General features: G+C 24.6%; 59 protein-coding genes, 1 tRNA gene and 1 pseudogene (2 of these 61 running past the window's edge). 23 read left to right on the forward strand and 38 right to left on the reverse strand.

Going from position 1 to position 57671, the window contains the following annotated elements; translation table 11 throughout:
* Positions 1–166: the final stretch of a phosphoribosylamine--glycine ligase gene (purD, locus tag H0H59_RS00800; protein ID WP_185862270.1), read on the forward strand. It extends 1085 nt beyond the left edge of the window; only the last 166 of its 1251 coding nucleotides appear in the window; its start codon lies beyond the left edge, outside the window; its stop codon occupies positions 164–166.
* Positions 163–1725, forward strand: coding sequence for a glutamine-hydrolyzing GMP synthase (gene guaA, locus H0H59_RS00805; RefSeq protein ID WP_185862271.1), 1563 nt, complete (start codon positions 163–165; stop codon positions 1723–1725). Before purD ends, guaA begins: the two co-directional genes overlap by 4 nt.
* Before the next feature lie 3 nt (positions 1726–1728).
* Here the strand turns inward: guaA and accD are convergent, their stop codons facing one another.
* Both accD and fbaA read right to left on the reverse strand, forming a co-directional pair.
* Complete coding sequence (gene accD, locus H0H59_RS00810; protein WP_185862272.1) at positions 1729–2568, reverse strand: acetyl-CoA carboxylase, carboxyltransferase subunit beta; 840 nt, start codon at positions 2566–2568, stop codon at positions 1729–1731.
* Positions 2569–2572: 4 nt separating this feature from the next.
* Positions 2573–3640 (reverse strand): class II fructose-bisphosphate aldolase, encoded by a 1068-nt coding sequence (fbaA, locus tag H0H59_RS00815; RefSeq protein WP_185862273.1) that lies wholly within the window; start codon positions 3638–3640, stop codon positions 2573–2575.
* A 157-nt stretch (positions 3641–3797) separates the two neighbouring features.
* Here fbaA and H0H59_RS00820 point away from each other — a divergent pair, with 157 nt between their 5' ends.
* Positions 3798–6380, forward strand: a complete 2583-nt coding sequence (locus tag H0H59_RS00820) for a UvrD-helicase domain-containing protein (RefSeq protein WP_185862274.1) — start codon at positions 3798–3800, stop codon at positions 6378–6380.
* Between the two features lies 1 nt (position 6381).
* Here the strand turns inward: H0H59_RS00820 and lipA are convergent, their stop codons facing one another.
* Entirely contained in the window at positions 6382–7236 is an 855-nt protein-coding gene (gene lipA / locus H0H59_RS00825; RefSeq protein ID WP_185862275.1) for a lipoyl synthase, read from the reverse strand.
* Positions 7237–7321: 85 nt separating this feature from the next.
* On the opposite strand from lipA, the gene H0H59_RS00830 reads away from it, so the two are divergent.
* The 3 genes from H0H59_RS00830 to H0H59_RS00840 are packed head-to-tail and all read left to right on the forward strand — an operon-like array spanning position 7322 to position 9801.
* A complete protein-coding gene (locus H0H59_RS00830) occupies positions 7322–8425 on the forward strand; it encodes a Nif3-like dinuclear metal center hexameric protein (RefSeq protein ID WP_185862276.1) in 1104 nt (367 codons plus the stop codon).
* 1 nt (position 8426) lies between these two features.
* Positions 8427–9224: a zinc ribbon domain-containing protein gene (locus H0H59_RS00835; protein WP_185862277.1), complete on the forward strand. Its 798-nt coding sequence runs from the start codon at positions 8427–8429 to the stop codon at positions 9222–9224.
* 7 nt (positions 9225–9231) lie between these two features.
* Entirely contained in the window at positions 9232–9801 is a 570-nt protein-coding gene (locus tag H0H59_RS00840) for a thioredoxin family protein (protein WP_185862278.1), read from the forward strand.
* Here the strand turns inward: H0H59_RS00840 and H0H59_RS00845 are convergent.
* From H0H59_RS00845 to H0H59_RS00860, 4 genes and pseudogenes are all read right to left on the reverse strand, one after another.
* Positions 9773–10774: a DHH family phosphoesterase gene (locus H0H59_RS00845; RefSeq protein ID WP_185862279.1), complete on the reverse strand. Its 1002-nt coding sequence runs from the start codon at positions 10772–10774 to the stop codon at positions 9773–9775. The genes H0H59_RS00840 and H0H59_RS00845 overlap by 29 nt on opposite strands.
* Positions 10775–10781: 7 nt before the next feature.
* Positions 10782–12199 (reverse strand): annotated as a pseudogene (locus H0H59_RS00850) (CCA tRNA nucleotidyltransferase).
* A gap of 4 nt (positions 12200–12203) precedes the next feature.
* The gene (locus H0H59_RS00855; RefSeq protein ID WP_185862280.1) at positions 12204–12782 is read right to left on the reverse strand and encodes an L-threonylcarbamoyladenylate synthase; all 579 of its coding nucleotides are present in this window, start codon (positions 12780–12782) and stop codon (positions 12204–12206) included.
* Entirely contained in the window at positions 12783–13598 is an 816-nt protein-coding gene (locus H0H59_RS00860; RefSeq protein WP_185862281.1) for a 2,3,4,5-tetrahydropyridine-2,6-dicarboxylate N-succinyltransferase, read from the reverse strand. It lies immediately after the preceding gene.
* Between the two features lie 70 nt (positions 13599–13668).
* Between H0H59_RS00860 and ruvX the strand changes: the two genes are divergently transcribed.
* Positions 13669–14097: a Holliday junction resolvase RuvX gene (gene ruvX / locus H0H59_RS00865; protein ID WP_185862282.1), complete on the forward strand. Its 429-nt coding sequence runs from the start codon at positions 13669–13671 to the stop codon at positions 14095–14097.
* Positions 14097–14624 (forward strand): peptide deformylase, encoded by a 528-nt coding sequence (gene def / locus H0H59_RS00870; RefSeq protein WP_185862283.1) that lies wholly within the window; start codon positions 14097–14099, stop codon positions 14622–14624. Before ruvX ends, def begins: the two co-directional genes overlap by 1 nt.
* Here the strand turns inward: def and rplT are convergent.
* From rplT to H0H59_RS00925, 11 genes are all read right to left on the reverse strand, one after another.
* On the reverse strand, positions 14619–14966 hold the full coding sequence (gene rplT, locus H0H59_RS00875) for a 50S ribosomal protein L20 (protein WP_185862284.1): 348 nt from the start codon (positions 14964–14966) through the stop codon (positions 14619–14621). The two genes, def and rplT, sit on opposite strands and share 6 nt — an antisense overlap.
* A 6-nt stretch (positions 14967–14972) precedes the next feature.
* Entirely contained in the window at positions 14973–15161 is a 189-nt protein-coding gene (gene rpmI, locus H0H59_RS00880; protein ID WP_185862285.1) for a 50S ribosomal protein L35, read from the reverse strand.
* A 7-nt stretch (positions 15162–15168) separates the two neighbouring features.
* Positions 15169–15702, reverse strand: a complete 534-nt coding sequence (gene infC / locus H0H59_RS00885) for a translation initiation factor IF-3 (RefSeq protein ID WP_238785036.1) — start codon at positions 15700–15702, stop codon at positions 15169–15171.
* 53 nt (positions 15703–15755) lie between these two features.
* Positions 15756–17027, reverse strand: coding sequence for a threonine--tRNA ligase (gene thrS, locus H0H59_RS00890; RefSeq protein WP_185862286.1), 1272 nt, complete (start codon positions 17025–17027; stop codon positions 15756–15758).
* Between the two features lie 10 nt (positions 17028–17037).
* Positions 17038–17793: an MIP/aquaporin family protein gene (locus tag H0H59_RS00895; RefSeq protein WP_185862287.1), complete on the reverse strand. Its 756-nt coding sequence runs from the start codon at positions 17791–17793 to the stop codon at positions 17038–17040.
* A gap of 60 nt (positions 17794–17853) precedes the next feature.
* Positions 17854–19350 carry a glycerol kinase GlpK gene (gene glpK / locus H0H59_RS00900; protein ID WP_185862288.1) on the reverse strand — a complete coding sequence of 499 codons (1497 nt, stop codon included), beginning with the start codon at positions 19348–19350 and terminating at the stop codon, positions 17854–17856.
* Positions 19351–19374: 24 nt separating this feature from the next.
* Entirely contained in the window at positions 19375–20970 is a 1596-nt protein-coding gene (locus H0H59_RS00905; protein WP_238785031.1) for a glycerol-3-phosphate dehydrogenase/oxidase, read from the reverse strand.
* Between the two features lie 104 nt (positions 20971–21074).
* Positions 21075–22412, reverse strand: coding sequence for a signal recognition particle protein (gene ffh / locus H0H59_RS00910; protein WP_185862290.1), 1338 nt, complete (start codon positions 22410–22412; stop codon positions 21075–21077).
* A gap of 18 nt (positions 22413–22430) precedes the next feature.
* Positions 22431–24170, reverse strand: coding sequence for an arginine--tRNA ligase (gene argS, locus H0H59_RS00915; RefSeq protein ID WP_185862291.1), 1740 nt, complete (start codon positions 24168–24170; stop codon positions 22431–22433).
* Between the two features lie 10 nt (positions 24171–24180).
* Entirely contained in the window at positions 24181–25245 is a 1065-nt protein-coding gene (locus H0H59_RS00920) for a branched-chain amino acid aminotransferase (protein WP_185862292.1), read from the reverse strand.
* Between the two features lie 58 nt (positions 25246–25303).
* On the reverse strand, positions 25304–27763 hold the full coding sequence (locus tag H0H59_RS00925) for an alpha-ketoacid dehydrogenase subunit alpha/beta (protein WP_185862293.1): 2460 nt from the start codon (positions 27761–27763) through the stop codon (positions 25304–25306).
* Positions 27764–27854: 91 nt separating this feature from the next.
* Between H0H59_RS00925 and ndk the strand changes: the two genes are divergently transcribed.
* The 3 genes from ndk to H0H59_RS00940 are packed head-to-tail and all read left to right on the forward strand — an operon-like array spanning position 27855 to position 29686.
* Positions 27855–28298 carry a nucleoside-diphosphate kinase gene (gene ndk / locus H0H59_RS00930; RefSeq protein WP_185862294.1) on the forward strand — a complete coding sequence of 148 codons (444 nt, stop codon included), beginning with the start codon at positions 27855–27857 and terminating at the stop codon, positions 28296–28298.
* Between the two features lie 26 nt (positions 28299–28324).
* A complete protein-coding gene (locus H0H59_RS00935) occupies positions 28325–28930 on the forward strand; it encodes a LemA family protein (protein ID WP_185862295.1) in 606 nt (201 codons plus the stop codon).
* 42 nt (positions 28931–28972) lie between these two features.
* Positions 28973–29686: a TPM domain-containing protein gene (locus H0H59_RS00940; RefSeq protein ID WP_185862296.1), complete on the forward strand. Its 714-nt coding sequence runs from the start codon at positions 28973–28975 to the stop codon at positions 29684–29686.
* A 3-nt stretch (positions 29687–29689) separates the two neighbouring features.
* On the opposite strand, the gene H0H59_RS00945 is transcribed toward H0H59_RS00940, so the two are convergent.
* A complete protein-coding gene (locus H0H59_RS00945) occupies positions 29690–32341 on the reverse strand; it encodes a valine--tRNA ligase (protein ID WP_185862297.1) in 2652 nt (883 codons plus the stop codon).
* A 30-nt stretch (positions 32342–32371) separates the two neighbouring features.
* Between H0H59_RS00945 and H0H59_RS03085 the strand changes: the two genes are divergently transcribed.
* Both H0H59_RS03085 and H0H59_RS03090 read left to right on the forward strand, forming a co-directional pair.
* Positions 32372–32632 (forward strand): dihydrofolate reductase, encoded by a 261-nt coding sequence (locus H0H59_RS03085; RefSeq protein WP_262887140.1) that lies wholly within the window; start codon positions 32372–32374, stop codon positions 32630–32632.
* Positions 32633–32658: 26 nt separating this feature from the next.
* Positions 32659–32868, forward strand: coding sequence for a dihydrofolate reductase (locus H0H59_RS03090; RefSeq protein WP_317167923.1), 210 nt, complete (start codon positions 32659–32661; stop codon positions 32866–32868).
* On the opposite strand, the gene H0H59_RS00955 is transcribed toward H0H59_RS03090, so the two are convergent.
* On the reverse strand, positions 32869–33501 hold the full coding sequence (locus H0H59_RS00955) for a bifunctional nuclease family protein (RefSeq protein ID WP_185862298.1): 633 nt from the start codon (positions 33499–33501) through the stop codon (positions 32869–32871).
* 172 nt (positions 33502–33673) lie between these two features.
* Here H0H59_RS00955 and H0H59_RS00960 point away from each other — a divergent pair, with 172 nt between their 5' ends.
* Together H0H59_RS00960 and H0H59_RS00965 are read left to right on the forward strand one after the other, a co-directional pair.
* Complete coding sequence (locus tag H0H59_RS00960) at positions 33674–34360, forward strand: hypothetical protein (protein WP_185862299.1); 687 nt, start codon at positions 33674–33676, stop codon at positions 34358–34360.
* A gap of 84 nt (positions 34361–34444) precedes the next feature.
* Complete coding sequence (locus H0H59_RS00965; RefSeq protein WP_185862300.1) at positions 34445–35425, forward strand: pyruvate dehydrogenase complex E1 component subunit beta; 981 nt, start codon at positions 34445–34447, stop codon at positions 35423–35425.
* On the opposite strand, the gene metF is transcribed toward H0H59_RS00965, so the two are convergent.
* Together metF and serS are read right to left on the reverse strand one after the other, a co-directional pair.
* The gene (metF, locus tag H0H59_RS00970) at positions 35422–36384 is read right to left on the reverse strand and encodes a methylenetetrahydrofolate reductase [NAD(P)H] (RefSeq protein ID WP_185862301.1); all 963 of its coding nucleotides are present in this window, start codon (positions 36382–36384) and stop codon (positions 35422–35424) included. The genes H0H59_RS00965 and metF overlap by 4 nt on opposite strands.
* A gap of 14 nt (positions 36385–36398) precedes the next feature.
* A complete protein-coding gene (serS, locus tag H0H59_RS00975) occupies positions 36399–37670 on the reverse strand; it encodes a serine--tRNA ligase (RefSeq protein ID WP_185862302.1) in 1272 nt (423 codons plus the stop codon).
* 82 nt (positions 37671–37752) lie between these two features.
* On the opposite strand from serS, the gene rsmA reads away from it, so the two are divergent.
* The 3 genes from rsmA to H0H59_RS00990 are packed head-to-tail and all read left to right on the forward strand — an operon-like array spanning position 37753 to position 40006.
* The gene (gene rsmA / locus H0H59_RS00980; protein WP_394798651.1) at positions 37753–38532 is read left to right on the forward strand and encodes a 16S rRNA (adenine(1518)-N(6)/adenine(1519)-N(6))-dimethyltransferase RsmA; all 780 of its coding nucleotides are present in this window, start codon (positions 37753–37755) and stop codon (positions 38530–38532) included.
* A complete protein-coding gene (locus H0H59_RS00985; protein WP_185862304.1) occupies positions 38529–39404 on the forward strand; it encodes a bifunctional 5,10-methylenetetrahydrofolate dehydrogenase/5,10-methenyltetrahydrofolate cyclohydrolase in 876 nt (291 codons plus the stop codon). The genes rsmA and H0H59_RS00985 overlap by 4 nt, the downstream gene beginning before the upstream one ends.
* Positions 39401–40006: a 7-carboxy-7-deazaguanine synthase QueE gene (locus tag H0H59_RS00990; protein ID WP_185862305.1), complete on the forward strand. Its 606-nt coding sequence runs from the start codon at positions 39401–39403 to the stop codon at positions 40004–40006. The genes H0H59_RS00985 and H0H59_RS00990 overlap by 4 nt, the downstream gene beginning before the upstream one ends.
* On the opposite strand, the gene hisIE is transcribed toward H0H59_RS00990, so the two are convergent.
* The 8 genes from hisIE to hisG are packed head-to-tail and all read right to left on the reverse strand — an operon-like array spanning position 39992 to position 47190.
* The gene (gene hisIE / locus H0H59_RS00995; RefSeq protein WP_185862306.1) at positions 39992–40591 is read right to left on the reverse strand and encodes a bifunctional phosphoribosyl-AMP cyclohydrolase/phosphoribosyl-ATP diphosphatase HisIE; all 600 of its coding nucleotides are present in this window, start codon (positions 40589–40591) and stop codon (positions 39992–39994) included. The two genes, H0H59_RS00990 and hisIE, sit on opposite strands and share 15 nt — an antisense overlap.
* Positions 40592–40626: 35 nt before the next feature.
* Complete coding sequence (hisF, locus tag H0H59_RS01000) at positions 40627–41382, reverse strand: imidazole glycerol phosphate synthase subunit HisF (protein WP_185862307.1); 756 nt, start codon at positions 41380–41382, stop codon at positions 40627–40629.
* Between the two features lie 2 nt (positions 41383–41384).
* On the reverse strand, positions 41385–42116 hold the full coding sequence (gene hisA, locus H0H59_RS01005; RefSeq protein WP_185862413.1) for a 1-(5-phosphoribosyl)-5-[(5-phosphoribosylamino)methylideneamino]imidazole-4-carboxamide isomerase: 732 nt from the start codon (positions 42114–42116) through the stop codon (positions 41385–41387).
* A 9-nt stretch (positions 42117–42125) separates the two neighbouring features.
* Positions 42126–42716, reverse strand: coding sequence for an imidazole glycerol phosphate synthase subunit HisH (gene hisH, locus H0H59_RS01010; protein WP_185862308.1), 591 nt, complete (start codon positions 42714–42716; stop codon positions 42126–42128).
* A gap of 15 nt (positions 42717–42731) precedes the next feature.
* Positions 42732–43889, reverse strand: coding sequence for a bifunctional histidinol-phosphatase/imidazoleglycerol-phosphate dehydratase HisB (gene hisB, locus H0H59_RS01015; protein WP_185862309.1), 1158 nt, complete (start codon positions 43887–43889; stop codon positions 42732–42734).
* Positions 43889–45007 carry a histidinol-phosphate transaminase gene (gene hisC, locus H0H59_RS01020; RefSeq protein ID WP_185862310.1) on the reverse strand — a complete coding sequence of 373 codons (1119 nt, stop codon included), beginning with the start codon at positions 45005–45007 and terminating at the stop codon, positions 43889–43891. The genes hisB and hisC overlap by 1 nt, the downstream gene beginning before the upstream one ends.
* A gap of 25 nt (positions 45008–45032) precedes the next feature.
* Positions 45033–46325, reverse strand: a complete 1293-nt coding sequence (gene hisD / locus H0H59_RS01025) for a histidinol dehydrogenase (RefSeq protein WP_185862311.1) — start codon at positions 46323–46325, stop codon at positions 45033–45035.
* 7 nt (positions 46326–46332) lie between these two features.
* Entirely contained in the window at positions 46333–47190 is an 858-nt protein-coding gene (gene hisG, locus H0H59_RS01030; RefSeq protein ID WP_185862312.1) for an ATP phosphoribosyltransferase, read from the reverse strand.
* Positions 47191–47300: 110 nt separating this feature from the next.
* Here hisG and H0H59_RS01035 point away from each other — a divergent pair, with 110 nt between their 5' ends.
* Entirely contained in the window at positions 47301–48065 is a 765-nt protein-coding gene (locus tag H0H59_RS01035) for an exodeoxyribonuclease III (protein ID WP_185862313.1), read from the forward strand.
* A gap of 23 nt (positions 48066–48088) precedes the next feature.
* On the opposite strand, the gene H0H59_RS01040 is transcribed toward H0H59_RS01035, so the two are convergent.
* A tRNA-Lys gene (locus tag H0H59_RS01040) sits at positions 48089–48161 on the reverse strand.
* A gap of 45 nt (positions 48162–48206) precedes the next feature.
* On the opposite strand from H0H59_RS01040, the gene H0H59_RS01045 reads away from it, so the two are divergent.
* The 4 genes from H0H59_RS01045 to H0H59_RS01060 all read left to right on the forward strand — a co-directional run bounded on the left by H0H59_RS01045 (position 48207) and on the right by H0H59_RS01060 (position 51847).
* Positions 48207–48728 (forward strand): shikimate kinase, encoded by a 522-nt coding sequence (locus H0H59_RS01045; protein WP_185862314.1) that lies wholly within the window; start codon positions 48207–48209, stop codon positions 48726–48728.
* Complete coding sequence (gene tilS / locus H0H59_RS01050) at positions 48709–50043, forward strand: tRNA lysidine(34) synthetase TilS (RefSeq protein ID WP_185862315.1); 1335 nt, start codon at positions 48709–48711, stop codon at positions 50041–50043. Before H0H59_RS01045 ends, tilS begins: the two co-directional genes overlap by 20 nt.
* Before the next feature lie 75 nt (positions 50044–50118).
* Positions 50119–51186 carry a 3-phosphoserine/phosphohydroxythreonine transaminase gene (gene serC, locus H0H59_RS01055; protein ID WP_185862316.1) on the forward strand — a complete coding sequence of 356 codons (1068 nt, stop codon included), beginning with the start codon at positions 50119–50121 and terminating at the stop codon, positions 51184–51186.
* A 4-nt stretch (positions 51187–51190) separates the two neighbouring features.
* On the forward strand, positions 51191–51847 hold the full coding sequence (locus tag H0H59_RS01060; RefSeq protein ID WP_185862317.1) for a YggS family pyridoxal phosphate-dependent enzyme: 657 nt from the start codon (positions 51191–51193) through the stop codon (positions 51845–51847).
* Here H0H59_RS01060 and trpA read toward each other — a convergent pair.
* The 7 genes in view from trpA to H0H59_RS01095 are tightly spaced (at most 6 nt apart) and all read right to left on the reverse strand, a layout consistent with a single transcriptional unit that may run on beyond the window.
* A complete protein-coding gene (gene trpA, locus H0H59_RS01065) occupies positions 51842–52609 on the reverse strand; it encodes a tryptophan synthase subunit alpha (RefSeq protein WP_185862318.1) in 768 nt (255 codons plus the stop codon). The two genes, H0H59_RS01060 and trpA, sit on opposite strands and share 6 nt — an antisense overlap.
* Complete coding sequence (gene trpB, locus H0H59_RS01070; protein ID WP_185862319.1) at positions 52593–53795, reverse strand: tryptophan synthase subunit beta; 1203 nt, start codon at positions 53793–53795, stop codon at positions 52593–52595. The genes trpA and trpB overlap by 17 nt, the downstream gene beginning before the upstream one ends.
* Positions 53792–54418, reverse strand: a complete 627-nt coding sequence (trpF, locus tag H0H59_RS01075; RefSeq protein ID WP_185862320.1) for a phosphoribosylanthranilate isomerase — start codon at positions 54416–54418, stop codon at positions 53792–53794. The genes trpB and trpF overlap by 4 nt, the downstream gene beginning before the upstream one ends.
* Positions 54415–55215, reverse strand: a complete 801-nt coding sequence (trpC, locus tag H0H59_RS01080; protein ID WP_185862321.1) for an indole-3-glycerol phosphate synthase TrpC — start codon at positions 55213–55215, stop codon at positions 54415–54417. Before trpC ends, trpF begins: the two co-directional genes overlap by 4 nt.
* A complete protein-coding gene (trpD, locus tag H0H59_RS01085; RefSeq protein ID WP_185862322.1) occupies positions 55212–56210 on the reverse strand; it encodes an anthranilate phosphoribosyltransferase in 999 nt (332 codons plus the stop codon). The genes trpC and trpD overlap by 4 nt, the downstream gene beginning before the upstream one ends.
* Positions 56211–56215: 5 nt before the next feature.
* On the reverse strand, positions 56216–56791 hold the full coding sequence (locus H0H59_RS01090) for an anthranilate synthase component II (protein WP_185862323.1): 576 nt from the start codon (positions 56789–56791) through the stop codon (positions 56216–56218).
* Between the two features lie 6 nt (positions 56792–56797).
* Positions 56798–57671, reverse strand: partial view of an anthranilate synthase component I family protein gene (locus H0H59_RS01095; protein WP_185862324.1) — the 3' portion only. It continues 536 nt past the right edge of the window; the window shows 874 of its 1410 coding nt (coding positions 537–1410); its start codon lies off the right edge, out of view; it ends in the stop codon at positions 56798–56800.

Here is a 57671-nt window from a genome sequence, read left to right on the forward strand (position 1 = left end):
AGAAAAAAAAAATTGGATTACATCAAGTGGACGTGTTCTAAATATAGTAGGAGTAGGAAAAACTATTAAAGAGGCTAGAAAAAAAGCTTATGATCAGGTTCAAAAAATTCATTTTGAAAATTTGTATTTTAGAAAAGATATTGGTTTATATAATAATATGAAATGAAAAAAGACTTAATACTTATATTAGATTTTGGTTCTCAATATAGTCATATAATAGCAAGAAGAATTCGAGATTTTGGAGTATATGCTTTATTATGTTGTTATGATATTTCTATATCTCATATTTTATCAAAAAAGCCCAAAGGAATTATTTTATCAGGAGGACCTTCTTCTGTTTATGATAATAATTCTCCATTAATATCTAAAAATATTTTTCAATTAAATATTCCCATACTTGGAATTTGTTATGGAATGCAGCTAATTTCTTTTCTTTTTGGAGGAAAGATAGAAAAATCAAAATATAAAGAATACGGAAAGTCCTTCTTGATTATAAATCATTTAAATAATATCAATAAAAATTTATTGTTTTATGGAATTCCAAAAAAATCCATTGTTTGGATGAGTCATTTTGATGAAATAAAAAATATTTCAAAAGAATTTCAGATTATAGGACATACTTCATCTTGTCCTATTGCCGCTTTTAAACATAAAAATAAAGATATTTATGCTGTACAATTTCATCCAGAAGTAAAAAATACAGAATTTGGAATATCTATTTTTAAAAATTTCGTTTTTCATATTTGTAAATGTAATACCAATTGGAAACTTGATAATTTTGTACAAAATGCAATAGATAATATAAAAAAACGTGTATCAAAAAAAAAAGTTATCCTAGGTTTTTCTGGAGGAGTAGATTCTTTTGTTACCGCTTATATTATTCATAAAGCTATTGGAAATTCTTTGAATTGTATTTTTGTAGATACAGGATTTCTTTTAGAAAAAGAAAAAGAAAAAGTATCTTTTTTATGTAAAAAAATGAATTTTTCTATTCGAATTATAGATGCTAAAAATCATTTTTTATCTAAATTAGATGGCATTATTGATCCTGAAATAAAAAGAAAAATTATAGGTAAAGAATTTATTTCAATCTTTCAAAAAGAATCAGAAAAAATTAAAGATGTTGAATTTTTAGCACAAGGAACTATTTATTCAGATGTTATTGAATCTTCCATTTTTTCAAAAAAAAATAGATTAAGGGAATCTATAAAATCTCATCATAATGTAGGAGGATTACCTAAAAAATTAATGAAATTGAAACTCATTGAACCATTAAAAGAATTATTTAAAGATGAAGTTAGAGAGATAGGAAAAAAATTAGGACTTCCAAAAGAAATTTTATATCGTCATCCATTTCCTGGACCCGGATTAAGTATTCGCATTATTGGAGAAGTAAATGAAAAAAAAATTTTTATTTTAAAAAAAGCAGAAAGTATTCTTTTGCAAGAATTAAAAAATGATAATGTATACAATAATGTAAGTCAAGCTTTTATTATTTTATTACCTGTTAAATCTGTGGGAATTATGGGAGATAAACGAACCTATGAACATGTAGCTGTATTGCGTGTTACTAATACAGAAGATTTTATGACTGCTACTTTTTCACATTTATCTTATGATTTTTTAGAAAAAATTTCAAATAGAATAATTAATGAAGTTGATGGAATTAATAGAATAGTATACGATATAACCTCTAAACCTCCATCTACTATTGAATGGGAATAATTTTTAACTCATCATAGAAACTAAATTGTATATATTTTTTTTTAATTCTGTTCTAGAAGAAATTAAATCTATAAATCCATGATCCATAAGAAACTCTGCAGTTTGAAATCCTTCTGGAAGATCTCTACCAATTGTTTCTTTTATCACTCTAGGTCCAGCAAATCCAATCAAAGCTCCTGGTTCAGCTATATTTATATCTCCAAGTAAAGCGTAAGATGCTGTTACACCACCTGTTGTAGGATCTGTAAGAACAGAGATATAAGGAATTTTAGCATCACGTAATTGAGTTAATCTAGCTATTGTTTTAGACATTTGCATTAATGAAAAAGAAGATTCCATTATTCTCGCTCCTCCAGATTTAGATATTAATATATATGGATATTTTTTCTCTATACAACATTTTATTGCTCTAGATATTTTTTCTCCTACGACGGATCCCATTGATCCTCCTATAAAGGAAAAATCCATACAAGATATTACAACATTGATTCCTTTTATTTTTCCTATTCCTGTTCTAATAGCATCATATAAATTTGTTTTTTTTCTGGCCTCTTTAATTCTATCTGTATATTTTTTATAATCTTCCCATTTTATAGGATCTTTACTCATTATTTTCACATTTTTTTCTAAAAATTTTCCATTATCAAAAAGAATTTCAAAATATTCTTTACTATGAATTCTTACATGATATCCATCTTCTGGACTTACATAAGCATTTTTTTTTAATTCTTCTGTATCTATAATTTTTCCACTGGGTGTTCTGTACCATAATCCTTTTGGTAAATCTTTTCTATCGTCTATAGACGTGAGAATATTCTTTTTTTTTCTCAAAAACCAAGCCATGGTTTTATAAAGTATTAATATTATTCATTAATTCAAAATATTTTTTTAGAATAATTTTAAAAGATTTTTCTCCTTCTCTCAACCAGATTCTAGGATCATAATATTTTTTATTTGGAATATGTTTCCCTTTTGGATTTCCTATTTGTTTTTTTAAATATTCCTTGTTTTTTTTCATATAATCGCGTACACCACAAGTAAAAGCATATTGCAAATCTGTATCTACATTCATTTTAACAACTCCATAACTAATAGCCTTTTGTATTTCTTTTTTAGAAGACCCTGATCCTCCGTGAAAAACTAATGAAATTGGTTTTATTTTTGTATGAAATTTATTTTGTATATATTTTTGTGTTTTTTTCAATATTTCAGGTTTAAGCTCTACATTCCCAGGTTTATATACTCCGTGTACATTTCCAAAAGAAGCTGCTATAATGAAATTATTACTGATTTTTATTAATTTTTCATAGGCATAGGCTACATCTTCTGGTTGAGTGTAAAGTTTATTATTTTCTATATTAGAATGATCTATTCCATCTTCTTCTCCACCAGTTATTCCAAGTTCTATCTCTATGGTCATTTTTCTTTTATTCATTTTTTCAAAATATTTCTCACAAATACTAATATTTTCTTTTAGAGATTCCTGAGAAAGATCTAACATATGTGAGCTGAACAACGTTTTTCCAAAATGCTTATAATATTCTTCATTTGCATCTATTAATCCATCTATCCATGGAAGAAAAGGTTTAGAACAATGATCAGTATGAAGAATTACCGTAGCTTTATAAAATGAGGCTAATTCATGAATATGCATAGCACAAGCTATAGAACCTTTTATTGCTGCTTTTTGTTCGTAATTAACTAATCCTTTTCCAGCATTGAAAATAGCACCTCCATTAGATAATTGAATAATAACAGGAGAATTAACTTCTACAGCTGTTTCCATTATAGCATTCATTGTATTAGATCCAATAACGTTTACAGCGGGTATCGCAAATGCGTTTTCCTTAGCGTATTCGAATATTTCTTCAACAATATTACCAGTAGCGACCCCAAAAGGAAATTTTTTATACATAAAATTTTATTTTAAAGGATGAACAAATGTAAAAAAAAGTATTTTTTATTTGTATTATTTGCTTTAGTTTATAAAAATTAGCATATTTTCAATTGCATAACATAAAATATATGCAAAAATTTTTCGTATTAAATTAGATTTATAAATAAAATTTTTTATGCTCGTTCCAGCTACATTAAAAATATACAACGCTTCAGCCGGTTCAGGAAAGACTTTTTTTTTGGTAAAAAACTACCTTTATATTCTATTAAACAGTCCTTATTCTGATGAATTTAAAAAAATTTTAGCTTTAACTTTTTCTAAAAAAGCTTCTGAAGAAATGAAAAAACGTATACTACAATGTATTAAAGAATTTTCAAATAAAAAAATTAATAAAGAATATTATTCTTTATTTAATTATCTAGCAAAAGATTTAAAATTAACCAAACATCAGCTACATGAACGTTCTAAAAAAATATTATATGCAATTTTACACGATTTTTCTTCTTTTTCTAGAAATACAAGTACTATAGATAAATTAACTTATAATATTATAAAATCTTTTTTTCCAAATAAAAAAATATCCTTAGAAATGGATACCGATAATTTTTTATTGGAAGTAGTAGAAAATATACTGGATAGATTAAAAAAATCAGAAGAATGGTCAAATATTTTGGTTCAATTTTCTTTGGAAAAATTAAAAAAAGGAAAAAATTGGGATATTAGAAAAGAACTTTTTAAGATAGCTCATTTAATGGTATATGAAAAAAATTTTTTTTATATCAAAAAAATTAAGAATTTTTCATTAAAAGATTTCATACGATTAAAAAATACTTTGATAAAAAGAACTGAAAAATTTGAAAAAAAATGTGAAAAACAAGGAGAAAAATTTTTTAAATTTTTAAAAAAAACTTCTATTAAAAAACATTCATTTATTCATTCAGATTTACCAATTTTTTTTCAAAAGCTACAAATAGGTAATATATTTTTGAATCCTTTTAAAAATCGTCTTGAAAAAAATATACAAAAAGGAATATTTTATTCTAAATTTTCAACTTCAGTAAATCAAAAAATATTAATAGAAAAAAATAAAAAAAAAATTCTTTTTTTATATCAAAAAACGAAATTTATATACCAAAAAAACATATCATATTATCTTTTAGATAAACTTTTTTTGAAAAATATTAGCATACTATCAATCATACATGAAATAGAAAAAGAATTTTTTTTTATTAAAAATGAAAAAAAAATTCTTTTAAATGCAGAATTAAACCAAATTCTTTATGATAAAATTATTCAAGAAACATTTCCTAAAATATATGAAAAAATAGGGATACAATATAAACATTATTTTATAGATGAATTTCAAGATATTTCATTTTTACAATGGCAAAATATTAGAGGGTTAGTTGAAAATGCTTTATCAGAAAATGGTTCTGCTATGATAGTAGGAGATCCTAAACAATCTATATACAGATGGAGAGGAGGTGATTCTCAACAACTTATTCATTTAATTTATTCTTATTCTAGTTTTTATAAAAAAAAATTAAAAACTATAGAAACAAATTTTAGAAGTTTTGAAGAAATTGTAAATTTTAATAATTTACTTTATCAATCTATCTCTAAAATTTTTAATTCTACTATTTATAAAGATATATATACAAATTCAAAACAAAAAATATTTAAAAAATATGGAGGATATGTAGAAATAAATTTTATTAACAGTTTAGAAAAAAAAAACTACAAAGAATATATTTATATCAAAATAAAAAATAAAATAAAAAAATTATTAAAACAAAAATATGTATTATCAGATATTGCTATTTTAGTTAGAAATAATGAAGAAGGACATTTTTTATCTGAAAAACTTATTCAAGATGGTATTATTGTAAATACTTCTGTTTCTCTACTCATCAAAAATCATTTAGAAATACAAATCATCATAAATTTTTTTTACATTATTGCTAATCCCCATTCTTACAAAAGAAGAATTATTTTAATTTTATTATTATTGAAAAATAAATTCATTAGTACTAAAAAAAAAGATCATGATTTTATTATGGAAATTGTTTTTTTACCATTAAATTTTTTTTTAAAAAAAATTTTATACAAAAATTCATTCACATTAAATAAATTATATAATAAATCCATATATGATATATCAGAAGATATAATTAATTCTTTTAAATTATTAAATAGAGAAAATACTGCATCTATCTATTCTTTTTTAGACTTTGTTCATAGGTCTATCAATCATGTAGGAAATTCTATTGCAGATTTTTTAGATTACTGGGAATATAAAAAAGAAAAAGAAAGTATGATTATTTCGGATCATACAAATGCTATTCGTATTATGACGATTCATAAATCTAAAGGATTGCAATTTCCTGTAGTGCTTCTTCCTTTCACTGATTGGAATATTATTTCAAAAAATAAAGAAGGAGTATGGATGAATGTCAATCCTAATTTATATAACGGATTAAATGCTATTTATTTAGAAATAGCACCATATTTTAAAAATATTATACATGATAATCACATACGTAGTTTTTATGAAGATTATTTATCAAATATAATATTTGATAATATTAATTTATTATACGTAGCTACCACTCGTTCTATTGAACAATTGATTTTATTTTCAAAACTTGGAAATGAAAAATCTATATCATTTTACATTAAAAATTTTCTATATGAAAAAAAAATGTGGAATGAAAAAAAAAGTAAGTATTTCTTTGGAAAAGAAAAGAAAAATTCTTAATTTATTTTACATGTTTTTCTGCATGATAAGAAGACCGTACCAATGGACCACTTTCTACATATTTAAATCCCATTTCTAATCCTATTTTTTTCAATTCTTTGAATTGTTTTGGAGAAATAAAAAAACGAACAGGATAGTGTTTAAAAGAAGGTTGTAAATATTGACCCATTGTAAAAATATCTACTTTAGCTTTTCTTATATCTTTCATTGTTTTTATAATTTCTTCTTTTGTTTCTCCTAATCCTAACATTATTCCTGTTTTTGTACGAATATTTTTATTTTTTTCTTTTATATATTGCAGAACTGCAAGACTACGATCATATTTAGCTTGAATACGAATTTTTTTTGTTAATCTAGAAACCGTTTCCAAATTATGAGAAATAACTTCTGGTTGTATATTGATTATTTTATCTATTATTTTTTTATTTCCTTTAAAATCAGGTATTAAAGATTCAATTGTAATATATGGATTTAAACATCGTATTTTTTGTATAGTTTGAACCCATATAGAAGATCCCATATCCTTTAAATCATCTCTATTGACAGAAGTTAATACAGCATGTTTTATTTTCAATATTTTTATAGATTCTGCCACTTTTTTTGGTTCTTCCCTATCAATTTCTTCAGGACGTCCTGTTTTTACTCCACAAAATCTACAAGATCTAGTACAAATATTTCCCAATATCATAAAAGTAGCTACTCCTTTTTCCCAACATTCTCCTATATTAGGACAACTGGCACTTTGGCAAATTGTATTCAATTGATGCGAAGAAACTAATTTTTGTAAATTATGATAATTTTTTCCCATTGGTAATTTTACTTTTATCCAACTTGGTTTTTTTTTAATAATATTCATAATTATTTTTTTATTTTATTTATACAATAATATTATAAATAATAAATTTTTTTTAATAAATTTGTTTTTTTACATTGTTTTTTTTATGGAAGTTTTCGTAAAAGATATAGCTGATAAATTAGAAAATTTAGCACCTATAGAATATGCAGATTCCTATGATAATGTTGGATTGATAGTGGGATTTTTACATCAAAAAGTAAAAAATATACTGATTACTTTAGATCTCACTGAAGAGGTTTTTTATGAATCTATAAATAAAAAATGCAATCTTATTGTATCCTTTCATCCTATTATTTATAAATCTATAAAAAATATAACTGGAAAAACATTTTCAGAAAGAATTATCATTTCTGCTTTGAAACATGATATCTCTATTTATGTTATTCACACAAATTTAGACTTAATATGGGAAGGAACTTCTTCTTATATATCTAAAATTTTGAATATAAAAAGAAAAAAAGTTCTTTTACCAAAAAAAGGAACAATAAAAAAAATGATAACTTATGTTCCAATTCATTATGCTAATAAAGTAAGAAATTCTTTATTTGAAGCAGGTGCAGGAAATATTTCTAATTATAGTCATTGTAGTTATAATTTTGATGGATTTGGAAGTTATATGGGAAATAAAAAAACTAAACCTTTTTCTGGAAAAAAAGAAGTTTTTAATATGGAAAAAGAAACTTGCATTAGTGTTCTTTTTCCTTCTTACAAATTAAATATCATAAAAGAAGCTCTTTTTAAGAGTCATCCTTATGAAGAAGTAGCTTACGAAATTTACAATATTGAAAATATAAATCATCGTATAGGAATAGGGTTTATAGGAAATTTATTGGAAAAAATGAATGAATATGATTTTCTTCTTTTATTAAAAGAAAGAATGAATTTTTCTTTCATTCGGCATTCTCCTTTTACAAAAAAAGAAATTAGAAGAGTAACTATGATTCCAGGGTCAGGACGTTTTGGAATAGAGGCTGCTATAAAAGAAAAAGCTGACGTTTTTATATCCTCTGATTTAAAATATCATGATTTTTTTAAATCTGAAAAAAAAATATTAATAGTAGATGTAGGACATTATGAATCTGAAAAATTATCTAAAAATTTACTGAAATCTTTTTTATATAAAAATTTTACCTCTATTTCTATTTATGAATCAAAAATTAATACGAATCCAGTTAAATATTTTTATTAAAATGGGACATAATAAAATACCAAAATATGCTATCACTGTCATAGATAAATTAAGAGTTTTATATAATATTCAATTAATAGATACTCGTATAGATGAAATACGAAAATTTCGTAAAAACATACCTATAGAAGTAAAAAATTTAGAAGAAGAACTATTTCAAATGAAAAAAAAGTTAGAAAATATTAATGAAGAAATTCTTTATTTAAAAGATAATATAGATAAACAAAATAAAAATATTAAATATTCAGATATTTTGATAAAAAAATACGAAAAACAAAAGAATAATGTAAAAAATAATAAAGAATTATATTCTATTGATAAAGAAATTGATTATCAAAAACTAGAGATTCAATTATTTAAAAAAAGAATCAAGGAATTTAATATTAAAATTAATAAAAAAGAAGATATTTTAGAAAAAAAAGAAGATATATTAAAAAATAAAGAAGAACATCTTTTTCACAAAAAAAAAGAATTAAATAAAATTTTATTTGAAAACGATAAAGAGGAAAAAATTCTTTTACAAGAATCCTTATCTTTTTCTAAAAAAGTTGATAATAAATTGTTGAAAACTTATAAAAAAATAAGAAATGGAGTGAAGAATGGAGTAGCAGTTGCTCCAGTACAAAGGGGGGCTCCATTGGGGTCTTATCTAGCAATTACACCTCAAAAATATTCTGAACTTATACAAAGAAATAAACTTTTAATAGATGAACATAGTGGAAGAATATTGATAGATTCTGAATTAGCTGAGGAAGAGAAAAAAAATTTTTTGTTTCTTGTTATAAAAAAAAAAAAATAAGTTGATTATGGTACGAACCTATTCTTCTAGTGAAATTAAAATTAAAATAAAAAATTTTGAATTATTAGAAGTTTCTTCAGGAAAAAAAAATTTTTTGAAAAATTTTTTTTCAGATACAGCAACTGTAATTATGTTCATATGCAATCACTGTCCGTATGTAAAACACATTAATGCAGAATTAGTTCGTTTAGCTAACGATTTTTTATCAAAAGGTATTTCTTTTTTAGCTATAAATTCTAATGACGCAAAAAAGTATCCAGAGGATTCTCCGAAAAATATGAAAAAAGTATATCATAAGTTCAATTTTCCTTTCCCTTATTTTTTTGATGAAACACAAGAAGTAGCAAAATATTATAGAGCAAAATGTACTCCTGAATTTTTTATTTTTTCCGGAAAAGGAAATTTATGTTATCATGGGCAACTAGATGATTCTAGGCCTGGAAATAAAATTCCAGTAACAGGAAATGATGTAAGAAATGTATTGAAAAATATTTTGAAAAAAATAAAAATACAACATACGATAGTAAAACCAAGCTACGGATGTAATATCAAATGGAAAGATTTTTATGATAACTAGGAATTATATTTAAAAAATATTCAATGGATTCATATAAACTTTTTTCTAATATCCCTCCTGCTGCATTTTTGTGTCCTCCTCCTCCAAAATGCTTTCTTGCAAACATATTTACATCAAAATCACCTTTTGAACGAAAAGAAATTTTAATTGGATATTTTTTTTTTTCTTCAAAAAAGAAAACGGATAAAACAATATTTTTTATTCCTAATCCATAGTTAATAATTCCTTCTGTATCTCCTTTTTTGTAGGAATATAATTTTGTATCTGAAGCATTTATGCTTGTATAAGCTGTACGGTATTTTTTTATTACTTTTAATTTTTTTAATGCTTGAGATAATAATTTTAATCTATATTCATTGTATGAATATTGTAAATGATCATAAATATTCTCTATATCAATTCCTTTTTCTATTAATTTACCGGCAATAAAATGAGTTTCCGAAGTAACGGAAGGAAAACGAAAAAAACCTGTATCAGTCATCAACCCAACATATAAACATGTAGCTATTTCTTTATCTATTTTAGATAAATTATTCATATCAGATATAAATCTAAAAACCAAAATACTAGTAGCTGCTACTGTTGAATCTGAAAACATAAAATCAAAAAAAAATGGAAAAGGATGATGATCTATTAATATTTTTTTAGCTTTTGAATATAAAAAAAATTCTTTTATATTTTTTATCCTTGATAAATTATTGAAATCTATAAAAAAAACATAATCAGAATTTACAATTTTTTTCTTTATTAAAGATTTAGTTTTTTCTGAAAAAACAAGAATATCCTTAATACCTGGAAGCCATTGAAAATATTCAGAATATTCTGTTGGAGATATTAAATAAACATCATGTTTTAGTTTTCTAAAATAAAATAAAAGAGCTAAAGAAGATCCTAAAGCATCTCCATCTGGATTATTATGTGGTAATAATACTATTTTTTTTTTCTTTATTCCACTAATACTAGAAAATAACATATATATTTTATTTTTTTTTCAATCCTAATTCTTCTCCTTTTTTTAACATAAGAAAATAAGCAGAATGAAATTCATTGGATATTTTTCCTTCTAAAATAGAATCCTTAATAAAATTTTTTATAATTCCTATTTTTTTACATGGTTCAATATGAAAAGTATTCATGATATCATTTCCTGATATAGGGGATTTCCATTTTATAATATTATCTCTTTCTTCTAATTTTTTTATTCTTTCCATAAGAATATAAATATTTCTTTTATACTGATTTTTTTTTTTACATTATTAGTAGTAATATCTGCTATACTTAATTTCATTAAGTCTTCTATATCTTCCCCCATATCAAATAATAATCTACGTATAGCAGAATCTCTAGTGCTATTTCCTATTAACGCAATAGGTCTATAACTGTGTTGAATCATTTTTTTTACATATTTCATAGTAATTCCTTTTGGAAGTTTTAAACGTTTAAATATATTCTCTACCATTTTATAACCTACAAATTCATGAGAATGAAAAGACCAACCAATTTTTGGTAAAAATTTTTTTGTATAGGCTTTTCCTATATCGTGAAGTAACGCGGCCCATCTTAACCAAAGAGAATTATTTTTTTCTTTACTGATATTATCTACTACTTGCAAAGTATGGTAAAAATTATCCTTGTGTTTATATCCATTTTTTTCTTCTATTCCTTTTAAACAAATTAATTCCGGTAATATAATTGATAATAATCCAGATTTACATAATAACAACAATCCTATAGAAGGTTTTTTAGATAATAGAATTTTATTGAACTCTTCTATAATTCTTTCTGTAGAAACAATATTTATTCTATTTTTATTTTTTTGAATAGATTTGAATGAATATTCTTCAATAATAAATTTTAGTTGAGTAGCAAATCGTATAGCTCGCATCATTCGTAGTGGATCATCTGAATAAGTAATATCTGAATTTAATGGAGTTCTTAATATTTTTTTTTTCAAATCTTCCAATCCTCCAAATGGATCTATCAATTTTCCATAATCATTACGGTTTAAACTAATAGCTAAAGTATTTATTGTAAAATCTCTTCTATTTTGATCATCTTGTAATGAACCAAATTCTATAAAAGGATTTCTACTAGAAAAATGATACGATTCTTTTCTGGAACCCACAAATTCTATTTTTTGATTATCATATTCTAACATAGCAGTTCCAAAACGTTTAAATATCTTTATTTTCGTATAAGTTTTTACGTATTTAGAAACTTCTTTAGCTAATTTTTCACCCTCTCCTATAGTCAAAATATCTAAGTCTTTTGGTTTTATATTTCCTAATAAAAAATCTCTAACATAACCTCCTACGACATAGCTATCCTGTTTTATTTTTTGAGCAGAAAGGCTAATTATATGAAATATTTTTTGATGAAGAGCAGATGATAAATTCATGTAATTATATACGTAATATTTTTATTTTATTTGAAACAATTTTTATAATAGAAGAACTACTATAATGAGCTTTTTCTTTTCTTCTAAAATCCACAACATAATCTATTTTTTTTAAAATAGAAGGACTTATTTCAGAAAAAGATTTAGGAGTGGACCCACCGGACAAATTAGCAGAAGTAGAAATAATAGGTCTATCCAAATTTTTAATCAAACAAGTACAAAATATATCATTCGTTAAACGAATGGCTAAAGTATTATCTTTGCTAAATAAATGAGATGCTATTTTATAAACATTATCGTATACTATAGTAATGGGTTTTTTTTTATTTACAATATTATCAAATATAATTTTTTTAGTAAAATCAGAAATTTTTCCTACTAATTGATGTAACCGATCTATACTTTCTACTAAAAGAATCATAGATTTAGAAATATTTCTATTCTTTATTCTATATATTTTTTTTATCGCCTGTATATTTAACGCGTCACAACCTATTCCCCACACAGTATCTGTAGGATATAATAAACTTTTTCCTTTTTTTAAAATATTTACACTTTTTTCTATTTCTTCGTTAAAAGACATTTAAATTCCTAAATTATGAGTTCTCAATGCTTCATTTAAAGAAGTTTTTTTATCTGTGCTTTCTTTTCTTTTTCCTATAATCATAGCACATGGAACATAGTATGTTCCTGAAGGAAATTTTTTTGGGTAAGATCCTGGGATTACTACAGAATATTTAGGAACAAATTTATTCATCTCAATCGGCTTATCTTTAGTTACATCAAAAATTTTAGTAGAAGATGTTAAAACAACATTTGCTCCTAATACAGCTCCTTTTTCTATAATAACTCCTTCAACTAAAATACATCTAGATCCAATAAAAACATCATCTTCAATAACTACAGGATTAGCTTGCAAAGGCTCTAAAACACCTCCTATTCCAACACCACCACTTATATGTACACGCTTACCAATTTGTGCACAACTACCCACTGTAGCCCATGTATCAACCATCGTTTTTTCTCCTATATATGCACCAATATTTACGTAAGAAGGCATAAGAATTACTCCAGGTGATATATATGAACCATAACGCGCTATTGCATGAGGAACTACACGAATTCCCTTTTCTTTGAATTTATTTTTTATAGGTATTTTATCATAGTATTCAAATGGGCCCAATTCTATTTTATTCATTTTTTTTACATAAAAAAACATTAAAATAGCTTTTTTTACCCATTCATTTACTACCCACTTTTTATTTAATAAATAAGAGACTCTTAGTAATCCTTTTTCTAAATGATCGATAACCTTAATAACTATATTTTTTATATTTTTATTATCCCATCCCTTTTTTTCATTCCAAGCTTTTTCTATTTCTAATTTTAGTTTGTTCATTTTTATAAAAAAAATTAATAAAAAACAAAAGTAAATAAAATAATATAACAAGTATATATTTGTTATAATAATGTCAAAAATATTGGGAATAGATTATGGAAAAGTGATTACAGGTTTATCTATAACAGATGCAAAGCAGATATTCGCATTTGGATTAGATGCTGTTCTTACTAAAAAATTAATGAATTTTTTAGAATTGTTTTTATCTCATGAACATATAAAAACAATAGTCATTGGATTACCAAAAAAATTAAATAATAAAAAAGAGGTTTTAATAGAAACAGAGATTCAGAAATTTATAAATATATTTCGCATAAAATATCCTAAAATTATTATAGAAAGATTAGACGAACGTTTTACATCTAAAATGGCTTTTCATACAATGATACAATTAGGGTTAAAAAAAAAAAAAAGAAGAAAAAAAATCATTTTAAACAAAATTAGTGCTACAATCATTTTACAGTCTTATCTTATAAAAAAAGAAAAAAAAATTAATTAATGATATTACCTATAGTTCTTTATGGAAATCCTATTTTAAGAAAAAAATGTTTAGATATAAATTTTTCTTATAGAAAAGAAAAAACAAATAAATTGATAAAAGATATGTTTGAAACAATACACAAAGTAAAAGGAATAGGATTGGCTGCTCCTCAAATTGGAAAAAATATACGACTTTTTATAGTTGAAACTCCTTATTTAAACGGAAAAGATATTATAAGTAATTATAAAGAAGTTTTTATTAATGCTAAAATGTTAAAAATTTATGGAAAAGAGTATTCCTTAAATGAAGGATGCCTTAGCATTCCTGGAGTGATGGGATATGTAAAAAGAAAATCTCATGTATTGATTGAATATTATGATCATCATTTTAAAAAACAAAAAAAAATATTGAATGGGATATGTGCAAGAGTTGTTCTACATGAATATGATCATATTGAAGGAAAACTTTTTATAGATTATTTTTCTTACATAAAAAAAAATGATATAAAAAAATTGATAAGTTTATCAGAAAGTAATTACTTATGAATAAACATCATCCACTATTTTTTTAAAAGCATTAGGCTCATTCATAGAAATATCTGAAAGAATTTTCCTATTTATTTGAATTTTTTTATCGTATAACTTTTTAATAAATTTAGAGTATGATTTTCCATACTTACGTATTCCAGCATTAATACGTTTAATCCAAAGAGATCTAAAATTTCTTTTCTTTTTTTTTCTTCCTGAGAATGCATAAAAAAAAGATTTATCTACAGCATTTTTGGCTACTGTATAAACTTTACTCCTTGATCCATAAAAACCTTTTGCTAATTTTAGTATTTTTTTTCGTCTTCGTCTAGAAGAAACTGCATTAGTAGATCTTGGCATAATTTTTTATATTTGCTTTTTAATATTTTTTTGATTTGATTTATGGAGTATAGTTAGTTTGGAAAGATTCCGTTTTCTTTTTTTTGATTTTTTAGTTAAAAGATGATTTTTAAACGCATGTTTTTTTTTTATATAGCCATTAGCTGTTTTTTTAAATCTTTTTTTTGATCCTGATTTTGTTTTTAATTTTGGCATGATATGGTTAAAACTTTTTTGGGGCTAATATCATATACATTCTTTTACCTTCCATTACTGGCATTTGTTCTACTTTTCCATATTCCTCTATTTCTTCTGCAAATTTTAACAATTTTATTTTACCTTGATCCTTGTACACAATAGAACGACCTTTAAAAAAAACAAATACTTTTACTTTGTCTCCACGCATTAAAAATTTTTCAGCACTTTTTATCTTAACTTTTCCATCATGATCCCCTATTTGTGGACCAAATCGTATTTCTTTAGTACTTACTTTAACTTGTTTTGCTTTAAATTGTTTTTTTCTTTTTTTTTGTTCGTATAAAAATTTTTTATAATCCAATATTTTACATACTGGAGGTTTAAGTTTAGGATTAATTTCAACTAAATCTAGTTCTCTTTCTCTAGAAAATTTTAAAGCTTCTTGTATAGAGTATACTCCATTTTCTATAGAAGAATCCCCAACTAAACGAACTGTATGTGAATCAATACTTTCATTAATACGATGTTCTTCTTTTTTTTGTGGGAATGGACGGAAAATTCTCTTTTTTTTATTTCCTCTTGAAAATTTTTTTTTTATAATAATTTTATAATTTAATTTTTTAAATTTGTTTCATGAAAAATAGTTTCTATTCCATTAGAAATAGAAAACATTCCTACATGCCCTAATCCATGACGTCGTAATGAAATCATTTCATTTTTTTCCTCTTTTTCTCCCAAAATAATCATATAAGGAATTTTACTATCTTCAGAATCTCTAATTTTTTTATTAATTTTCTCATTTCTTACATCAAGAAAGACACGAATATCATAATTAAGCATTAAATTTAAAATTTTTTTTGCATAAATTATATATTTTTCACTTATAGGAAGTATAACTGCTTGATTAGGAGACAACCATAATGGAATATTTCCTTTTGTATGTTCTATCATAATGGCTATAAGACGTTCCAATGAACCAAAAGGGGCTCTATGTATCATGACTGGACGACGTTTTTCATTGTTTTTTCCTTTATAATATAAATCGAATCTTTCTGGTAGATTATAATCTACTTGAATTGTTCCAAGTTGCCAATTTCTTCCTAAGGAATCTTTAATAAGAAAATCTAATTTTGGACCATAAAAAGAAGCTTCTCCATAATTAATAGACGCTTTTATTTTTTCTTCTTTTACTGCTTTTAGTATAGCTTTTTCTGCTTTTTCCCAATTTATTTTTGATCCTAGATAGTCATCTATTTTATTTGGATCTCTAAAAGAGATTCTAATTGTATATTTTAAGAAACCTAAACTACGAAAAACATAAAAAACTAAATTAATTACTTTTTTAAATTCTTCTAATAATTGATCATAAGTACAAAAAATATGTGCATCATCTTGAGTAAAACATCTAACCCTAGTCAACCCATGAAGTTCACCACTTTGTTCATAACGATATACTGTTCCAAATTCTGCAAAACGTTTAGGAAGATCACGATAAGACCATTCCTGAGAACGATAAACCTCACAATGATGAGGACAATTCATAGGTTTTAATAAAAATTCTTCTTCTTTACGAGTAGTATGAATAGGTTTAAAATTATCTTTTCCATATTTACTCCAATGACCACTTCTAACATATAATTTTTTATGACCAATGTGTGGCGTAACAACCATTTCATATCCTGATTTTTTTTGAACATCAGTCAAAAAATCTTCTAAATTTTTTCTTAATATTGTTCCTCTAGGTAACCATAAAGGTAATCCACTCCCTACTCTATCAGAAAAAATAAAAAATTTTAATTTTTTACCTATTAGTCTATGATCTGTATTCGTATTTTTGTTTACTGATTTATATTCATCTTTATTATCTTTATTTTTATTTTCCATGAAAGAAAAGTTACAAGTTTTTTGACAAAAATAAATATAATGTTGCAGCTATTACACTTCCTACAATAGGACCTAATACAGGAATGAAAGCATAATCCCAGTTACTTTTTCCTTTTCCATAAATTGGAATGATTGAATGTATAATTCTTGGACCTAGATCACGAGTAGGATTAATGGCAGGACCAGTGGTACCTCCTAAAGATAAAACAATTCCTAACACGACTAAAGCAGTAGGAAATGCTTCTAATGATCCCAAACCTATAGTATATTTTTTTCCTAAAAAAAGGGTTCCTTCTGTTGTTAAATAGAAAGAAATAAATATGAAAAAAAAGGTAGCCAATACTTCATTTAAAAAATTCAAAAATAAATTTTTTATAGAAGGAATAGTTACAAAAACAGATAGTTTATCTTCTTTTTTTTCCGTTTTCAAAAAATGATCTTTGTAATAAATCCATACTAATAAAGATCCTAACATCGCTCCAATCAATTGAGAAAAAATGTATAAGGGGACCATTTCCCAATTTAATTTTCCAATTATGGCAAAACTTATTGTTACACAAGGATTCAAGTGAGCTCCACTATAAGGAGCAGAAACGATTATTCCCATAAAAACAGCAAAAGCCCATCCCATAGCAATCGTAAGCCATTCTCCATTTTTACTGTTATTATTACCCTTTGTTTTGGACAAAATAACGTTTGCTACCACTCCATTTCCTAAAAATACAAAAATCATGGTTCCTATGATTTCTGCGAATATTTTTTCCATTTTATTTTTTTTATTGACTAGACCATTTATTTTTTTTATTGACTAGACCATTTATTTTTTTTATTGACTAGACCATGAACGAGTTGTTTTAATTGCTTTTTCCCAACCTTGAATTCTTTCTAAACGACTAGACATCCCTTTTGGCTCAAAGACTTGTTCTAATTGCCACTTATCTTGAAGATCTTCAATACTTGTCCAATAATTAACTGCTAATCCAGCTAAATAAGCCGCTCCAGCCGCTGTTAGTTCAGAAATTTTGGATTTAACTACTTTTACATTTAAAATATCAGATTGAAATTGCATTAACAATTTATTTACAGTAGCGCCTCCATCTACACGAAGTTCTTTTATGGAAATACCAGAATCCGCTTCCATAGCTTTTAGAACATCCATATTTTGAAAGGCAATGCTCTCTAACGCCGCTCTAACAAAATGAGCGGAAGATGTTCCTCTTGTAATTCCAACAATAGTTCCTCTAGCTTTTTGATCCCAATAAGGAGCTCCTAATCCGGAAAAAGCTGGTACCATATATAGACCTTCTGTATTTTCCACTGAAGAAGCTAGTGTTTCTGCTTCATTTGAAGATAAAAGAAGACCCAATCCATCTCTTAGCCATTGTACTACAGCCCCTGCAATAAAAACACTACCTTCCAATGCATATTGAACTTGATTTTTTATCTTCCAAGCAACAGTAGTTATTAAATTGTTTTGAGAAAAAACAGGATATTTTCCAACATTCATTAACATAAAACAACCTGTACCATAAGTATTTTTAACCATTCCAATTTTAGTGCACATTTGACCAAAAAGAGCTGCTTGTTGATCTCCAGCAATACCAGATATTGGTATTTTATGGAAAAGAATATGTCCTGTTGTATAACCAAAAATTTCACTAGATGATTTTACTTCTGGAAGCATTGTTATTGGAATATCAAATAAATCAATCAACTCTTTATCCCAACTAAGGGTATGAATATTAAAAAGCATAGTACGAGAAGCATTTGTAACATCTGTAACATGAATTTTTTTACCGGTTAAATTCCATATTAACCATGAATCTATAGTCCCAAATGCTAAAGATCCAGAATAAGCTTTTTTTCTAGCTCCTGGAATATTATCCAATATCCATTTAATTTTGGTAGCAGAAAAATAAGGATCAATAATTAACCCAGTTTTTTTTCTAATTATTTCAGTTAATCCTTCTTTTTTTATTTGATCACAATATTTAGATGTCCGTCTATCTTGCCAAACTATTGCATTAAAAATAGGTTCTCCCGTTTTTTTATCCCATACTACCGTAGTTTCTCTTTGATTGGTAATTCCTATTGAAACAATATTCTCTCCTTCTAGATTCGCTTTTAAAATTGCTTCTAAAGCAACTGAAGCTTGCGTAGACCATATTTCTTCTGCATTATGTTCCACCCATCCAGGATAAGGGTAAATTTGTGTGAATTCTCTTTGAGCCACTGAAATGATATTTCCAATTTTATCAAAAATAATAGCTCTAGAACTAGTAGTTCCTTGATCTAATGATAACACATATTTTTTCATATTCATAAGATATTACAACGTTTATCTATATCAACCTCCTGGATAATAATATCGCATAGCTAACTCTTTAAAAGCAGATATTTGTGATTTTTCCCATTTCTCATCTCTAGAAAGTTCTTTAGCCATTAATGCTGCTATTTTTGGTGCTATACATATTGCTTTTCTAGCATTTAAAAATAATAAACGTAATCTTCTTGCTAAAACGTCTTCAATTGTTCTAGCCATTTCATAACGAACCATCCATATTACTTCTTCTTCAGAATAATAAGAAGTTTCTTTAGCAATCAAAGGAATACCTAATAAGGGATTTTTATCAATTAATTTTTTTATATGATATTCATTTTTTACATATTTTTTACAATGAAAATTGTAATTTTTATCTGAAATATTATATCCATAAATTCTAAGATTTTTTGTTTTAGAAGGTATTTTATTTAATTTTCCTATTTCTATAGCTTTATTAACAGCATCTTCAGCCATTTTTCTATATGTAGTCCATTTTCCCCCTATAATACTTATTAATCCAGAAGAACTAATCATAAGTTTATGGTATCTAGAAATATCTTTAGTTTTAGTAGTAGTAGAATTATGAGATAAAAAAAGAGGACGCAATCCAGAAAAAGCACTTAATATATCTCTTTTCTTTGGATTGAAAATAAAATATTTATTAAAAGTTTGTAAAATAAAATCTATTTCTTCCTCTAAAGGGGTCGGTTCAAGAACACTTTTTTCTAAAAAAGTATCCGTAGTTCCTACTAAAACATGATTATACCATGGGATACAAAATAGAATTCTTCCATCCGAAGTTTTTGGAATTACTATGGCATTTTTACTGCTAAAAAAGGATTTATTTAATACAATATGTGAACCTTGGCTAGGTTTTATCAATATGGGAGATGCTTCTTCATCCATTTTAAAAATGGAATCAGAAAAAACTCCAGTCGCATTGATAACAATTTTTGAAAAAATAGAATATTTTTTTTTAGTTTCAATATCATAACCTACAACTCCAGATATTCTATTACCAACTTTTTTTATAAAACTTTTAACTTGAAAATAGTTTAATAAAACTCCACCTTGTTGAACACAAGTTTGAGCTAAATTTATAGCCAAACGAGCATCATCAAATTGACCGTCATAGTATAAAATACCTCCTTTTAATTTATTAGTATTAATTTCAGGAAATTGTTTAATTATTTCATTTTTAGATAAAAATTCTGTTTTTCCAAAACTAAATGAACCAGATAGCCATTCATATAATTTTAATCCAGTCCAATACAAAAACGCCATTTTCCAACTAAAAATAGGAATAATAAATTTTTGTTTTTTTACTAAATGAGGAGCATTTTTAAACAAAAAACCTCTTTCTTGTAAAGCTTCATAAACTAATTTAATATTTCCTTGAGCCAAATATCTTATTCCTCCGTGAACTAATTTTGTACTTCTGCTAGAAGTCCCTTTTGAAAAATCAGATTGTTCTAAAAGAAGAGTTTTATATCCTCTAGAAGCCGAATCTAAAGCAATTCCTAATCCTGTAGCTCCTCCTCCAATAATGATAATATCCCAAATACTTACATCCTCTAAACTTTTCAAAAAGCTATCTCTATTTAAATAATCTTTCATCATGTTACACTCATATAAAATTACAAACGTAATATTCCTTATATATTGAAAATATTTAAAAGCAAAATTAAAAATATTTTCAATAAAAGTTAAAATTATACACTATTTTACTTATTCATCATTTTAGATATAAAATCTTTTATAATTTTTTTCCCTGAATGAGTCGCATTCATTTTTTTCATAATTTTATTGATATCATCAAATTGTTTTAAAAAAATATCTATATGATTCAATGTAATTCCAGAACCTTTGGATATCCTTTTCTTTCTTTTTATATCAGAAAGTATTTTTGGATTATTTCTTTCTTCAGGAGTCATAGAATGAATAATAGACTCCATTTTTTTTAAAGAATCTTTTTGATTAACAGAATAAAAAGATTCTTTAATTCCAGGAATCATGGAAATAATATTTTTTATATTTCCTATTTTTTGAATTTGTTTAATTTGCTCTAAAAAATCATTAAAATTAAAACGATTTTTTGAAATTTTATGATATATTTTTTTGGTTTTTTTTTCGTCAAATTTTTCTTGTATTTTTTCTACCAAAGAAACTATATCTCCCATTCCTAATATTCGATTAGCTATTCTATCTGGATGAAAAACCTCCATGTCTTCTATTTTTTCTCCATTACTAATAAATTTAATAGGTTTTTCCACTACACTAGATATAGTTATAGCAGCTCCTCCTCTGCTATCTCCATCTAATTTTGTCATTACAATTCCATCAAAATTCAATATCTTTGAAAAAGATTTAGCAGTATTTATAGCATCTTGTCCTGTCATTGCATCTACAACAAATAAAGTTTCATCTGGATGTATATGGGTATAAATTTTTTTAATTTCTTCCATCATCATTTCATCAATAGCTAATCTTCCAGCTGTATCAACAATAATCACATTTTTATTTTTTTTATTAGCATAAAGAATAGATTTATCTAATATTTCTATAATATTTTTACTTTCTTTCAAATAAAAAACTGGAATATTTACTTTTTCTGCAATAAATTTTAGTTGATCTATAGCTGCAGGACGATGAATATCAGCAGCAACTAATAAAGGATCTTTATTTTTTTTTTTTAAAAAAAAAGCAAGTTTAGAAGAAAAAGAAGTTTTTCCACTTCCCTGCAATCCAAAAATAAGAATTATGGAAGGATTTTTAGAAATATTTATTTCTATATTTTTTTTACCCATGAGAGTAACTAATTCATCATATACTATTTTTATGATTAGTTGTTTTGGGTTTAAAGAACTAAGTACTTTTTTCCCAATAGATTTTTCTTTTACTCTATGAATAAATTTTCTAGCTATTTTATAATTAACATCTGCATCAATAAGAGCTCTGCTAATTTCTTTCAGAGAAGATGCAATATTAATTTCTGTAATTTTATTGTGCCCTTTTAAAATATGAAGAGCTTTATAGAATTTATTTTGTAAATGTTCAAACATAATAAGTGTACATTTTTTTTACATACGATCTAGCATTTTTATGCCTAATAAATTCATTCCAGATTTTAAAACATTTCCTGTAACATGAATAATATTCATGCGAATATTAGTATAAATAACATTTAAAGGATCTATTAATTTTTTATTTTGATAGAGATGATTAAAAGTTTTAGATACTTCATAAACATAATTTGCAACTAAAGAAGGATTTAAATTTAAAGCTGATTTTTTTAATATAAATGGATAAATTTGAAGAATTTTAATCATATTTTTTTCATATATATCAAATTGTATATTTGACCAACAAGAATTTAGCAATGAACACAAATTAAAAAAATTTCGTTCCAAAGAACGAATTCTGGAATAAGTATATTGAATATATGTTCCTGTTTTTCCCTTAAAATCTATAGATTTTTCTGGATAAAAAATGATTTTTTTCCTTGGATCTATTTTAAGAAAATGATATTTTAAAGCTCCTACTCCTATAATTTCAGAAGATTTATCTTGTTTTTTATTATATTTTTTTAAAAATTTTGTTTTAGCAACAGAAAACATTTCTAAAATAAGGCTATCTGCATCTATGACATTTCCTTCTCTAGATTTCATTATTCCACTTGGCAAATATACCATTTCATAAGATAAATGGGATAATTTATTTACCCATAAAAATCCTAAATGTTTTAATATACTAAAAAGAACTTGAAAATGATAATCTTGTTCTTTTCCTACAATATAGATTAACCGATCTATTTTATATTTTCTAAAACGTTCTACCGCAGTTCCAATATCCTGTGTTATGTATACGGAAGTTTGATCAGATCTTAATAAAAGTTTTTCTTCAAAACCTTCTTTAATTAAATCAATCCAAATTGATCCATCTTTTTTTTGAAAAAAAATTCCTTTTTTTAGACCTTCTTTTACAATTTTTTTTCCAATTCTATAAACATTACTTTCATACTCTACTTTATCAAAAGTGATTCCCAATTTTTTATAAGTTTCTTCAAATCCATTATAAACCCATTGATTCATTTCTTTCCAAATTTTTCTAGTTATGGGATCTCCACATTCCCATTTTTTTAATAATTCTCTAGCTTGATTCAAAATTGAATTTTTATTTTTTTTGGATAAGTTTTTAACTTCTTCATTATAAATTTTATCAAACAAACTATAATATTTTCCAACAAAATGATCTCCTTTCATTTTAACAAAATCAGGAGTTTCCCCTTTTCCAAATTTTTTCCAAGCTATCATAGATTTGCATATATGTATTCCTCTATCATTAATTATTTGAATTTTTATAATTTTATGTCCAACCATTTTTAATATTTCAGCAATAGAGGCCCCAATAAGACTATTCCTTACATGTCCCAAGTGAAGAGGTTTATTTGTATTAGGAGAAGAATATTCTATCATAATTCTTTTAGAAGAAAATTTAAAATTATAAAAATTTGTATTTAACATTCTTTTAAGAAGATGAATATAATAGCTTTCTTTAAAAAGAAAATTTAAAAAACCTTCAATAATAGAAAATTGAATTAATCCTTTTAATTGATTTTGTACATAATTTCCTATATTTTTTCCTATTTCTTCTACGTTTTTTTTTAATTTTTTAGATAAAGGAAATAAAATTAAAGTAATATCTCCTGTATATTCTTTTTTTGTATATTTAAAATCCAATTCAGGACAAGGTTCTAGATTATATAAAACAGATATTGATTTTTTTGTTATTTCCTCTATAGATTGAAAATGATCATTCATAGAAGATTTTTTAAAAGTATCTTTTTAATTGTACTCTCCATCCAAAAGGATCTTTTGATAAATTATGTTGTATATTTAATAAACTTTTCTTCAAATGAATAGATATCCTTTGTTCTTCCGGGATATTTGGTAAATAAAAATTATTTTTTTTATAACTAATTATTTCAAAATAATTTATAACGGCAGCTGTACCACAACCAAATGCTTCTTTCAATTCCCCTGTTTCTAACCCTTCTATTATTTCTGAAACACTTAAATTTCGTTCTTCTACAGAAAATCCTTCGTTTTTAGCTAAAGAAAAAATACTTTTACAAGTTATTCCACTTAATATATTATCATTAGCTTTTGGAGTTACAAGTTTATTTTTTAACCAAAAAAAAACATTCATTGTCCCTGATTCTTCTATTATTGTATGAGTGGATGAATCAGTCCATAATATTTGATCATATCCTTCTTCATTTGCTAATCTAGTAGGATAAAAAGAAGAAGCATAATTTCCAGCCGCTTTAGTAAATCCAACTCCTCCTGACGCAGAACGACTATATTTTTCTTCTATTTTAATTTTTAAAGGATGTTTATAATAGGCATCATCTGCAGGAGTTGATATAATTATAAACATATAATCTTTAGAAGGTTTTGCCGATAAAATACCATTAGTAGCAATTAAAAAAGGACGAATATATAAAGATTGTCCATAATTTTTTGGTACCCAGTTCCTATCTATATCTATTAATTTATTCAATCCATTCATAAAAATATTTTCTGGTATAGTGGGCATTTCTAAACGCTTAGCAGATCTATTTATTCTTTTTAAATTTTCTTTTGGACGAAATAAGAAAACTTCCTCGTTTTTATCTTTATAAGCTTTCATTCCTTCAAAAACAGCTTGTCCATAATGAAAAACAGGAGATATAGGAGAAAACATTATATTTCCAAAAGGTTTAATGATAGAATTTTTCCATGTTTTATTTATATATTCAGAACAAAACATATGATCTGCACATTGTTTTCCAAAGGAAATATTGTTAAAATCCATTTTTTTAATCCTAGATTGTAAGGTTTTTTCTATTCTCATAAAGTTAAAAAAATTAGTAAAAACAAAAATAAATAATTATTAATAAAACACTAATTTTCTAATTATCATGCATTATTTTTAATACTTTTTCCACAATATTTTCAATAGAAGGTTTTGAAAAATAATCTCCATCAGATCCATAAGGAGGACGATGTTCTTTAGACGTAATAGTAACAGGGGGACTATCTAAATAATAATATCCATTTTGTTCTTCTAATATTTTTTGTAAAATATAAGCAGATGCACCACCTGGTACATCTTCATCTATAATTAATAGTCTATTGGTTTTTTGTAAACTTTTAACTATGTCTTTTTGTAAATCAAAAGGTAATAAAGATTGAATATCAATTATTTCAGAATCTATATTAATTTTGTACAATTCTTCTGCTGCTTTATTTACAATTCTCCATGTAGAACCATAAGTAACCATGGTAATATCTTTTCCTTTTCTCGTTCTTTCCACTATTCCAATAGGTGTTCTGAAAAAACCTAAATTTTTTGGTAGTTTTTCTTTTATTCTATATCCATTAAGGCACTCAATAACCAAAGCAGGATCATCTCCAGATAACAAAGTATTATAAAATCCAGCAGCTTTTACCATATTTCTTGGAACAAGCACTAAAACTCCTCTTAAATAATTAATAATTCCACCCATAGGAGAACCAGAATGCCATATTCCTTCTAAACGATGGCCTCTAGTTCTAATAATAACAGGAGCTTTTTGTCCTCCTTTTGTTCTATATTGTAAACAAGCAAGATCATCACTCATGATTTGTAAAGCATATAGAATATAATCTATATATTGAATTTCAACTATAGGACGAAGTCCACGCATAGCAAGACCTATTCCTTGTCCTAAAATAGTAGATTCACGTATACCAGTATCAAAAATTCTTATTTTTCCATATTTTTTTTGTAATCCTTCTAAACCTTGATTAACATCTCCTATTTTCCCAACATCTTCTCCAAATATTAAAAGATCAGGATATAATTCTAACAATTTATCAAAATTATCTCTTAATACAATTCGTCCATCTACTTTAAAATTATTATTGTATATAGGAAAAACTTCTGTTATTTTTATAGATGCTTTTTCAGAAATACTATATAAATGTGAAGAATAATTTTCTTGTTCTTTATTATATTTTTTTTTTATCCATTCTATAAGACAATACTTTGAATCTGATTCTATTTCATATAGTAGGTATAAAACTTTTCGTACAATACAAAATATTGATTTTTTTGCAGTTAAATTTTGATTAATATTATGCAATTTTTTAATATATTTTTTTACATATTTATTAATCCATTTTTTATTTGAATGATAAAAAGTTTTTTGCATTTTTTTTAAAATACTAATAGCTTCATTTTTTATTTTAAAAATAGGTTTTTGAAATGCTTCCCAAGCTTTTATTTGTTCATTTTTAACATATTCTTTAGCTTCTAAATCTATTTTATCTAAATAATAAACATTTGCTATTTTCTGAATTTTTTTTTTATTTGTATTGAATTTAAAATTCAAAATCCAATCTCTAAATTTATTTATTCCATCATTATTCATTTCCCATTTTAAACGTTTTTTTGATTTATATCTTTCATGTGAAGAGGAAGTAGAATGTCCTTGTGGTTGAGTTAAATTAGTAACATGTATTATAACTGGTACATGTTCATAACGAGCTATTTTATCTGCTTTTACATATGTCTTGTTGAGATCCATGTAATTGGATCCATTAACTCTAATAATTTCTATTCCTTTTTCTTTTTTATTTCTGTGAAATCCATATAAAATATCACTAATATTTTTTTTAGAAAATTGGTATTTATTAGGAACAGATATCCCATATTCGTCATCCCAAATAGAAAGTATAATTGGTATTTGTAATACGGAAGCGGCATTCAAAGTTTCCCAAAATAATCCTTCAGAAATACTCGCATTTCCAATAGTCCCAAATGCAACTTCATTTCCATTATGAGAAAACTTTTTATGTGTTTCTTTTAAATTTTTCAATTCCTTATAAATTTTTGAAGCTTGAGCTAATCCTAGTAATCTAGGCATTTGTGACGCTGTAGAAGAAATATCCGCACTAGAATTTTTTTTTTGAATAAGATTTTTCCAACTTCCATCATAATTAAGAAAACGTGTTCCAAAATGAGCCGTCATCATTCTACCAGCCGAAACAGGTTCATATTCTAAATCAGAATGTGCATATAATTGCGAAAAAAAATTTTTTACAGTTAAAGCTCCAATAGCCATCATAAAAGTTTGATCTCGATAATATCCAGATCTAAAATCTCCATTTTTAAAAACTTTTGCCATAGCTAATTGAGGAATTTCCTTCCCATCACCAAATATCCCAAACTTAGCTTTTCCATTTAAAACTTCTTTACGACCTAAAAGACTGGTTTCACGACTAATTCTTGCTAATTTATAATCATTTAGAACCATTTTTCTAAATGAATCAAAATCAAAATAGGATTCTTCATCATCATTAGATTTTTGATTATTATTGTAATTCATAAATTCTATTTTTTTTAGATGAAAATACAGGAATTTCCATTTATGAATTTCTTTCTTTAATTTTATACATTATTCAATATGAATATAAACTATGATTTATCATATGTTTGAAAAAGGAAAAATAACTTTTTCTATTATAAAACCAGATGCGATAAAAAAAGGATATATGGTTCCTATTTTAGGTAAAATAGTTAATGCAGGATTTTACATAATGGCACTTAAAATTACAGAAATTTCTAAAAAATCAGCCATAATATTTTACAAAAAACATAAAGAGAAATATTTTTTTGATTCTTTGGTAAAATTTATGTCTTCTGGACCAATAGTATCCATAGTATTAGAAAAAAAAAATGCGGTAAAAGACTTTAGAATCTTAATAGGAGACACAAATCCAATCAATGCTAAAAAAGGAACTATACGAAGTTTATATGCTACCTCTTTAGAAAAAAATGCTATACATGGTTCCGATAGTAATAAAAATGCTTTTCAAGAATGTCAATTTTTTTTTTCTAATAGAGAAATTTTTGTAAAATAACATTGTTAAAATAATTCATTTTTTTTATGAAAAAAAAATTTTTGATAATTATTTCCTCTATTTTTATTTTCATATTTTTAATTGTATTTAGTATAACTAATATATATAACAATCTAGTGCAATTGAACGAAAATATTAAAACACAATGGGGACAAGTAGAAAATGTTTATCAACGTAGAGCTGATTTAATTCCAAATTTGATAAATACAGTTAAAGGATCTGCTAATTTTGAAAAAAATACATTAAATCAAATAATAGAAGCAAGATCAAAAGCTACTTCAATTTCGATTAATCCAAATAATTTGAATCAAAATCAAATAGAAAAATTTCAAAAAGCACAAGAAAATTTAAATAATTTTGTAAACAGATTACTTTTAATTGTGGAAAATTATCCTAATTTAAAATCTACACAAAACTTTTATGAGCTACAAAATCAATTAGAAGGGACAGAAAATCGTATTAATGTAGAAAGAAATCGTTTCAATGATCAAGTTAATTATTTTAATATTTATAGAAATAAATTCCCAAAAATTATCATTGCAAACTTTTTTTATAAATTTCAAGAAAAAGGATATTTTAAATCTAAAATAGGATCAGAAAAATCTCCTACTGTTGATTTTTCCAATTCATGATAGAAACTTTATAAAGTATAAAGAGAGTATTAAAAAAAAATAATGAAAAAAGTTATTCAATTTATTATTTTAACTTTTTTTTTACCCTATTTAGCAATAGGACAATTTAATATCCCTATAGCTCCAAAAAAAATATATCCTGTTCAGGATTATGCAGGAGTTTTGTCTAAAATACAAATAGATAAATTAAATAAAAAACTTATTCAATACTCTAAAATAACATCAACAGAAATTTTAGTTTGCATTATTAAGGATCTTCATGGAGAAGATTCAAATTTTTTAGCTTATAAATGGGGAGAAAAATGGAAAATTGGAAGTATACATAAAAATAATGGAATTATTCTATTACTATCCATAAATAATAGAAAAATATCTATTCAAAATGGTTATGGGATAGAACCTTATATGACCGATTTTTTAACTATAAAAATTATAAATAAAATAAAACCTATATTAAAAAATGGTCTTTATTATCAAGCTATAGATTCTAGTATTCAAGAAATATTTAAAATTTTAAAAAAAAAATTTCAAAAAAAACATATTAAAAAGGTTTTTTCTATATGGAATTTTTTTATTTATATGAGTATTTTTTTTATTTTATTTATTTTTTTTTATAAAAAACACTCATACTCATTATTAAATACATTAATTTTTACAAATTTTATATTTAGAAATAATAATGAAAATGAAGATAATTTTGACGGATTTGGAGAAGGAGGAAATTTTGGAGGAGGAGGAGCTAGCGATAATTGGTAATTTTTATATATTATTTTTTAAATATTCTAAATATTCTTTAAACTGGGAAATTTTTATTAATGTATCACTTTCTTTTTTCTTTTCCTTTAAAAGAAGGTTATTTGGAACCGAATTAACATATTTATCATTAGATAAATTTTTTCTTATTATAGATAATAAATTAGAAAAATATTGAATTTTTTTTTCAATATTCATTATATCTATATGACTAACATGATATTCTTTATCTAAGGATAAAAAAAATTGATCTGAACCTAAAAAAAAAGAAAAAAATGGTATATTTTTAGGTTTTTTTATAACAGTAACTATTTTATCTAAATTAGCTAATTTTAATATAATAGAATCATATCCTTTTTTTTCTTCTTTTCTTACATAAAATAATACAAGACTTTTTTTAAAAGGAATATTACTTTTATTTCTTATATTACGTATTTTAGATATAATTTTAATGACTTTTTCGAAAGAAACTAAAATATCATAGTCATAGGATTTTTTTTTAGGCCAAGAAGAAATAATTAAAGCTTCTTTTGGTTTTCTTTTTTTTATAAGATTCCAAATTTCTTCTGATAAAAATGGCATATATGGATGTAATAATTTTAACATTTTCTCAAAAAACTTAATAGTGTTTAAATACACCATTTTTGGTATGCATTTATTTACAGAAATAGGTTTAATAATTTCAAGAAAACAAGAACAATAATCATACCATATAAATTTATATAAAATCATTAATGATTCATCCAATTTATATTTTTTAAAATTTTTTTCAAACATTTCTAAAACATAATAAAAACGATTTTTTAACCAAATAACAGCAATTTGATAATATTCAGGTATATATTTATTATTTTCTTCTATTTTCCAACTTTGTATTAAACGAAAAGCGTTCCATATTTTATTAGAAAAATTTCTTCCTTGAATACATATTTTTTCATCAAAATGAAAATCTTTTCCTGCACTAGTATGAGACATAAGTCCCATACGAACAGCATCTGCTCCAAATCGTTTAATTAAATCTATAGTATTCGGAGAATTATTTAATGATTTTGATATTTTTTTATTTTTAGAATCTCTAATAATTCCAGTAAAAAAAACCTTTTTAAAGGGTATTTTTTTTTGAAAAAACAAACCAGACATTATCATCCGTGCTACCCAAAAAAATAAAATATCTGAACCTGTAACTATATCTTCAGTAGGATAATAATAACAAATTTCATGATTATGAGGATAACGAATCCCATTGAAGACAGACAAGGGTAATAACCAAGAAGAAAACCAGGTATCTAAAACATCTGTATCTTGCCATATTTTATCATAACTTAAACATGTATTTTTAGTTTTATATTTTGCTTTTTTTAATGCTTCTTCTAAATTTTCTGCAACTACAAAATCATTAGTTTTTTTCCCGTAATAAAAAACAGGAAGACGATGTCCCCACCATAATTGTCTAGAAATATTCCAATCACGAATTTTATTCATCCATTGAAAATAAATTTTTTTAAATTTTTTTGGATAAAATTTTATATTTCCATTTTTTACGGCTTCAATAGCAGGAATGGCCATATCTTTCATTTTTAAAAACCATTGAAGAGATAATTTTTTTTCTACTACTGAGAAAGTACGTTCCGAAAAACCTATTGTATGATTACATTTTTCTATATTTTCTATAGCTCCTAATTGATTCAATTCCTCAATAATTTTTTTTCTTACATAAAAACGATCCATTCCTTTATAATGAAGGGCTTTTTCATTTAAAGTCGCATCTTCATTAAAAATATCAATTATGTCTAATTTGTGTTTATCTGCTATATTTTTATCGTATAGATCATGAGCTGGAGTTATTTTTAAACATCCTGTACCAAAATTTTTATCTACATATGAATCCTGTATAATAGGAATATATCTATTTATAATTGGAATTTTAGCATATTTACCTTTTAAATGATAATAACGGGCATCATCTGGATGAAAACAAAGAGCCGTATCACCAAATATAGTTTCTGGACGAGTTGTAGCTACAATAGTATAATTATTTTCTCCTTTAATTTTATATTTCAAATAATAAAGTTTTCCAATACGTTCTTTATAAATAACTTCTTCATCAGAAATAGTGGTTTTAGCTTCTGGATCCCAATTAACAACATCATACCCTCTATATATATATCCCCTTTCATACAAATCTATAAAAATTTTTATAACAGATTTGGATAATATTGGATTCATCGTAAATTGAGTACGATCCCAATCACAAGAACATCCCAATTTTTTTAATTGATCAAAAATAATATTTTTATGTTTTTTATACCATTCTAAAACATGATCCAAAAATTTTTTTCTTCCTAAAAAATTTTTGGATAATCCTTGTTTTTTTAGTTGATCAACTACTTTCGCTTCTGTAGCAATAGATGCATGATCTGTCCCTGGAATCCAACAAACATTATATCCTTTCATTCTAGCACGTCTAATCAAAACATCCTGGATTGTATTATTAAGAAAATGTCCTATGTGTAGAACCCCAGTAATATTTGGAGGTGGCATAATAATAGTATAAGGAATTCTATCATCTGGATTAGATGAAAAATAATTTTGTTTCATCCAATAATGATATCTTTTTTCTTCTACAGATTTTGGATCATATTTAACTGAAATATCCATATATTTAAAAATATAAAAAAAATTGAAATCATGATGAAAATAATATTAATAGCTGCTGTTTCTAAAAATGGATTTATAGGAAAAAAAAATAAATTAATGTGGCATTTACCTAATGATTTAAAACGTTTTAAAAATTTAACTATTGGAGAACCAGTTCTTATGGGAAGAAAAACTTTCGAATCTATTGGAAAAATACTTCCAAAAAGAAAAAATATTATACTTACAAAAAGTAAAATGAATTACTTTAAAAAAAAAACAATATTCAAATCGTTTCTTCTGTTAAACAGATAGATCATTTTTCATATAAAAAAATATTTATTATAGGAGGAGAAAAAATATATGCATCTACAATTGGACAAGCAGACGTTATAGAACTAACAATAGTTCATAAAAAATTTTATGGAGATGCTAAATTCCCAAAAATAGATATAAAAAAGTGGAATAAAATACATGAATTTTTTTACAAAAAAGATAAATATCATCTATATGATTACAGTTTTATCCGATTCGAAAAAAAAAATAAATAATTATTCTCTTCTATCCAATTCCTTTTTTATTCTTGCTGCTAGTTCATAACATTCATTGATTACGGCGTGATTTAATAAAGCATTTAAATCTTTTTCTGTCATTTTTTCTAAATCTTGTTGACTTTTTTCTTTAAAAAAAATAAGTCCATTATTTTCTATTCTTGTTTCATAAGTTTCATTTTCTTTAGGAACCCCATTTTCAAAATAAATACCAGCTTTATCGAAAATTTCTCTTGTTGTATAAATAGGAGCTTGGAATCGAACAGCCAAAGCTACAGCATCTGATGTTTTAGAATCTATTTTATGTTCTTTTTTTTCTATTTTTTCTCCTTCTACATGGGCTCCTTCAAATAAAATATAAGAAAAAAATATTCCATTTACTAATTTATATATAACAACAGCTTTGAGTGTAATATCAAAGACTTTAGCAAAAGTAATAAATAAATCATGTGTAAAAAATTTAGATGGATCTCTTTTTCCTAAAGCAGAAGCAATAGATTGAGCCTGCAAACTTTCTATAATAATAGGAAGTTTAATTCTTCCAGATTCTTCTTCAAGTAATAAAACATATATTCCAGCTTGTATTTGACTTAATGAAATTCCACGTATAGCTAATCTAATGAATTCATCCATATAACCCATATATAATAAATAATTGTAAATATAAATATCCTACAATTTGAAAGGATATTCTTATTTTTTAATTTTTTTTTACCTACATCCTTTCATAATAATATATAAAATTCTTATTATATGTAATAATTTTTTTTTATATATTTAAATAATAATATTTAAAATTTTTATTATGAATACTTCTATGAGATTTTTAATTCCAACAATTTTTCTTTCGTTAGGATTTATTGTCTCTTGTAATGATGAGATAGCTTCTGTTGGGGAAGAAGAACCTAGCGTTAATAAAAATACCCCTACTACAGTAGAAACTCCTTCTGTTTCTGATCCCCCTACTTCTACTAGTACACCTACTATAACTTCTTCTTCTACTCCAAAAACTACAGAGACTCCAGTAGATATTCCTACTACTTCTACTAGTACACCTACTACAACTTCTTCTAATTCTGGTGATAGTGATCAGAATGATGATACTGATATGGATATAAATCCAGTAGATTTATCAAAAGAAATTGAAGAAATAGGAGAAAAAATAGAAAAATTAGAAAAAGAAAGTTCAAAACATTATAAAGAGTATTACCAAATGGTAGATGTCCAAAAAGAAATATTAAGTGAGATTAAAAGAAGAAAAATGATAATGAGATCTAAACCTTTAGGTTCAAATGAGCAAATACAAGCTCAAAAAGATTTCGAAGATCAAAAAAAATATGGAAAAGAAAGATTAGAGGTTCTTAAAGAAAAAAATATACTTTTAAATAAATTTTCTAAATCAATACTAGAAGCAAAAGATGAAAAAAAGGCTCTACAAAAAAAACAAGAAAATTTTCTAAAAAGACAAAAAGAAAAAGCGGAAAAAAATTAATAGATTAAATATTCGTAACGGAAAAGAAAGAATGTTCTTTTTTTTCCGTTGTTTTTTTTTAAAAAAAAACTTATACATACCCTTATGAAAGAAAAAACTTTTCGTGAAGTAATAGCAGAAGCTATGAGTGAAGAAATGAGAAAAGATGATACGGTTTATCTTATGGGAGAAGAAGTTGCACAATACAATGGAGCTTATAAAGCCTCTAAAGGAATGTTGGAAGAATTTGGACCAAAAAGAGTTATTGATACCCCTATATCTGAATTAGGATTTTCGGGAATAGGTGTAGGTTCTGCCATGAATGGATGTAGGCCTATTATAGAATTTATGACTTTTAATTTTTCCTTAGTTGCTATGGATCAAATTGTGAATAATGCTTCTAAAATACGTTATATGAGTGGAGGTCAATGGAATATCCCCATCGTTTTTAGAGGACCAACTGGATCTGCTGGACAATTAGGAGCGACTCACTCTCAATCTTTTGAAAGTTGGTATGCTAGTTGTCCTGGATTAAAAGTTGTTATTCCATGTAATCCTTATGATGCTAAAGGACTTTTAAAATCTGCAATAAGGGATAACAATCCGGTTATTTTTATGGAATCTGAACAAATGTATGGAGACAAAATGATGATACCAGAAGAAGAGTATATTCTTCCTATTGGAAAAGCAGATATAAAAAAAAAAGGAACTGATATTAGTTTAGTTTCTTTCGGAAAAATAATGAAAATGGCTCTAAATATAGCAAAAAAATTAGATAAAGAAAATATAAGTATAGAAGTAATAGATATACAAACTTTACGTCCATTAGATTATGAATCTATACTTACTTCTGTAAAAAAAACGAATCGATTAGTAATTTTAGAAGAATCATGGCCTTTTTCTTCTATAGCTTCTGAAATTTCATATATTATACAAAAAAAAGCATTTGATTATCTTGATGCACCTATTAACAGAATAACTTTATTGGATACTCCCGCTCCTTATGCTTCTAATTTAATAAAAAATTGGTTTCCAAATGAAGAAAAAATAATAAATGCGATAAAAAAAACTCTTTATTTAATTTAATAAATAGCTTTAATTACTTTATAAATATTTTCTGGTCTGTCCATGGTATAATAATGTATTACTTTTACCCCAGAATTTTTTAATTCTTTAGATTGATGAATAGCCCATTCAATTCCAATTTGAGAAACCATTTTTTTATTTTTTTCTTTTTCAATTTCTTTCACTAATTCATTAGGAATATTTAAATAAAAACGAGAGGGTAAACTATTCAACTGTTTTTTAGAAGAAATAGGTTTAATTCCAGGAATTATGGGAATAGAAATTCCTTCTGATCTACATTTTTTTACAAAATTAAAAAATTTTTTATTATCAAAAAACATTTGAGTAACAATATAATTAGCCCCAGCTTCTACTTTTTTTTTCAAAAAAAATAAATCTTTTTCAATATTTGGAGCTTCAAAGTGTTTTTCTGGATATCCTGCTACTCCTATGCAAAAATTAAATAATGGATATTTTTTTCGTTCAACAAAAGTTTTATCAAGATATTTTCCTCTATTTAAATCTTGAATTTGTTCTACTAATTCAAGTGCATATTTGTGTTCATCTTTTGGTGAAAGAAAATTATTTTCATATTTTATAGTATCGCCTCTAAGAACTAAAACATTATCTATACCTAAAAAATTTAAATCTATTAATGCATTTTCCGTCATTTGTTTATTAAATCCTCCACAAATCAAATGTGGAACCGCATCTATTCCATATTTATTCATAATAGCAGCACAAATCCCTACAGTTCCTGGACGTCTTGAAATTTTTTTTCTCTGCAAAAGTCCATTATCTTTTTTTATATAAAAAAATTCTTCTCTATGATAAGTAACATCAATAAAAGGAGGATTAAATTCCATTAAAGGATCTAAAGTAGAAAAAATATCTTTAATATCATGTCCTCTTAAAGGAGGTAAAATTTCAAAAGAAAATAAACTTTTTTTTGCTTTAGTTATATGATCAATCACTTTCATAACATAAAAAATTTTTATTTTATATGATCAAATTCAGTATAAGGAACCAAAACTTTAGGAATATTAATTTTATTTTCAGTTTGATTATTTTCTAATAAAGTGGCCATAATTCTTGGTAAGGCTAAAGAACTACCATTTAGGGTATGACATAATTTTATATGTCCTTTAATAGTTTTGTATTTAAGATGCAATCGATTAGATTGAAAATTGGTACAATTGGATATTGAACTTACTTCTAACCATTTTTTTTGTGCTATAGAATAAACTTCAAAATCATAAGTAATAGAAGAAGAAAAACCAATATCTGGACCATTTAAACGAATAAGACGAAAAGGTAAATTTAAAGATTTTAAAATATTTTTAACATGTAAAATCATTTCTTCTAAATAATAAGAAGAACTATCTTGTGTAGTAATTTGAATTATTTCTACTTTTTCAAATTGATGCAATCTATTCAATCCTTTAACTTTTTTTCCATATGAGCCTGCTTCTCTTCTAAAACAAGAAGTATAAGTAGTTGCTTTAATAGGAAGATCAGCAGATGTGAGTATTTTATCTTTATAACAATTCATAATAGGAATTTCTCCAGTAGGAATTAAATAAAAATTATCTTTTTCTATAAAATACATTTGATTTTCTTTATCCGGAATTTGTCCAGTAGCATATCCAGATTGTTCATTTATAAGATAAGGTAAACTATATTCTTTATATGAAGCTCGTATATTTTGATCTAGAAAATATTGAATTAAACTTCTTTGCAATTTAGCTCCTTTACCCATATAAACTGAAAAACCAGATCCACATATTTTTGTTCCTAAATTTAAATTAAATAGGCAAAATTTTTTAGCTAATTCCCAATGTGGAAGAGGATTTTGTATTGTACAATAAATTTTACCTTCTTGAAAAATAATATCGTTTTTCTCAAATTTTTTTTTTACTTTTTCATCAGGAATATTAGGTATTTGATTTAATTTTTTTTCTAAATTTTGAACAATTTTTTTTAATTTAATATTAAAATTTTTTTTATCTTTTTTTAAAAGAGCAGACTTTTCTTTAAAAAAATTTATTTTAGATTGAAAACTAATATCTGATTTTAAAAATTCCCCTATTTTTCTAGACAAATAATTTTCTTTTTCTAATATTTTATTCAGAAAATTTTGAGTTATTTTTTTTTTTTCGTATAAAATTAATATTTCATCTATTAGATGAATTTTACGAAAATTACGTTTTTTTAATCCTAAAAAAACTTTTTCTATATTTTTTCGTATAAAAGAGATTTGAAGCATAAAAAAACTAAAATACTGTTTACCATATTACTTTATATAACACATATAACAAGATACAAATAATATTTTCTATATTTGCACAATGCAAATGCATAAATATATTTTTAAAAAAAAATTTGATCAATATTTTTTAAAAGATAAAAATTTAGCAAAAAAAATTGTAAAAAATCTTTCTTTTCAAAATTATAATACAGTAGTAGAAATAGGGCCAGGATTAGGAATCCTAACTCAATATTTATTAAATAATCCATCTCATAAAGTTTTTTTAATAGAAATTGATAAAGAATTGATTTCCTTTTTAAGGAAAAATTTTTCTATTTCTAAAAATAAAATTATTCATAGAGATTTTTTAAAATGGAATCCTGAGGAAATAAATTTACATAATTTTGCAATTATTGGAAATTTTCCTTATAGCATTTCTTCTCAAATATTATTTCATATATTAGAATATCATCAATATATTCCAGAATGCGTTGGAATGTTTCAAAAAGAAGTTGCAAGACGTATTACATCTAATAAAGGTAAAAAAACTTATGGAATTTTATCAGTTTTAATACAAACATTTTATGATGTAAAATATCTTTTTACTGTAAAAGAAAAAGTATTTTTTCCTATACCAAATGTAAAATCTGCAGTTATTACTTTAAAAAAGAAAAATGAAATCATTTACTGTAATAAAAATTTGTTATTTCAATGTGTAAAAACGGCTTTTAATCAAAGAAGAAAAAAATTAAAAAATTCTCTACAATTATTCAAATATATTCCAAACTTTTATAAAATACCATTTTTAAATAAAAGAGCAGAAGAATTGTCTGTAAAAGAATTCCTTGAATTAACAAAAGAAATAGAAATTAGAAAATGACTACTAAATTATTAAATGGGAATCAATTAGCGAAAGAAATAAGAAAAGAAATTTCCATAAAAATAGAAAAAAATATACTAAATAAAAAAAAACGCATTCCTCATCTTGGAATTATATTAACAGGAACTAATCATTCTAGTATTACATATGTAAAAAACAAAATTAAAGAGTGTAAAAATATTGGAATGCAATCTTCTTTAGTTCATTTGCCTGTAGGTAGTTTAGAAAAAAAATTATTAGAAGAAATAAACAAAATGAATAAAAATCCATTAATAGATGGTTTTATTGTGCAATTTCCTCTTGAAAAACACATTAATCAGGATAAAATTATTTTATCCATTAATCCAAAAAAAGATGTAGATGGATTTCATCCTGAAAATTTTGGTAAAATGGCTTTGGATATAAAAGCTTTTTTTCCTGCTACTGCATTAGCCATATTAACTATGTTGGAAAGAAATAAAATTAAAATATATGGGAAACATACTGTAGTAATAGGAAGAAGTAGAATCGTTGGAAGACCTATCAGTATTCTCATGAGTAAAAAAAGTGATATAGGAAATAGTACGGTTACATTGACACATAGTAATACTCCAAATATAGAATATTATACAAAATTAGCTGATATTATTATAGTGGCAGTAGGAATCCCAGGATTTCTTAAAGGGAAAATGATTAAAAAAGGTTCTATTATTATAGATGTAGGAATAAATAGCATAAATAATGAAAAAAAAATACAAGGAGATGTTGATTTTCAAAGTGTTTATGGAAAAGCTTCTTATCTAACTCCTGTACCAGGAGGAATTGGTCCTATGACTCGTGTTATGTTATTAAAGAATACCTTAATAGCTGCATTAAATAGAATAGAGAAATGAACAGTTTTCCTATAAAAGAATTTTTTTATTCTATTCAAGGAGAAGGACATTATTATGGAATGGCTGCATATTTTATTCGTTTTGAAGGATGTAATATACAATGTAATTGGTGTGATACTAAAGAAAGCTGGAATATAAAAAAAAAAGATTTTATACCAATTCATAAAATTATTACTAACATTAGTAATTATAAAGTAAAAAATATTATTATTACTGGAGGGGAACCCATGATGTGGAATTTATATCCTTTAACTAAAATTCTTAAAAAAAAAAAATATCGCATTCATCTTGAAACTTCAGGATATTATCCTATTAAAGAAAAATATATGGATTGGATTACGATTTCTCCTAAAAAAAGTAAACTTCCTTTAATTGAAAATTATAAAAAAATAAATGAATTAAAAATTATTATATCTAATGAAAAAGATTTTATTTTTGCTGAGGAACAAGCTACTCATGTTAAAATTACTAATTGTGTATTATTTTTACAACCTGAATGGAGTAATCTTGTTAAGATTATTCCAAAAATAATTGATTATATCAAAAAAAATCCAAAATGGAGGATATCTCTTCAAATTCATAAAATGTTAAATATTCCTTAATTTTTTATGAAAATGTCTATTTTCTAAAATATTGATAACATCTTGTATTTTAAAACCTTTTTTATGCAAAAGAATGAGATAATGAAAAAGTAAATCTGCAGATTCATTTAAGAATAAATTTTTATTATCATCTTTAGATTCAATAATAAGTTCAACAGCTTCTTCTCCTAATTTTTGGGATATTTTATTAATTCCTTGTTTTGATAATTGATAAATGTAAGAATTTTTTTGTTTTTTTTTGATTCTACTATAAATGAGACTCTCTAAATAAAATAAAAAATTTTTTTTATTAATTTCTTCCCAACAAGTATCTGTTCCTTTATGACAAACAGGACCTGCAGGTTCTGCTTTTATTAATAAAGAATCTCCATCACAATCAATTAATATTTTTTGAATAAAAAGATAATTTTTGCTTATTTCTCCTTTAGTCCATAATCTTTTTTTAGATCTGCTATAAAAAGTTACTTTTTTTTCATGAATACTTTTTTTATAGGCTTCTTGATTCATATAACCTAACATTAATACTTTGTCCGTTTTTGCATCTTGAATAATACTGGGGATCAAACCTTTTTTAAAATTTATCATTATTTTTTAAAAATATTAAATATTTGTATTTTTTATCATATTCTTACAGGTATATGAAGATTATTTAAATAAAATTTTAATTTTGGAATTTCTATTTTTTTATAATGAAATATACTAGCAGCTAAAGCTGCATCAGCTTTTCCTTTTTTAAATATTTTATAAAAATCTTCCAGTTTTCCAGCTCCACCTGAAGCAATGACTGGTGTAGTAATACTTTCGGATATTTTACTGGTAATATCTAAAGCAAATCCATTTTTTGTTCCGTCATGATTCATTGAAGTTAATAATATTTCTCCTGCTCCTCTATTAGTTCCTTCTTTAGCCCAATCTAATGTTTTAGTTTTAGTAGAAATTCTCCCTCCATTTAAATATACCCACCATTCATTTTTTTCATATTTTGTATCAATTGCTAAAACAATAGATTGACTTCCAAATCTTTTAGAAAAGCTCTCTAAAAGATTTGGATTTTTAAAAGCAGCAGTGTTAATCGATATTTTATCTGCACCTGCATTTAATAATAGTTCTACATCTTTTTCTTCTTTTATTCCTCCACCTACCGTAAAAGGTATATTAATATGACTGGATATATCTCTAACTAAATTAATCAATGTCTTACGTTTTTCATTTGTGGCAGTTATATCCAAAAATATTAATTCATCTGCACCTTGTTTTGTATACCAACAAATTAATTTTATTGGATCTCCTGCATCTTTTAAATGTTTAAAATTAACTCCTTTTACGGTTCTTCCATTTTTTATATCTAAACAAGGAATAATACGTTTAGTTAACATATTTAATTATTATTATTTTTTTTCCAATTTTTAAGTTTTGAGAATGATATTTTATTTTCATATATAGCTTTTCCAATAATTACTCCACTACAACCTAATTCAAATAATTTATTAACATCTTCCATATGACGAATTCCACCACTTGCTATTAATTCAATATTTGGAAATTTTTTAATAATTTCTTTATATAAAGAAAAAGAAGGGCCAGAAAGAACACCATCTCTAGATATATCTGTACTAAAAATTTTTTTTATACCATGATTATTTTTTTCTTTTAAAAAATCAAAAAATGGAATATCAACAAATTTTTTCCAACCATTGATTGCTATTTTTCTATTTTTAACATCTACCCCTAATAGTATTTTATCTCCTCCATAAATATTAATCCATTTTTTTAAAAGAAAAGGTTTTTTAACAGCAATACTCCCAACAGTAGCTATTTTTCCTCCATTTTCAAATACGGAACGTAGATCTTCTTCAGTATGAATTCCTCCTCCAAAATCTATAATTAAATGTGTATGAGTTGCTATTTTTTCCAAAATTTTCCAATGTACAACTTTTCCTTTTTTTGCTCCATCTAAATCAACTAAATGCAATCTAGATATTCCATTATTTTCTAATAAAAAAGCAAATTCTAGTGGATCATCATTATAAATTTTTTTTCTTTTAAAATCCCCTTGTATTAATCGTACACACTTTCCATCCATCAAATCTATAGCTACTATAATATCCATCATATTTATTTATAATCGAATAAAATTTTCTAATATTTTATGTCCGACATAAGAAGATTTTTCTGGATGAAATTGTACAGCATAAAAATTATTTTTTTGTAATGCAGCACTGTAAGAAACAATATATTCTGTTTTAGCTGTAGTGTATTTTCCTAAGGAAGCATAATAACTATGAACAAAATATTGATAACTTCCATCTGGAATATTTTCAAATAAAGGTCCTTTTAGTTTATGAATGGTGTTCCATCCTATTTGAGGAATTTTATCATTTTTGTTTTTAGATTGAAATTTCTTAACTAATAAATCAAAAATTCCTATACATGTTGTGCTGCTTTCTTCTGAATACTTACAAAGTAATTGCATTCCTAAACAAATTCCTAATACAGGTTGTTTTAATTCATATAAAAGTATGTCCAATTTTTTTTCTTTTAAATATTTCATGGCACAATTTGCTTCTCCTACTCCAGGTAAAATAACTTTTTCTGCATTTTGAATAGATTCTTTTGAATTTGTTACGATGGCTTGTACCCCTATTCTTTCTAAAGAAAAAAGTACCGACTGTACATTTCCTGCAGGATATTTTATGATAATTGTTTTCATAATTGATAAAAAATTTTACAATAGTCCTTTAGAACTAGGTATTTTATTAGAATTTTTTTGTATTGCCATTTTAATGGCTTTTGCAAAACATTTAAAAATAGATTCTATTTTATGATGTTCATTTTTTCCTACAGCATGAATATGTAAATTACATTTTGCAGAAAAAGAAAAAGATTTAAAAAAATGATGGAACATTTCCGTAGGAACTTTTCCTATTTTTTCTCTAAAAAATTTTGTTTTCCAAACCAATTGATTTCTACCTCCAAGATCTAATGCTACTGTAGCTAAACTTTCATCCATAGGAAGGCAATAAAAACCATAACGTTCTATTCCTTTTTTATTTCCTAAAGTTTTATTAAAAATTTCTCCTAAAGCAATCCCAGTATCTTCTATAGTATGATGTTCATCTACATAAAGATCTCCTTTTGTTTGAATGTTTAAATCCATAGAACTATGAAAAGCTATTTGTTGCAGAAGATGATCAAAAAATCCAAGTCCTGTTTGTACATTAGCTTTTCCTTTTCCATAAAGAGAAATAGTTATTTTAACATTTGTCTCTAATGTAACACGTTGATGAATCAATAATTTTTTAGAAGAAATAGATGATAAATATTCATAAATTTTTTCCCAGTTATCAGTTTTTAAGGATATTATTTCTTTTAAATTTTTTTCATTTATAGTAGAATAATAATCTTTTTCTTCTTTAATTTGAAAACGATGATCTTTTTTTATCCATATAGATTGACATCCTAAATTTTTAGCTAATAAAACATCAGTTATCCTATCTCCAATAACAAAGGATTTTGAAATATTATAGTAATCAGATTTCAAATAATTAGTAAGCATTCCTATTCCAGGTTTTCTAGTAGAATAATTTTCTTCTGGAAAAGTTCTATCTATATGAACAGAAGAAAAATGAATTCCTTCTGTTCTTAAAATATTTAAGATATGATTATGTATAGGCCAAAATGTTTTTTCTGGATATTTATTCGTTCCTAACCCATCTTGATTTGTAACCATGACTAAATCATAATTTAATTTTTGCACTATTTTTGATAAAAAAAATATGACTTTTGGATAAAAATTTATTTTTTCAATAGAATCAATTTGATAATTTTGAGGATTTTCTAATATAATAGTCCCATCTCTATCAATAAATAATATTTTTTTCATTACATTTTTATTTTTTGAATAGAATATTTTTTAATTTGATTTATTAAATACTCATTTTCTTCGTGAGTTCCTATTGTAATTCTTAAACAATTATTACATAAAATGATTTTAGAACGATCTCTAACAAAAATTTTTTTTTCCATTAAATATTGATAAAGATTTTTAGAAGAAAAATTAATTTTTACTAATAAAAAATTAGTAGAACTAGGATATACTTTTTGTATAATAGGAATTTTTTTCAAAGTTTTTTCCATATATTTTCTTTCTGAAAGAATATTTTTTAAATGGTAAAAAAATAAATCTTTATTTTCAAGAGCTTTAATTGCTATTTCTTGAGAAAGAAAACTTATATTATATGGATGTTTTATTTTATTCATCCATTGAATAATTTCTTTTGAAGCGATTGCTATTCCTATTCTTAATCCAGCTAACCCCCAAGATTTAGAAAGAGTTTGTATAATAATTAAATTAGGATATTTATCAATTTCTATGGATAAAGATTCTTGATTAGAAAAATCTATATAAGCTTCATCTAAAACAACAATTCCTGAAAATTTTTTTGTAATATCTTCAATATCTTTTCTTTTAATATCATTTCCAGTAGGATTATTTGGAGAGCAAATAAAAATAATTTTACTATATATATTCACTATTTTTTCAATTTTACCTAAATTTAATTGATACTTATTTTCTATAAGAAGGGGGACTTTTATAACATCTACTCCATGAATTCTTCCACTTACTTCATACATTCCATATGTAGGAGGAAAAATAATAGCATGATCTATTTCTGGACGAGAAAAAATACGATAAATTAAATCAATAATTTCATCACTTCCATTTCCCAAAAATATTTTAGATGAAGAAATATTTTTTAGTTCTGATATTTTTTTCTTCAATTTTTTATGTAAAGGATCCGGATATCTATGATAAGAATTTAAAAAAGATAAAGGAGGACCAAAAGAATTTTCATTGGCATCTAAAAAAATAGAATTTTTTTCTTGATAATGTTCGGTTCTAGCGGATAGATAAGGATCCACATTAAAAATATTATCTCTTATTAATGAATTTAAATCAAAATTATAACAATTATTACTACTATTATTATTCGTATTCATGTTTTTATATTTAAAAATTCATTTTTTATGATAACCGAATATTAATGGATTCTTTATGTGCTATTAATCCTTCTTCAGAAGATAAGACATTTATACATTCCGATAAATTTTGTAATCCTTTTTTAGATATTTTTTGAAAAGTTATTTTTTTAACAAAACTATCTACAGACACTCCACTATAAGATTTAGCATAACCATATGTAGGAAGTACATGATTTGTTCCAGAAGCATAATCCCCAGCGCTAACTGGAGCATAATTTCCTAAAAAAACGGATCCTGCATTGATTACTTTTGTTCCCCAATAAGAAGAATTATGACAATTAATGATAAGATGTTCTGGAGCTATTTGGTTTATGAAATCCATACATTCATCTAAAGATGAAAAAACAACTATTTTACTTTTTCTCAAAGATTTTTTCATAATTTCTTGTTTCTCAAAAAGAGATAAAAATTGTTTTTTTAATTCTTTTTTTACTTTTTCTATCCAATATTTATTATTTATGGTTACCAAAAGAATATAGCTTTCTGGATCATGTTCGGATTGAGATAATAAATCAGACGCTACATATTCTGTATTTGCAATATCATCAGCCATAATAATTATTTCTGAAGGTCCTGCAGGCATATCTATAGAAACAATCCCTTTTTGTGATACAATTTGCTTAGCTATCGTTACATAAGAATTTCCTGGTCCAAATATTTTATATACAGAAGGAATAGTTTCTGTTCCATAAGACATAGCCGCAATCGCTTGAGCCCCTCCAACTTTATATATTTTTTCGATTCCAATATATCTAGCTGTATATAGAATAGAAGGATGAATTTCTCCATTTTTATTTGGAGGGCTACATAATATGATATTTTTGCATCCTGCTAATTTTCCAGGAATTCCTAACATTAGTACAGTAGAGAATAAAGGGGCAGATCCTCCAGGTATATAAAAACCTACTTTTTCTATTGGAACAGTTTTTCTCCAACAAAAAACTCCTGTAGAAACCTCTATTTTAGTTTCTTCTTGTATTTGTTTTTGATGAAAATATTTTATATTTGCATATGCAATTTCAATAGATTTTTTTAGTTTATTTGAAATTTGCATATTTGCTTTTTTAAAATCTTTTTCGGTTATTTCAATACGTTTTAGATCGATATGATCATATTTTCTTGTATAAGTTTTTATAGCTAAATCTCCATATAAATTAACATGTTTAATAATAGGAAGTACGATTTTCCTAAAATCTGAAGTATCTTTTGAAGATCTTAAAAAAATAGATTTCCATGTTTTGTATTTAGGATAAAGATGTACTTGAATCATATCCATATTTTTTTTATAGTATAATTTTTTCTATAGGAAGGACTAATATATCTTGTGCTCCAAGTGCCTTTAAATTTTCTATTATTCCCCAAAAATCATTTTCATTTACCACAGAATGAACGGAACTACACTCAGAATTTGCTAGAGGAAGAACAACTGGACTTTTAATTCCTGGAAGATAAGATATTATTTTTTCTAATCGTTCATTGGAAACATTTAATAGAATATATTTATTATTTTTAGCTTTTTTTACAGCTCTAATTCTAAATAATAATTTATCCATAATGATATTTTGTGGAGAACCTAAATGTAGATTTGAAGCTAAAATAGCTTCAGATTGAAGAACAGTTTCTACTTCTTTTAGTCCATTCATAAAAAGTGTAGATCCACTACTTACTAAATCACAAATACAATCTGCTAAACCAATTCCAGGAGCTATTTCCACAGCTCCAGATATTTCATGAATTTCTGCATTTATATATCTTTTTTTGAAAAATTCTTTAACTAAAAAAGGATAACTTGTAGCAATACGTTTTCCATTTAAATCTTTTATATTATTATAAATCAATGATTTTGGAACAGCAATAGAAAGCCTACATTTTCCAAATCCCAAAGTCTCTTTTATTTTTATTTTTTTTCTTTTTTCCAATAGAACATTTTTTCCTACAATTCCTATATCAGCCACTCCATCTTCTAAATATTGAGGAATGTCATCATCTCTTAAAAAAAGTATTTCTAGTGGAAAATTAAGAGCCGTAGTTTTTAATTTATCTATTCCAATATTAATTTCTATGCTGCAATCTTTCAGCAATTTTATAGAGTCATCATAAAGACGACCTGACTTTTGAATAGCTATTTTCAATTTATCCATATAGAAATAACAAAAGCTTACAAGTGTAAGCTTTTTATGTAGATTAACGCATAATGGCAAATATAAAAACTATTTTGAATATTTTATACTTTTATACTCTAAAAAATAAAATGAAAATTATTAGTTACAATATAAATGGAATTAGATCTGGTATAAATAAAGGATTATCTTATTGGATAAATATAATTAAACCAGATATTTTATGTCTACAAGAAATAAAAGCTTTTCCTGAACAAATAAATACAAAAATTTTTGATAATTTAGGTTATCATCATTATTGGGAACCTTCTAAAATAAAAAAAGGATATAGTGGAGTAGGTATTTTATGTAAAAAAAAACCTATTGATGTAGAATATGGTATTGGGGTGGATACTATTGATAACGAAGGAAGAGTATTACGTATAGATTTAAATAATTTATCGGTAATTAGTCTTTATATCCCATCAGGAAATGATATGAAAAATAGATTAGATTTTAAATTTTTTTTTATGAAAAATTTTTTTTTACACATAAAAAAAATAAAAAATAAATTGAATAATCTTATCATTTGTGGAGATTATAATATTTGTCATCATGAAATAGATATTTATGATCCTATTAAAAATCAAGAAATTTCAGGATTTTTACCAAAAGAAAGAAAGTGGATGACTAATTTTTTAGATCTAGGATTTGTAGATAGTTTTAGAAGTTATGTAAAAGAAGCACATCATTATAGTTGGTGGAGTTATCGTTATAATGCTAAAAAAAATAATAAAGGATGGAGAATTGATTATATTATGGTAAGTAGTTCTTTTAAAAGAAAAATAAAAAAAGCCTATTTATTACCTAATGTAAAATATTCGGATCATTGTCCTGTTGTTTTAGAATTGTATTAGAAATTTTTTAATAATTAATTAAATGACCTGACTGGGATTCGAACCCAGGGCCCTTACATTAAAAGTGTAATGCTCTACCAGCTGAGCTATCAGGTCTAAATCTATGTTATTGAGCAAATATACTATAATTTTTATGTTTTTATGAAAATCACTTTAGTAGGATATATGGGAAGTGGAAAAACTTCTATAGGAGAAATGTTATCTAAACAATTAAATTTAGATTTTTATGATTTAGATTCCCTTATTGTTGAAAAGGAAAAAGATTCTATTTATAATCTTTTTAAGAAAAAAGGGGAACTCTATTTTAGAAAAATGGAACATATTATGCTAAAAAAAATATTAAAAAATAAAAATAAGTATGTGTTATCCTTAGGTGGAGGGACTCCTTGTTTTTATAACAATATTGATTTAGTTAATCAATATTCAAAAACATTTTATTTAAAAATGGATAGTTTTACTTTATTGAAAAGATTATTTTTAGAAAAAAAAACAAGACCTTTAATTTCTCATTTATCTAAAAATGAATTATTTATATTTATAATAAAACATTTATCAAAAAGAATATATTTTTATGAAAAATCTCATAAAAATATATATATAGGTGAAAAATCTAAAAATGATATAGTTAAAGAAATTATTTATAATGGAAAAGGAAAAAATTGATCATGTTTTTTTAGAAAAAATTATAAAAAATTTTTCATTTGAAATAACAAAAAAAATATGTGTTGCTGTAAGTGGAGGATTGGATAGTATGGTTCTTATCAATTTATTACTTGAGATCCCCAATATTGATTTGGTAGTAGCTCATTGTAATTTTACATTAAGAAATAAAGAGTCTGATGAAGATGAAATTTTTATAAAAAATTTTTGTATTAAAAAAAATATAATATGTCATATTAAAAGATTTGATACTTTATCTTTTTCTAAGAAAAATAAGTTGTCTATACAAATGGCGGCTAGAAAACTTAGATATGATTGGTTTACAGAATTATTAAAAATATATTCATATGAATATATTGTTCTTGGACATCATTTGAATGATACTATCGAAACTTTTTTTATTAATATTTTTAGGGGAACTGGTATTAAGGGTTTGTTGGGTATTCCAAAAAAAAATAAAAAATTTATCCGTCCTCTTTATAATTTTACAAAAAAAGAAATTTTGCACTATGCTACAATAAAAAATATTAAATGGAGATTGGATAGTAGCAATAAAGAAATTAAATATTTAAGAAATAAAATTCGCTTTTTTTTATCTAAATTTTCCTATTTTTCATCATCTTTTGATAAGGGGGTTCAAAAAACGATAAATTATCTTCATGATGAAAATTTTTTAATAGAAAAAGAAATAGATAAAAAATATCGTAAAATTACAGTAGAAAAAAAAGAAAATCCATTTTTTTGGAAAATAGAATGTAAAGAAATAGAAAAATTGAACCCTTTATCTTTTTATTTATTTAAATTATTTTCTCCATATGGATTTTATGATATTAATGGGTTAAAACATCTTATAAACGCACAATCTGGAAAATTACTTCTATCAAAAAAATATCGTATTATTAAAAATAGAAATGATTGGATTGTTATATCCAATCATTTCTATTTGGTAAATAAAAATAAAATTTATATAATACAAAATATAGAAAATAGGGATTTTTTACCTATTGATATAAAATTTTTTTTGGATCCAAAGAAAGAAACAAAAAAAAAAATGTTTTTTATAGATTTTGATAAAATAAAATTTCCATTATTATTAAGAACATGGAGAAAAGGTGATTTTTTTGTTCCTTTCAATATGAAAGGAACAAAAAAATTAAGTAAATATTATAAAGAAAAAAAATTTTCTCTTTTAGAAAAAGAACAAATATGGTTATTAATTAATGGAAATGGATATATTATTTTTATTATAGGAAATCGTTTAGATGATAGATTTAAAGTTACAGAAAAAACAAAAAAAATATTAGGTATAAAAATATAATTTAGTTATTTACTATTAATATTACAATTTCAATTAATATTTTTTTAATTTTGAAAAGAATTAGTTGTTATATTTATGAAAATACACAATTTCAATGCAGGCCCTTCTGTTTTACCAAAAGAAGTTGTTATAAAATCAGCAAAATCTGTCATTGATTTTAATGAATCTGGATTATCTTTACTTGAAATATCTCATAGAAGTATAGATTTTTTAGAAATAATTGAAAAAACTATTAGTTTAGTAAAACGTATTATGAATTTAAATGATGATTATGCTATTTTGTTTCTTCAAGGAGGAGCTACATTACAATTTGCAATGGTTCCATATAATTTAATGAATAAACAAGCCGCTTATTTAGATACAGGATTTTGGTCAAAAAATGCTATTAAGGAAGCAAAAAAATTTGGAAAAGTAAAAATTTTATTTTCCGGTAAAAATAATAATTATACATATATATCAAAAAATTATAAAATTCCATATAATGTGGATTATTTTCATTGCACATCTAATAACACAATTGTTGGAACACAAATGAAAATATTCCCTAAAACCTCTATTCCAATAATTTGTGATATGTCTTCCGATATTTTTAGTAGAAAATTAAATTTTTGTCAATTCAGTTTAATTTATGCTTCTGCACAAAAAAATGTTAGTTCTGCAGGAATGACTATTGTTATTGTGAAAAAAGATATTTTAGGAAAAATTAAAAGAAATATTCCTTCATATATGGATTATAAAATTCATATACAAAATAATAGTATTTTGAATACTCCAAATGTTTTTTCTATTTATACTTCAATGTTAACTTTAGAATGGATAGAAAAAAAAGGAGGTCTTTCTTTTTTAGAAAAAAAAAATCAGTATAAAGCTAAATTATTATATAATGAAATAGATAAAAGTAATTTATTTGAAAATATAATACATAGAGATGATCGTTCTAATATGAATGTTTCCTTTTTTTTAAAAGAAAAAAATTTAGAAAAAGAATTCAATAAAATGTGGAAAAAAGAAAATATTGTAGGATTGGATGGCCATAGATTTTTAGGAGGATATCGTGCAAGCATATATAATGCTCTACCATTAGAAAGTATTCAATTTTTAATTGAAATTATGAAAGAATTTGATAGAAAATTTTCATCATGACATAATGAATTATATCGAAAATAAATTTTTTTCCATAAAAAAATTAATTCCAAAAAATATAGAAATTTTAGCAGTTTCTAAAAGTCAAGATATTTCTTACATAGAGAGGTTATATAAAATAGGACATAGAGATTTTGGAGAAAATTATGTTCAAGAAATGATAGAAAAATATAAAAAGTTACCAAAAGATATTCGTTGGCATATGATTGGAAGAATTCAAAGTAATAAATTAAAATATATCATACCTTTTATTCATTTGATTCATAGTGTTCAAAATATGAAACAAATTGAAATAATAAATAAAATAGCATTAAAATACAATAGAATTGTTCACTGTCTTTTACAAATAAAAATTGGGAATGAAGAAAGTAAATCAGGAATTACATCTCAAGAATCCTATAAAATATTGGAAAGTGAAAATTATAAAATTATGAAAAATGTAAAAATAATAGGAATAATGGGAATGGCTTCTTTTCAAGAAGAAACAGAAATAAACAATGAATTTGTGTATTTGTGCAAATTATATAGAAAATTAAAAAATAAATATGGACATTATATACTTTCTATGGGAATGAGTAGAGATTATCACATAGCAATAAAATATGGAAGTACAATTATTAGATTAGGAACTTCTATTTTTGGTGATAGAATAAAATTATAAAATAGATTTTATATATTTTTTTATACTTTCTTCCAATTTTTTCTCATTCAATGATTGAATAAAAGCACTTCCTATAATTCCTCCATTAGCATATTTACATGATAAATCAAAAGTTTTTTTATTTTTTATTCCGAATCCAATTAATTTTGGAATATTTATTGATAATTTTTGTATACGTTCAAAAAAAGATATTTGTTCTTTTCCAAAGGTATTAACTTCTCCTGTTATAGAATTAGAAGAAACTAAATATAAAAAACCATCAGAAATTTTACTTAAAATGTAAATTCTAGATGAACTTGTTTGTGGAGTAATCAAAAATATCATAGATAATAAATATTTTTTAAACAATTTTTGATATTTTTTTAAAAAAATATCAAAAGGAAGATCTGGAAAAATTAATCCAGAAATGCCTGATTTTTTGCATTCTTTTAAAAATTTTTCTTCTCCAAATTGATAAAATTGATTATAATATCCCATAAGAATAATAGGAATTTTTATTTCTTTTTTTAATTTCTCTATTTGATAAAATAATAAAGAAATATTCATCCCATTATTTAATGAAATTTTATTACTATTTTGAATCATCATCCCATCAGCTAAAGGATCAGAATATGGGATCCCAATCTCTATTAAATCCACAGGAAGATCCTGCAAAGTTTGTATTATTTTCACTGTGCTATTGATATTAGGAAATCCAGCTGTGAAATAAATGCATAATATATTTTTATTTTTTTTTTTGAAAAAATTATGTATTTGGTTCATCATTTAAATATTTAGTAAAAAATTTATCATAGATATTAATATCTTTATCTCCTCTTCCGGATAAAGTAACAATAACTATATCTTTTTTTTTAAAAGGAATATTTTTTAATGAAGCTAATGCATGAGCACTTTCTAAAGCAGGAATGATCCCTTCTAATCTTATCAATTCATATCCTGCTTTCAAAGCTTCTTCATCTGTAGAATGTAAAAAAACTACACGTTTTTTTACAAAAAGATTAGAAAACATAGGACCTATTCCTGGATAATCTAATCCAGGAGATATAGAATGTGCAGGAATAACTTGACCATCTTTATTCTGTAAAAGCATTGTCATGCTCCCATGTAATATTCCTTTAGAACCGCAGTGAATAGATGCAGCTGTTTTTTTTGTTTTTACACCTAATCCTGCTGCTTCTACGGCTATGAGATTTACAGAGGAATCATCTAAAAAATGATAAAAAGATCCTGCTGCGTTACTACCTCCTCCTATACAAGCAATGACATAATTAGGAAAAGTAGATTCTTCTTTTTCTTTTAATTGTATTTTAATTTCTTCACTAATAACAGATTGAATATCTGCTACCATTTGAGGATAAGGATGTGGTCCAACAGTAGAACCTATTAAATAATAACTTTTTGGATGTCCAATCCAATAACGAATAGCTTCATTAACTGCATCTTTAAGCGTTTTATTTCCACTAGTAACCGGAATAATTTTGGCTCCAAGAGATTTCATTCTAAGAACATTGGAATATTGACGATGGATATCTATTTCTCCCATAAAAATAATACATTCTAAATCCATTAACGCACAAGTAGTAGCAGTTGCTACTCCATGTTGTCCAGCACCTGTTTCAGCAATAATATTTTTTTTTCCTAGTTTTTTTGCTAATAAAGCTTGACCGATGGTATTATTAATTTTATGCGATCCTGTATAATTTAAATCTTCTCTTTTAAGATATATTTTAGCTTTATATTTATCTGAATATTTTTTACAAAAAAATAAAGGAGTAGGTCTACCTACATAATTTTTTAATATTTTTTTGTACAATTTTTTAAATTCAAAACTTGTAATAAATTCTTTATATTTGCATTGTAATTCTGTTATGTTACTATGTAACATCTCAGGAATAAAAGCTCCTCCAAATTCTCCATAATATCCATTTTCGTCAGCAAAAAATTTCATAATTTTCTTATTCTTTTTATAAAAGTATTTAACAATACACTATTTTTTTCTCCTGGACTAATCTCAAATTGACTATTCACATCTATTCCATACATTTTTGTATGGGAAAAATTTTTTATTTTATTAAAATCTTTTATTCCAATTCCTCCACTTAAAAAAAATGGAATTTTAAAATTATACTCATAAAGTTTTTCCCATCTAAATTTTTTACCACTACCTCCATAGGTAATTGTTTTATTATCAAATAAAAAATAAGTACAATAAGGAATATAATCTACAACTTTATGAAAAGAGAAAAAATCATCTATACTAAAACTTTTAATTAATTTTAATCCTTTTTTAAATAATTTTTCACAAAAAAAAGGACTTTCTGTTCCATGTAATTGAATAAAATCCAATTTATTTTTATTATTTATTTTCAATATATTTTTTTCTGATTCATTTACGAAAACTCCAGTTTTAAATATTTTTTTTGTTATTGTTGGAGCAATAAAATCGAAACCTACGAATCTAGGAGAAGGAGAATAAAATATAAAACCCATAAAATCAGGTAATAAATCGGAAATATTTTGTATACTAAATTTTATTCCGCATATTTTTATTTTTAATGATTGGTTTTTCATTTGGATGAATTGATTAATTTTAACAAAGATTCTATAAAATTTTTACAGATTTTACCAGGATTTTTATTTTTCATAAAATATTCTCCAATTAAAAAACCTCTAAATCCCCATTTTTTTAATTTAAAAATGTGATTAACATTGCTTATTCCACTTTCTGCAATTTTTATATAATTATCAGGAATTTTTGAAAATAATTTCAAACAATTATTATGATTTACTATAAAGGTCCGTAAATTTCTATTATTAATTCCTATTATATCTAAATTTTCTGTTATTTTATCTATTTCAAATTCATTATGAATTTCAAGAATAACTTCTAAATTCAAATTTTTAGCAATTTTTGAAAAATTTTTTATTTGATTTTTAGAAAGAATTGCCGCAATCAACAAAATAACATCTGCTCCTATAGATTTAGATTCTATAATTTGATATTCATTAATGATAAAATCTTTTCTTAAGATAGGAAGAGAAACTATAGAACGCGATTTTTTTAAATTTTCATTTTTTCCAGAAAAAAAATTCTTATCTGTAAGAATTGATATCCCACTTACTCCTGCCTGTTGATAATCTTTAACTACTTTTTCTACTGAAACGCTGTTATTAATAATTCCTTTAGATGGAGATTTTGATTTAAATTCCGCAATAATACCAATATCACTTTTTTTTATATTTTCAACTAAAGAAAAAGTTTTTCTATTGAAAAAAAGACTATTTTCTAATTTTTTTATGGGATAAAAAATTTTTTTATTGGATATTTCTTTTTGTTTTACAGATATAATTTTATCAAGAATATTCATAATTTTAATAATTTTTTAAGAATATTCTTAGCTTTTCCACTTTTTAAAGAACGTTTTGCTTTTTCATAATTATTTTCATAACTATCTTTGTTTAATAGACTTAATGCAAATGTCGCGTTTGTTAAAACAACTTTATTTTGAGCAATAGTCCCTTCTCCGGATAAAACATTAATAAATATACGAATATTTTCTTCTGTATTTTTTCCTCCTTCTAATTCATAAGGATTTACTTTAATATTGTTTTCTCCTATTTCTAATTCTTCTATAGAATAAAGTTGTTCTCCTTTTGGGGTATAACATTTTATATCACTAGTTAATGTTATTTCATCATATCCATCTAAACTATGTATTATCGCATAATTTTTTTTTGTATTTTGATACATGTAATAATATATTCTTGCTAATTCTAAATTATTTACTCCTAATAATTGATTTCTTGGAGATCCTGGATTTAGTAATGGACCAAGTGTATTAAAAATGGTTCGTACTCCTAATTTTTTTCTTGTTTTAGACATGGTATGTAACAATGGATGAAATATAGGTGCATGTAAATAACAAATACCTACTTTATCTAATTGATTTTTTAAATTTTCTTCATTATTTGTAAAATGATATCCTAATCCTTTTAATATATTGGAAGATCCTGTGATAGAAGATGAACTAAAACTACCATGCTTTATTACTTTTACTCCTGCCCCTGCTACTATAAAACATGCTAAAGTAGAGATATTAAAAGTATTTTTCCCATCTCCACCTGTTCCTACTATATCAATAGCATTGAACTCTGTTAGATTTATTTTTATACATAATTCCATCATTGCTTGTTTAAAACCTCCTATTTCTTCTAAAGTCGGAGTTCTCATATTATATATAGTGGCTATTGCAATAGCTTTATCTTGATTAATTTTTTCTTTTGATAATTCTATTATAAGATTTTTAGCTTCCTGTTTTGTTAGAGTTTTTTCTAAAAAAAGATATTCTAATATTTTTTTCATACTTATTATTCCATTTTCAGCCAATTATTTATTATTTTTTCCCCATATGGAGTTAAAATGGATTCTGGATGGAATTGTACACCACGTACATCATAAGATTTATGTCGTAAAGCCATAATTTCTCCTTTATCTCCAATTGCTGTAATCTGAAGTACTTCAGGAAAATTATGTGGAGAAATGATCCAAGAGTGATAACGTCCAACTTTTATCTCTCTAGGTAATTTTTGAAAAATAATTTCTTTTGAATCTACGATTTTAATAAAACTAGCTATTCCATGATAAACTTCTTTTGTATTAAGAAGAGTAGCTCCAAATACTTCTCCTATAGCTTGTTGTCCTAAACAAACTCCCAAAATACTTTTAGTAGAGGCAAAAGTTTTTATTAAAGGTTTTAAAATATGTGCTTCATCAGGAATTCCAGGACCTGGAGAAAGAATAATTTTTTTGTACTTTTCAATATCAGACAATTTAATTTCATTATTTCTAGATACTTGTACAGGATTTTTTGTTAATTTTTTTACAGCGTGAACAAGATTATAAGTAAAAGAATCGTAATTATCCAAAATTAGTATTTTATTCATAAAACTTCATATATTTTTAGCTAATTCGATAGATTTTAATAAGGCCATCAACTTATTATTTACTTCTTCTAACTCTTTTTCTTCCTTTGAATTAGAGACAATACCTGCACCAGCTTGAAAAAAAAGAGTATTGTTTTTACTTATAAAAGAACGAATAATTATAGCAGTATTGATATAAGAATTTTTTAATCCAAAAAAACCAATAGCTCCTCCATATACTCCTCTATGTTGATTTTCTATTTTATCTATCAACTCCATGGCTTTATATTTAGGAGCTCCAGAAAGAGTCCCTGCTGGAAAAGTATCTCCAAATACTTTTATAATGGATATATTATTTTCTAATTTTCCAGATACTTTAGATACCATATGTAACACATGAGAAAAAACTTGTATTTCTTTAAATCCTTCAACCTTTACATTAGAAGAGTTTTTACTTAAATCATTTCTTGCTAAATCTACTAACATAACATGTTCTGCATTTTCTTTTGGATTTTTTGCTAGATTTTCAGATAATTTTTTATCCTTATCTTCATTTCCTGATCTTCGTATTGTTCCTGCTATTGGATTTATATAGGCTTTTTGTTTATTAATGATTAACTGAGATTCTGGAGAAGAACCAAACAATTTATAATTTCCATAGTCAAAATAAAAAAGATATGGAGAAGGATTGATAAATCGTAAAGCACGATATACATTAAATTCATCTCCTTTAAATTTTTGTTGATATTGTCTAGATAATACTATTTGTAAAACATCTCCACGTAAACAAGCTTTTATTCCTTTAGATACCATTTTTTTATATTCTATGTCCGTAACATTTGAAGTACGATTTCCTATAGATTGAAATGGAAAAGAAGGAAAATTTTTCTTTTTTATTAAT

The sequence above is a fragment of the Blattabacterium cuenoti genome (assembly GCF_014251715.1).
GTDB classification, from domain to species: domain Bacteria; phylum Bacteroidota; class Bacteroidia; order Flavobacteriales; family Blattabacteriaceae; genus Blattabacterium; species Blattabacterium cuenoti_M.

Bases quoted from the DNA above. Each gene is read 5' to 3' on its own strand.
- guaA (WP_185862271.1), top strand. From the start codon at position 163: ATGAAAAAAGACTTAATACTTATATTAGATTTTGGTTCTCAATATAGT.
- accD (WP_185862272.1), bottom strand. From the start codon at position 2,568: ATGGCTTGGTTTTTGAGAAAAAAAAAGAATATTCTCACGTCTATAGAC.
- fbaA (WP_185862273.1), bottom strand. From the start codon at position 3,640: ATGTATAAAAAATTTCCTTTTGGGGTCGCTACTGGTAATATTGTTGAA.
- H0H59_RS00820 (WP_185862274.1), top strand. From the start codon at position 3,798: ATGCTCGTTCCAGCTACATTAAAAATATACAACGCTTCAGCCGGTTCA.
- lipA (WP_185862275.1), bottom strand. From the start codon at position 7,236: ATGAATATTATTAAAAAAAAACCAAGTTGGATAAAAGTAAAATTACCA.
- H0H59_RS00830 (WP_185862276.1), top strand. From the start codon at position 7,322: ATGGAAGTTTTCGTAAAAGATATAGCTGATAAATTAGAAAATTTAGCA.
- H0H59_RS00835 (WP_185862277.1), top strand. From the start codon at position 8,427: ATGGGACATAATAAAATACCAAAATATGCTATCACTGTCATAGATAAA.
- H0H59_RS00840 (WP_185862278.1), top strand. From the start codon at position 9,232: ATGGTACGAACCTATTCTTCTAGTGAAATTAAAATTAAAATAAAAAAT.
- H0H59_RS00845 (WP_185862279.1), bottom strand. From the start codon at position 10,774: ATGTTATTTTCTAGTATTAGTGGAATAAAGAAAAAAAAAATAGTATTA.
- H0H59_RS00855 (WP_185862280.1), bottom strand. From the start codon at position 12,782: ATGTCTTTTAACGAAGAAATAGAAAAAAGTGTAAATATTTTAAAAAAA.
- H0H59_RS00860 (WP_185862281.1), bottom strand. From the start codon at position 13,598: ATGAACAAACTAAAATTAGAAATAGAAAAAGCTTGGAATGAAAAAAAG.
- ruvX (WP_185862282.1), top strand. From the start codon at position 13,669: ATGTCAAAAATATTGGGAATAGATTATGGAAAAGTGATTACAGGTTTA.
- def (WP_185862283.1), top strand. From the start codon at position 14,097: ATGATATTACCTATAGTTCTTTATGGAAATCCTATTTTAAGAAAAAAA.
- rplT (WP_185862284.1), bottom strand. From the start codon at position 14,966: ATGCCAAGATCTACTAATGCAGTTTCTTCTAGACGAAGACGAAAAAAA.
- rpmI (WP_185862285.1), bottom strand. From the start codon at position 15,161: ATGCCAAAATTAAAAACAAAATCAGGATCAAAAAAAAGATTTAAAAAA.
- thrS (WP_185862286.1), bottom strand. From the start codon at position 17,027: ATGGAAAATAAAAATAAAGATAATAAAGATGAATATAAATCAGTAAAC.
- H0H59_RS00895 (WP_185862287.1), bottom strand. From the start codon at position 17,793: ATGGAAAAAATATTCGCAGAAATCATAGGAACCATGATTTTTGTATTT.
- glpK (WP_185862288.1), bottom strand. From the start codon at position 19,350: ATGAATATGAAAAAATATGTGTTATCATTAGATCAAGGAACTACTAGT.
- H0H59_RS00905 (WP_238785031.1), bottom strand. From the start codon at position 20,970: ATGATGAAAGATTATTTAAATAGAGATAGCTTTTTGAAAAGTTTAGAG.
- ffh (WP_185862290.1), bottom strand. From the start codon at position 22,412: ATGTTTGAACATTTACAAAATAAATTCTATAAAGCTCTTCATATTTTA.
- argS (WP_185862291.1), bottom strand. From the start codon at position 24,170: ATGAATGATCATTTTCAATCTATAGAGGAAATAACAAAAAAATCAATA.
- H0H59_RS00920 (WP_185862292.1), bottom strand. From the start codon at position 25,245: ATGAGAATAGAAAAAACCTTACAATCTAGGATTAAAAAAATGGATTTT.
- H0H59_RS00925 (WP_185862293.1), bottom strand. From the start codon at position 27,763: ATGAATTACAATAATAATCAAAAATCTAATGATGATGAAGAATCCTAT.
- ndk (WP_185862294.1), top strand. From the start codon at position 27,855: ATGATTTATCATATGTTTGAAAAAGGAAAAATAACTTTTTCTATTATA.
- H0H59_RS00935 (WP_185862295.1), top strand. From the start codon at position 28,325: ATGAAAAAAAAATTTTTGATAATTATTTCCTCTATTTTTATTTTCATA.
- H0H59_RS00940 (WP_185862296.1), top strand. From the start codon at position 28,973: ATGAAAAAAGTTATTCAATTTATTATTTTAACTTTTTTTTTACCCTAT.
- H0H59_RS00945 (WP_185862297.1), bottom strand. From the start codon at position 32,341: ATGGATATTTCAGTTAAATATGATCCAAAATCTGTAGAAGAAAAAAGA.
- H0H59_RS03085 (WP_262887140.1), top strand. From the start codon at position 32,372: ATGATGAAAATAATATTAATAGCTGCTGTTTCTAAAAATGGATTTATA.
- H0H59_RS00955 (WP_185862298.1), bottom strand. From the start codon at position 33,501: ATGGATGAATTCATTAGATTAGCTATACGTGGAATTTCATTAAGTCAA.
- H0H59_RS00960 (WP_185862299.1), top strand. From the start codon at position 33,674: ATGAATACTTCTATGAGATTTTTAATTCCAACAATTTTTCTTTCGTTA.
- H0H59_RS00965 (WP_185862300.1), top strand. From the start codon at position 34,445: ATGAAAGAAAAAACTTTTCGTGAAGTAATAGCAGAAGCTATGAGTGAA.
- metF (WP_185862301.1), bottom strand. From the start codon at position 36,384: ATGAAAGTGATTGATCATATAACTAAAGCAAAAAAAAGTTTATTTTCT.
- serS (WP_185862302.1), bottom strand. From the start codon at position 37,670: ATGCTTCAAATCTCTTTTATACGAAAAAATATAGAAAAAGTTTTTTTA.
- rsmA (WP_394798651.1), top strand. From the start codon at position 37,753: ATGCAAATGCATAAATATATTTTTAAAAAAAAATTTGATCAATATTTT.
- H0H59_RS00985 (WP_185862304.1), top strand. From the start codon at position 38,529: ATGACTACTAAATTATTAAATGGGAATCAATTAGCGAAAGAAATAAGA.
- H0H59_RS00990 (WP_185862305.1), top strand. From the start codon at position 39,401: ATGAACAGTTTTCCTATAAAAGAATTTTTTTATTCTATTCAAGGAGAA.
- hisIE (WP_185862306.1), bottom strand. From the start codon at position 40,591: ATGATAAATTTTAAAAAAGGTTTGATCCCCAGTATTATTCAAGATGCA.
- hisF (WP_185862307.1), bottom strand. From the start codon at position 41,382: ATGTTAACTAAACGTATTATTCCTTGTTTAGATATAAAAAATGGAAGA.
- hisA (WP_185862413.1), bottom strand. From the start codon at position 42,116: ATGGATATTATAGTAGCTATAGATTTGATGGATGGAAAGTGTGTACGA.
- hisH (WP_185862308.1), bottom strand. From the start codon at position 42,716: ATGAAAACAATTATCATAAAATATCCTGCAGGAAATGTACAGTCGGTA.
- hisB (WP_185862309.1), bottom strand. From the start codon at position 43,889: ATGAAAAAAATATTATTTATTGATAGAGATGGGACTATTATATTAGAA.
- hisC (WP_185862310.1), bottom strand. From the start codon at position 45,007: ATGAATACGAATAATAATAGTAGTAATAATTGTTATAATTTTGATTTA.
- hisD (WP_185862311.1), bottom strand. From the start codon at position 46,325: ATGGATATGATTCAAGTACATCTTTATCCTAAATACAAAACATGGAAA.
- hisG (WP_185862312.1), bottom strand. From the start codon at position 47,190: ATGGATAAATTGAAAATAGCTATTCAAAAGTCAGGTCGTCTTTATGAT.
- H0H59_RS01035 (WP_185862313.1), top strand. From the start codon at position 47,301: ATGAAAATTATTAGTTACAATATAAATGGAATTAGATCTGGTATAAAT.
- H0H59_RS01045 (WP_185862314.1), top strand. From the start codon at position 48,207: ATGAAAATCACTTTAGTAGGATATATGGGAAGTGGAAAAACTTCTATA.
- tilS (WP_185862315.1), top strand. From the start codon at position 48,709: ATGGAAAAGGAAAAAATTGATCATGTTTTTTTAGAAAAAATTATAAAA.
- serC (WP_185862316.1), top strand. From the start codon at position 50,119: ATGAAAATACACAATTTCAATGCAGGCCCTTCTGTTTTACCAAAAGAA.
- H0H59_RS01060 (WP_185862317.1), top strand. From the start codon at position 51,191: ATGAATTATATCGAAAATAAATTTTTTTCCATAAAAAAATTAATTCCA.
- trpA (WP_185862318.1), bottom strand. From the start codon at position 52,609: ATGAACCAAATACATAATTTTTTCAAAAAAAAAAATAAAAATATATTA.
- trpB (WP_185862319.1), bottom strand. From the start codon at position 53,795: ATGAAATTTTTTGCTGACGAAAATGGATATTATGGAGAATTTGGAGGA.
- trpF (WP_185862320.1), bottom strand. From the start codon at position 54,418: ATGAAAAACCAATCATTAAAAATAAAAATATGCGGAATAAAATTTAGT.
- trpC (WP_185862321.1), bottom strand. From the start codon at position 55,215: ATGAATATTCTTGATAAAATTATATCTGTAAAACAAAAAGAAATATCC.
- trpD (WP_185862322.1), bottom strand. From the start codon at position 56,210: ATGAAAAAAATATTAGAATATCTTTTTTTAGAAAAAACTCTAACAAAA.
- H0H59_RS01090 (WP_185862323.1), bottom strand. From the start codon at position 56,791: ATGAATAAAATACTAATTTTGGATAATTACGATTCTTTTACTTATAAT.